At 74.1% G+C, this 56231-nt stretch carries 53 protein-coding genes and 4 pseudogenes (2 of these 57 cut by a window edge); 35 read left to right on the top strand and 22 right to left on the bottom strand.

The window, feature by feature from the left end:
• A protein-coding gene (locus MF408_RS18190; protein ID WP_275693220.1) for an FAD-binding protein crosses the window boundary here: on the bottom strand, positions 1–986 show its 5' portion. 58 nt of this gene lie to the left of the window's left edge; the window shows 986 of its 1044 coding nt (coding positions 1–986); its start codon is at positions 984–986; its stop codon lies off the left edge, out of view.
• Here MF408_RS18190 and MF408_RS25835 point away from each other — a divergent pair.
• From MF408_RS25835 to MF408_RS18170, 5 genes are all read left to right on the top strand, one after another.
• Complete coding sequence (locus tag MF408_RS25835) at positions 973–1347, top strand: hypothetical protein (RefSeq protein ID WP_275693219.1); 375 nt, start codon at positions 973–975, stop codon at positions 1345–1347. The genes MF408_RS18190 and MF408_RS25835 overlap by 14 nt on opposite strands.
• A 198-nt stretch (positions 1348–1545) precedes the next feature.
• On the top strand, positions 1546–1995 hold the full coding sequence (locus tag MF408_RS18185) for a hypothetical protein (protein WP_240248867.1): 450 nt from the start codon (positions 1546–1548) through the stop codon (positions 1993–1995).
• Positions 1996–2044: 49 nt separating this feature from the next.
• On the top strand, positions 2045–2674 hold the full coding sequence (locus tag MF408_RS18180; protein ID WP_240248866.1) for a LuxR C-terminal-related transcriptional regulator: 630 nt from the start codon (positions 2045–2047) through the stop codon (positions 2672–2674).
• Between the two features lie 44 nt (positions 2675–2718).
• Positions 2719–3012 carry a ChaB family protein gene (locus tag MF408_RS18175; RefSeq protein ID WP_240248865.1) on the top strand — a complete coding sequence of 98 codons (294 nt, stop codon included), beginning with the start codon at positions 2719–2721 and terminating at the stop codon, positions 3010–3012.
• Positions 3012–3128, top strand: coding sequence for a Rho termination factor N-terminal domain-containing protein (locus MF408_RS18170; RefSeq protein ID WP_240248864.1), 117 nt, complete (start codon positions 3012–3014; stop codon positions 3126–3128). Before MF408_RS18175 ends, MF408_RS18170 begins: the two co-directional genes overlap by 1 nt.
• Positions 3129–3278: 150 nt before the next feature.
• On the opposite strand, the gene MF408_RS18165 is transcribed toward MF408_RS18170, so the two are convergent.
• Positions 3279–4388: a Vms1/Ankzf1 family peptidyl-tRNA hydrolase gene (locus tag MF408_RS18165; RefSeq protein ID WP_240248863.1), complete on the bottom strand. Its 1110-nt coding sequence runs from the start codon at positions 4386–4388 to the stop codon at positions 3279–3281.
• Between the two features lie 202 nt (positions 4389–4590).
• On the opposite strand from MF408_RS18165, the gene MF408_RS18160 reads away from it, so the two are divergent.
• Genes MF408_RS18160 through MF408_RS18140 form a run of 5 tightly spaced genes read left to right on the top strand, consistent with a single transcriptional unit; the run spans position 4591 to position 8117 of the window.
• Positions 4591–5061 (top strand): hypothetical protein, encoded by a 471-nt coding sequence (locus MF408_RS18160; RefSeq protein WP_240248862.1) that lies wholly within the window; start codon positions 4591–4593, stop codon positions 5059–5061.
• On the top strand, positions 4977–5900 hold the full coding sequence (locus MF408_RS18155; protein WP_345893763.1) for an MXAN_6640 family putative metalloprotease: 924 nt from the start codon (positions 4977–4979) through the stop codon (positions 5898–5900). Before MF408_RS18160 ends, MF408_RS18155 begins: the two co-directional genes overlap by 85 nt.
• A complete protein-coding gene (locus tag MF408_RS18150; RefSeq protein ID WP_240248860.1) occupies positions 5885–6208 on the top strand; it encodes a hypothetical protein in 324 nt (107 codons plus the stop codon). Before MF408_RS18155 ends, MF408_RS18150 begins: the two co-directional genes overlap by 16 nt.
• Positions 6209–6240: 32 nt before the next feature.
• Positions 6241–7086: an aldo/keto reductase gene (locus MF408_RS18145; protein ID WP_345893762.1), complete on the top strand. Its 846-nt coding sequence runs from the start codon at positions 6241–6243 to the stop codon at positions 7084–7086.
• A gap of 44 nt (positions 7087–7130) precedes the next feature.
• The gene (locus tag MF408_RS18140; RefSeq protein WP_240248859.1) at positions 7131–8117 is read left to right on the top strand and encodes an LLM class F420-dependent oxidoreductase; all 987 of its coding nucleotides are present in this window, start codon (positions 7131–7133) and stop codon (positions 8115–8117) included.
• A gap of 24 nt (positions 8118–8141) precedes the next feature.
• On the opposite strand, the gene MF408_RS18135 is transcribed toward MF408_RS18140, so the two are convergent.
• Positions 8142–8636 carry a hypothetical protein gene (locus MF408_RS18135; RefSeq protein ID WP_240248858.1) on the bottom strand — a complete coding sequence of 165 codons (495 nt, stop codon included), beginning with the start codon at positions 8634–8636 and terminating at the stop codon, positions 8142–8144.
• A gap of 146 nt (positions 8637–8782) precedes the next feature.
• Here MF408_RS18135 and MF408_RS18130 point away from each other — a divergent pair, with 146 nt between their 5' ends.
• A complete protein-coding gene (locus tag MF408_RS18130) occupies positions 8783–11842 on the top strand; it encodes a BTAD domain-containing putative transcriptional regulator (RefSeq protein ID WP_240248857.1) in 3060 nt (1019 codons plus the stop codon).
• A 65-nt stretch (positions 11843–11907) separates the two neighbouring features.
• Positions 11908–12378: a hypothetical protein gene (locus MF408_RS18125; RefSeq protein ID WP_240248856.1), complete on the top strand. Its 471-nt coding sequence runs from the start codon at positions 11908–11910 to the stop codon at positions 12376–12378.
• A gap of 32 nt (positions 12379–12410) precedes the next feature.
• Here the strand turns inward: MF408_RS18125 and MF408_RS18120 are convergent, their stop codons facing one another.
• Together MF408_RS18120 and MF408_RS18115 are read right to left on the bottom strand one after the other, a co-directional pair.
• The gene (locus tag MF408_RS18120) at positions 12411–12596 is read right to left on the bottom strand and encodes a hypothetical protein (protein ID WP_240248855.1); all 186 of its coding nucleotides are present in this window, start codon (positions 12594–12596) and stop codon (positions 12411–12413) included.
• A gap of 270 nt (positions 12597–12866) precedes the next feature.
• A complete protein-coding gene (locus MF408_RS18115; protein WP_240248854.1) occupies positions 12867–13109 on the bottom strand; it encodes a hypothetical protein in 243 nt (80 codons plus the stop codon).
• A 468-nt stretch (positions 13110–13577) separates the two neighbouring features.
• Between MF408_RS18115 and MF408_RS18110 the strand changes: the two genes are divergently transcribed.
• Positions 13578–14096: a MarR family winged helix-turn-helix transcriptional regulator gene (locus tag MF408_RS18110; RefSeq protein ID WP_240248853.1), complete on the top strand. Its 519-nt coding sequence runs from the start codon at positions 13578–13580 to the stop codon at positions 14094–14096.
• Positions 14097–14286: 190 nt separating this feature from the next.
• Here MF408_RS18110 and MF408_RS18105 read toward each other — a convergent pair whose 3' ends face one another.
• The gene (locus tag MF408_RS18105) at positions 14287–14457 is read right to left on the bottom strand and encodes a hypothetical protein (protein ID WP_240248852.1); all 171 of its coding nucleotides are present in this window, start codon (positions 14455–14457) and stop codon (positions 14287–14289) included.
• A 62-nt stretch (positions 14458–14519) separates the two neighbouring features.
• Between MF408_RS18105 and MF408_RS18100 the strand changes: the two genes are divergently transcribed.
• A complete protein-coding gene (locus MF408_RS18100; RefSeq protein WP_240248851.1) occupies positions 14520–15308 on the top strand; it encodes a hypothetical protein in 789 nt (262 codons plus the stop codon).
• Here MF408_RS18100 and MF408_RS18095 read toward each other — a convergent pair.
• Together MF408_RS18095 and MF408_RS18090 are read right to left on the bottom strand one after the other, a co-directional pair.
• Entirely contained in the window at positions 15305–16159 is an 855-nt protein-coding gene (locus MF408_RS18095; protein ID WP_240248850.1) for an alpha/beta hydrolase fold domain-containing protein, read from the bottom strand. The two genes, MF408_RS18100 and MF408_RS18095, sit on opposite strands and share 4 nt — an antisense overlap.
• Before the next feature lie 25 nt (positions 16160–16184).
• A complete protein-coding gene (locus MF408_RS18090; protein ID WP_240248849.1) occupies positions 16185–17633 on the bottom strand; it encodes an MFS transporter in 1449 nt (482 codons plus the stop codon).
• Between the two features lie 96 nt (positions 17634–17729).
• Here MF408_RS18090 and MF408_RS18085 point away from each other — a divergent pair, with 96 nt between their 5' ends.
• Entirely contained in the window at positions 17730–18482 is a 753-nt protein-coding gene (locus tag MF408_RS18085) for a helical backbone metal receptor (protein WP_240248848.1), read from the top strand.
• Here the strand turns inward: MF408_RS18085 and MF408_RS18080 are convergent.
• From MF408_RS18080 to MF408_RS18065, 5 genes and pseudogenes are all read right to left on the bottom strand, one after another.
• The gene (locus tag MF408_RS18080; RefSeq protein ID WP_240248847.1) at positions 18479–19204 is read right to left on the bottom strand and encodes a hypothetical protein; all 726 of its coding nucleotides are present in this window, start codon (positions 19202–19204) and stop codon (positions 18479–18481) included. The two genes, MF408_RS18085 and MF408_RS18080, sit on opposite strands and share 4 nt — an antisense overlap.
• 3 nt (positions 19205–19207) lie before the next feature.
• Positions 19208–21256, bottom strand: a complete 2049-nt coding sequence (locus tag MF408_RS18075) for a DEAD/DEAH box helicase (protein WP_345893761.1) — start codon at positions 21254–21256, stop codon at positions 19208–19210.
• A 333-nt stretch (positions 21257–21589) separates the two neighbouring features.
• Positions 21590–21862: a LysE family transporter gene (locus MF408_RS25830; protein WP_275693218.1), complete on the bottom strand. Its 273-nt coding sequence runs from the start codon at positions 21860–21862 to the stop codon at positions 21590–21592.
• Between the two features lie 100 nt (positions 21863–21962).
• A pseudogene (locus tag MF408_RS25825) lies at positions 21963–22496 on the bottom strand (LysE family translocator); the annotation flags it as partial.
• Positions 22497–22523: 27 nt separating this feature from the next.
• Positions 22524–22718 carry a hypothetical protein gene (locus tag MF408_RS18065; protein ID WP_240248846.1) on the bottom strand — a complete coding sequence of 65 codons (195 nt, stop codon included), beginning with the start codon at positions 22716–22718 and terminating at the stop codon, positions 22524–22526.
• A gap of 172 nt (positions 22719–22890) precedes the next feature.
• Between MF408_RS18065 and MF408_RS18060 the strand changes: the two genes are divergently transcribed.
• The 3 genes from MF408_RS18060 (at position 22891) to MF408_RS18050 (ending at position 25465) form a co-directional block, all read left to right on the top strand.
• On the top strand, positions 22891–23946 hold the full coding sequence (locus tag MF408_RS18060; protein ID WP_240248845.1) for an HNH endonuclease signature motif containing protein: 1056 nt from the start codon (positions 22891–22893) through the stop codon (positions 23944–23946).
• A gap of 236 nt (positions 23947–24182) precedes the next feature.
• Positions 24183–24428 (top strand): hypothetical protein, encoded by a 246-nt coding sequence (locus MF408_RS18055; protein WP_240248843.1) that lies wholly within the window; start codon positions 24183–24185, stop codon positions 24426–24428.
• Positions 24429–24511: 83 nt separating this feature from the next.
• Positions 24512–25465: an SDR family oxidoreductase gene (locus MF408_RS18050; RefSeq protein ID WP_240248842.1), complete on the top strand. Its 954-nt coding sequence runs from the start codon at positions 24512–24514 to the stop codon at positions 25463–25465.
• Here the strand turns inward: MF408_RS18050 and MF408_RS18045 are convergent.
• Complete coding sequence (locus MF408_RS18045; protein WP_240248841.1) at positions 25399–27474, bottom strand: EAL domain-containing protein; 2076 nt, start codon at positions 27472–27474, stop codon at positions 25399–25401. The genes MF408_RS18050 and MF408_RS18045 overlap by 67 nt on opposite strands.
• Positions 27475–27663: 189 nt before the next feature.
• Between MF408_RS18045 and MF408_RS18040 the strand changes: the two genes are divergently transcribed.
• The 4 genes from MF408_RS18040 to MF408_RS18025 all read left to right on the top strand — a co-directional run bounded on the left by MF408_RS18040 (position 27664) and on the right by MF408_RS18025 (position 31051).
• Positions 27664–28371, top strand: coding sequence for a glycosyltransferase (locus MF408_RS18040; RefSeq protein ID WP_240248840.1), 708 nt, complete (start codon positions 27664–27666; stop codon positions 28369–28371).
• A 789-nt stretch (positions 28372–29160) separates the two neighbouring features.
• A complete protein-coding gene (locus MF408_RS18035; RefSeq protein WP_240248839.1) occupies positions 29161–29325 on the top strand; it encodes a hypothetical protein in 165 nt (54 codons plus the stop codon).
• Positions 29326–29337: 12 nt separating this feature from the next.
• Positions 29338–30498 (top strand): GGDEF domain-containing protein, encoded by a 1161-nt coding sequence (locus tag MF408_RS18030; RefSeq protein WP_240248838.1) that lies wholly within the window; start codon positions 29338–29340, stop codon positions 30496–30498.
• Positions 30499–30637: 139 nt separating this feature from the next.
• Entirely contained in the window at positions 30638–31051 is a 414-nt protein-coding gene (locus tag MF408_RS18025; protein WP_240248837.1) for a pyridoxamine 5'-phosphate oxidase family protein, read from the top strand.
• A 9-nt stretch (positions 31052–31060) separates the two neighbouring features.
• Here MF408_RS18025 and MF408_RS18020 read toward each other — a convergent pair whose 3' ends face one another.
• Together MF408_RS18020 and MF408_RS18015 are read right to left on the bottom strand one after the other, a co-directional pair.
• Positions 31061–32341, bottom strand: coding sequence for a GAF domain-containing protein (locus tag MF408_RS18020; RefSeq protein WP_240248835.1), 1281 nt, complete (start codon positions 32339–32341; stop codon positions 31061–31063).
• 437 nt (positions 32342–32778) lie between these two features.
• The gene (locus MF408_RS18015) at positions 32779–33429 is read right to left on the bottom strand and encodes a response regulator transcription factor (RefSeq protein WP_275693217.1); all 651 of its coding nucleotides are present in this window, start codon (positions 33427–33429) and stop codon (positions 32779–32781) included.
• A gap of 393 nt (positions 33430–33822) precedes the next feature.
• On the opposite strand from MF408_RS18015, the gene MF408_RS18010 reads away from it, so the two are divergent.
• From MF408_RS18010 to MF408_RS17970, 9 genes and pseudogenes are all read left to right on the top strand, one after another.
• Entirely contained in the window at positions 33823–34173 is a 351-nt protein-coding gene (locus MF408_RS18010; RefSeq protein WP_240248834.1) for a CBS domain-containing protein, read from the top strand.
• Positions 34174–34207: 34 nt separating this feature from the next.
• Positions 34208–35173 (top strand): hypothetical protein, encoded by a 966-nt coding sequence (locus MF408_RS18005; RefSeq protein ID WP_240248833.1) that lies wholly within the window; start codon positions 34208–34210, stop codon positions 35171–35173.
• Between the two features lie 247 nt (positions 35174–35420).
• Positions 35421–36867, top strand: a pseudogene (locus tag MF408_RS18000) (cytochrome ubiquinol oxidase subunit I).
• 16 nt (positions 36868–36883) lie between these two features.
• Positions 36884–37912, top strand: coding sequence for a cytochrome d ubiquinol oxidase subunit II (gene cydB, locus MF408_RS17995; protein ID WP_240248832.1), 1029 nt, complete (start codon positions 36884–36886; stop codon positions 37910–37912).
• Complete coding sequence (locus MF408_RS17990; protein ID WP_240248831.1) at positions 37909–38265, top strand: hypothetical protein; 357 nt, start codon at positions 37909–37911, stop codon at positions 38263–38265. The genes cydB and MF408_RS17990 overlap by 4 nt, the downstream gene beginning before the upstream one ends.
• On the top strand, positions 38178–41324 hold the full coding sequence (gene cydD, locus MF408_RS17985) for a thiol reductant ABC exporter subunit CydD (RefSeq protein ID WP_240248830.1): 3147 nt from the start codon (positions 38178–38180) through the stop codon (positions 41322–41324). Before MF408_RS17990 ends, cydD begins: the two co-directional genes overlap by 88 nt.
• Positions 41321–42220 (top strand): universal stress protein, encoded by a 900-nt coding sequence (locus MF408_RS17980; protein ID WP_240248829.1) that lies wholly within the window; start codon positions 41321–41323, stop codon positions 42218–42220. The genes cydD and MF408_RS17980 overlap by 4 nt, the downstream gene beginning before the upstream one ends.
• 378 nt (positions 42221–42598) lie before the next feature.
• Positions 42599–43195 carry a universal stress protein gene (locus tag MF408_RS17975; protein ID WP_240248828.1) on the top strand — a complete coding sequence of 199 codons (597 nt, stop codon included), beginning with the start codon at positions 42599–42601 and terminating at the stop codon, positions 43193–43195.
• On the top strand, positions 43195–43767 hold the full coding sequence (locus MF408_RS17970; RefSeq protein WP_240248827.1) for a hypothetical protein: 573 nt from the start codon (positions 43195–43197) through the stop codon (positions 43765–43767). The genes MF408_RS17975 and MF408_RS17970 overlap by 1 nt, the downstream gene beginning before the upstream one ends.
• Here MF408_RS17970 and MF408_RS17965 read toward each other — a convergent pair.
• A complete protein-coding gene (locus MF408_RS17965; protein WP_240248826.1) occupies positions 43764–47252 on the bottom strand; it encodes a GNAT family N-acetyltransferase in 3489 nt (1162 codons plus the stop codon). The two genes, MF408_RS17970 and MF408_RS17965, sit on opposite strands and share 4 nt — an antisense overlap.
• A gap of 156 nt (positions 47253–47408) precedes the next feature.
• On the opposite strand from MF408_RS17965, the gene adhP reads away from it, so the two are divergent.
• From adhP to MF408_RS17950, 3 genes are read left to right on the top strand one after another with little or no spacing between them, the layout of a single operon-like run.
• On the top strand, positions 47409–48680 hold the full coding sequence (gene adhP, locus MF408_RS17960; RefSeq protein WP_240248825.1) for an alcohol dehydrogenase AdhP: 1272 nt from the start codon (positions 47409–47411) through the stop codon (positions 48678–48680).
• Positions 48635–48787, top strand: a complete 153-nt coding sequence (locus MF408_RS17955; RefSeq protein ID WP_240248824.1) for a hypothetical protein — start codon at positions 48635–48637, stop codon at positions 48785–48787. Before adhP ends, MF408_RS17955 begins: the two co-directional genes overlap by 46 nt.
• Positions 48753–49613 carry an RNA polymerase subunit sigma-70 gene (locus MF408_RS17950; RefSeq protein ID WP_240252015.1) on the top strand — a complete coding sequence of 287 codons (861 nt, stop codon included), beginning with the start codon at positions 48753–48755 and terminating at the stop codon, positions 49611–49613. The genes MF408_RS17955 and MF408_RS17950 overlap by 35 nt, the downstream gene beginning before the upstream one ends.
• Positions 49614–49694: 81 nt before the next feature.
• Here MF408_RS17950 and MF408_RS17945 read toward each other — a convergent pair whose 3' ends face one another.
• The 5 genes and pseudogenes from MF408_RS17945 to MF408_RS17925 all read right to left on the bottom strand — a co-directional run bounded on the left by MF408_RS17945 (position 49695) and on the right by MF408_RS17925 (position 54596).
• Positions 49695–50339: a response regulator transcription factor gene (locus MF408_RS17945; RefSeq protein ID WP_240248823.1), complete on the bottom strand. Its 645-nt coding sequence runs from the start codon at positions 50337–50339 to the stop codon at positions 49695–49697.
• Positions 50336–51511, bottom strand: coding sequence for a histidine kinase (locus MF408_RS17940; protein ID WP_240248822.1), 1176 nt, complete (start codon positions 51509–51511; stop codon positions 50336–50338). The genes MF408_RS17945 and MF408_RS17940 overlap by 4 nt, the downstream gene beginning before the upstream one ends.
• Before the next feature lie 28 nt (positions 51512–51539).
• Complete coding sequence (locus MF408_RS17935) at positions 51540–52148, bottom strand: MMPL family transporter (protein ID WP_240248821.1); 609 nt, start codon at positions 52146–52148, stop codon at positions 51540–51542.
• 411 nt (positions 52149–52559) lie between these two features.
• Positions 52560–53539, bottom strand: a pseudogene (locus MF408_RS17930) (MMPL family transporter).
• 210 nt (positions 53540–53749) lie between these two features.
• Positions 53750–54596: pseudogene (locus MF408_RS17925) on the bottom strand (formylglycine-generating enzyme family protein).
• A gap of 359 nt (positions 54597–54955) precedes the next feature.
• On the opposite strand from MF408_RS17925, the gene MF408_RS17920 reads away from it, so the two are divergent.
• Positions 54956–56231: the 5' portion of a sulfatase-like hydrolase/transferase gene (locus tag MF408_RS17920; RefSeq protein WP_240248820.1), read on the top strand. The gene runs 449 nt beyond the window's last position; 1276 of the gene's 1725 nt are visible here — the first part of the coding sequence; it begins with the start codon at positions 54956–54958; its stop codon lies off the right edge, out of view.

Genomic DNA, 56231 nt, shown 5'->3' with positions numbered 1-56231 from the left:
CACAGCCGCGCCCAGTCCTCGCCGTCGAAGAACCGGCTCGTGTCGGCGCGGGTGTCGGTGAACGTCGGGAGCAGGTTGACCTGGGCCCAGGGTGCCATCGCCCGCAGCAGCGCGAACGCCGCCGCCCGGCCGGCGACCGCCGCCTGCGGCGTCGGCGCGATCGCGACCGGGTGGAGGGCATAGCTGCCCGGCACGTGCGACAGCGCACCTCCGCCCACCGCCGGCCGGGCGATCGCCCCGCCGAGGTGCCGCAGCTCGGCGATCATCAGGCCCGACCGGGTGCCCGGGCCGACCTGCTCGAGGAAGGCGGCCACAGCGGCCTCGTCGAGCTCACCCAGCACCGAGTGCGCGGTGACCGCGGGCACCGGGCCCGGCGGGTCCATGTGCACCTCGAGCACGGCTGGAGCGGGGACCCTGCCGAAGGTGTCGATCTCGGGCGCCAGCGCACGCAGCGGCGCCAGCAGCTCGGCCGCCCGGTCGTCGTCCTCGAGCACCGCGCCGTCGACGACCACGACGTCGCGGCCGGCGAGGAACGGCGGCAGCTCGGGCAGCGGTGGGAAGCTCATCACCCGCAGCGACGTCGTCGCCGACTCCGGTGCCGACCGGGTCCACGCCAGCCAGGCGGGCAGCACCTCCGGCGCGCGCTCGCGGTCCCACAGCAGCATCCCGGCGACGACGTCGGCGTAGGGCAGCAGCGCGATCTCGACCGCCACGACGACGCCCAGGCTGCCGCCGCTGCCGCGGACCGCCCAGAACAGCTCGGGCTCCTCCTCGGCGGAGGCGCGCACCAGCCGGCCGTCCGGCGTCACCAGCTCGACGGCGGTGACGGCGTTGACGGCGAGCCCGTGCTGCCGGCCGTAGAAGGACAGACCTCCGCCGAGCACGTAGCCGGCGACCGCGACGTCGCCGGCGCTGCCGTGGAGGGCGGTGAGACCGTGAGTGGCGGCAGCGGCGACGACGTCCTGCCAGAGGGTGCCGCCGAGCACACGGGCGGTGCGGGGCGGCGGGGTCGACGGTCACGCCGGTGAGCGCCGAGAGCCGCACCAGGACGGTCTCGTCCAGGCCCTGCTCGACCAGCGGCGCCGCGCCGTGGCCGGTGCTCTGCGGAGCGACCCGGAGGCCGGCGGCCACGGCGGCCCGTACGACGGCCGCGACCTCGGCCGCGGAGCGCGGCAGGGCCACGGCGGCCGGGCGCTGGTCGGCGGCGAGGTTCCACGCCAGCCGCGCGGCGTCGTACGACTCGTCGCCGGGGAGGTGGACCTCGCACGCGGCGCGGAGGTAGGCCAGTGCTCGACTGGTCTCGGGGGTGGTGGTCATCTGCTTCCTCGTCTCGTCGGTCGGTCGTGACCTGCACGGCCACCGGCGCCACGACGGGCGGGACGCCGGACGTTGCCGATGCAGCTCATGCCGAGAACGATCCGGCCGGACGGGCCGCCGGGACCATCCCGCGCCGGCGGGGAGTTCGCGGCCACCGAGGGTGGGAGGTCCAGACCACCCACAAATGTGGGATGGCGGATCCGCCGCCGGGCGCGCACACTTCCAGGCATGCCCCGAGGTCTGACCGCTGCGCGTGTCCGCCAGGACGTCGACGTGGTGGCGCGCGCCGGCCTCGACCTCGACACGTTCCTCGAGGAGGCGACCGAGTCCCTCGCCCGCGCGGTGCCGTGGGTCGGCGCGTGCATCGCCACCCACGACCCGAGCACCCACCTGCTGACGAGCGCCCGCAAGTACGGCGACCTCCGCGACAAGAACAGCCACGACCACGAGTTCGGCTTGATCGAGTACGGCACCTGGGAGCCCACGGCGTTCACCGAGCTGGCCCGCGCCGAGTCCCCGGCCGCCGGTGTCCATCTCGTCACCGGCGGGGACGTCGAGCGGTCGGGCCGGATGTCGCGGTTCATGAAGCCGAACTTCGCGTTCGCCGACGAGGCCCGGCTCGCGTTCCGCGACGGTCGCCAGGTGTGGGGCGCCATGGCGCTCTTCCGGGGGCGATGACGACCAGCCGTTCGACGCGGCCGAGATCGACTTCCTCGCCTCGCTGTCGGTGCCCCTCGCCCACGGCGTCCGCACCGGGATGCTCACCCGGCTCACCGACGCCCCGGCTCCTGCCTCGGTCTCCGGGCCCGCCGTCGTGGTCGTCGGCCCCGACGACCAGATCGTGTCGCTGAGCCTCGGCGCGGAGGAACGGCTCGCCGAGCTGATCGACGGCGAGGCCGCCGCCGACCCGCTCTCCCCCGTCGCCGCCCTGATCGGCGCGGCCCGCCGCTACGCCCGCGGCGACACGCAGGTCCCGCCGCGGTGCCGGGTGCGCGCCCGCAGCGGCATGTGGCTGGTACTGCACGCCGGGCCCCTGGTCTCCCGCGACGGACGGCAGGGCGAGGTCGTGATCACGATCGAGGAGGCCCGTCCGCCCGAGATCGTGGCGCTGGTGGTGGCCGCCTTCGGGCTCACCCCCGTGAGCGCGACGTCACCCAGCTGGTCCTGCAGGGCGTGGACACCAAGGGAGATCGCAGCGACGCTGCACCTGTCGACGTACACGGTGCAGGACCACCTGAAGTCGGTCTTCGAGAAGGCCGCGGTCCGGTCGCGCCGCGAGCTGATCTCGCGCATCTACTTCGACCAGTACGTCCCGCGGATGGGTGCGGAGCTCGCCCCGTCCGGCTGGTTCGCCTGAACTCGGGTACCGCCCCTCCACACGACTCACGGGAGGTGGCACACGTGCCTGCCAGCAAGGAGCTCCCCTCGACCCTGCGCCGGTCGTCGAAGAAGGCGCAGCGGACCTGGAGCAAGGCCCACGACTCGGCGGTGGAGGAGTACGGCGAGGGCGAGCGCGCCCACCGGACGGCCTACTCGGCGCTCAAGCACTCCTTCGAGAAGGTCGGCGACCACTGGGAGCCGAAGGACGAGAAGGGCCCGTCGGACAAGCAGGCCGCCAAGAAGGGGCGGCGCCGCCCGCAAGGGCGGGGAAGACCGCCGGCGGCGTCGACGCGAACGCCACCAAGGAGCACCTGATGGACCTGGCCCGCAAGGCCGACATCCGTGGTCGCTCGCGGATGAACAAGGACGAGCTCGTCGAGGCGCTGCGCAAGGCGAACAACCGCCAGACCGCGAAGGCCCGCTCGAAGTAGGGCCGGCTCGAAAGACAGCGTCAGGCGGTCGGCGCAGATTCATCACGGTATGTCGGCGAGCCGGCGCTTCCCACCGCGTACCCGCCGTGGGGAGCGCAGATTCGTCTGCATACCGTGATGAATCTGCGCCCCTCGTGAGGAGAGCGCCCCTCACACCTGGTCGTCGCGCCGCGGGGCCCGGTCGTCCCAGCGGAGCGTCGCCGCGACCCCGTTGGCGAGCGCGAACTCCTGCGGGAGCGCCACCTCGTGCGGCAGCAGCGAGACCGATGCGCTGGTGAGCGCGGCGGCGGCGACCAGCACCTGGTCGGCCGGCAGCGCGCCGGCCGCGAGCGCGGGCTCGGGCAGGGCCAGGCCCGGGTGGTCGGCGGCGGTCACCGTGGTCTCGCGCGCGTCCTCGAGGTCGAGCACCAGCCGCTCCACCTCGCCCTTGACGAACGCGTCGGCGACCCGGTCGACGCCGGTGATGACGCCCTCGCCGGTCGCCGCGCCCCGCGCCAGCTCCTGCAGGAGGTCGGCGGTCTGGTGGGCGCGGTGCTCGTCGAGCACCCGGCGTACGTCGGCCCAGAGCGCCTCGTCCGACGTCCCGGCGGCCCTCCCACCCGACTCGACGGTCACGACCGTCGAGCCGGGCTGTCCGTCGAGCAGCTGCGCCAGCTCCGACCGGGCGCGGACGTCGCCGCACACCACCACCAGCCGGGGGCGGTGGCGGGCGCTCATCTCGCGCAGCTGGTCGGCGACCAGCTTGGCGTTCGCCTCCCAGGTGTTCTCGGCGCGCTGCTGGTACTTGTCGTGCTGCCAGTCACCCTGCGGCAGCTTGGTGACGTCGAAGGTGTCGCCCTCGACGGTCGTGGTCTCGGCGGCGTGGGTGCCGGAGGCGACGTAGACCTCGATGTCGGCACCGACCCGGTCGGTGCGGACCAGGGCGAACGGGAACTCGCCGTCGACCATGCTGATCCAGCCCGCGACGTCGGGCAGCGGCCCCACCGTCACGGTCTCCGGCCAGGTGGTGTCGCCGCCGCGCACGTCGTCGAGCACCACTCGCTCCGGCGTCGCGACGATCGTGCGCCGCACCTGGCCGGGCAGGTGGGTGACCTCCTGCACCCGCTCCTCCAGCTCGTCGAGCAGCGACCCGGTGATCCCCTGGTGCTCCAGCTCGTGCCGCGCACGCGTCCACCGCGAGGTCAGCTGCTGACGGGCGTCCTCGGTGTCGCGGCTGACGTCGAGGTGCAGCGACACGTAGGGGCCGGGCTGGTCGAGCACGTTCCTGACCTGTTGGAGATCCATAACGGCTCCGTACCCCTGGCCTGCACCCGCATACGGCGGCCGGACGGGCCGGGCGGGGCGGGCCGGGCACGGTGTGCGGCATTTCATCGATCCGGTCGTAGCGCAGGGAGGCCGGTCGGGGGAGGATCGTCCTCCCACCGACGGACGCCCGGACGTCCCCGCTCCCCTTGGAGGCCACGTGCGCGCCCGCGCCCTGCTCGTCCTCGCCACCGCCCTGGTGCTCGGTCTCACGCTCGTCCCGGTCGCCGAGGCGGACCCGCTGACCGACCCCGGCGGGAAGGGGTCGCCGACCGGCCGGCACGACGGTGCCGACCGGGCCGACCGGGCGGAGGAGGCGCTCGCGGCCGTGCAGGCGCTGGTCACCGGCCGCGCCGCCCGGACCAGCGGCGTCGCGAGGCAGCAGCGCTCGCTGACCCTGGCGCTGCGCGACCTCGCGCTGCTCCGCGACGACCTCCCGCCCGGGAAGCGGGCCGAGGCCGACAGGTACTTCCGACGCCCCGGGCAGATCACCGACCCCTACATCCCGGTCCCGCTCCCCTCCGTCACTGCTCGGCCGACATCTGCGTGCACTACCGGGAGTCCGGTCCGCACGCGCCGACCGGCTCCGACGGCGACCACGACACGGTCCCCCGCTACATCAGGTCGGTGAGCAACACCTTGCAGACGATCCACGACCGGTACGTCCGCGCCGGCTACCGCGCGCCGAAGCCCGACGGCGTCCGCGGCGGCAGCGCTCACACCGACGTCTACGTCGGTGACATCGGCGACGACGGCCTCTACGGCTTCTGCACGAGCGACGACCCCAAGACGGCGATCTCGGACCCGGGGTCCTACGACGTGTGGGCCTACTGCGTGCTCGACGACGACTACACCCGCAGCCAGTTCCCCACCAACACGCCGCTGGAGAACATGCGGGTGACCGCCGCGCACGAGTACTTCCACGCCGTGCAGTTCGGGTACGACTTCGCCGAGGACCCGTGGCTCCTCGAGTCGACCGCGGCGTGGGTCGAGGACGAGCTCTACGACTCCGTCGACGACAACCGGCAGTACCTCCGCAACAGCCCCCTGCGGCGCCCCCGCATGCCGCTCGACACCTTCGGCGAGGAGGGCTTCCACTACGGCACCTGGATCTTCTGGCGCTACCTGACCGAGAAGTACCGCACCCGCGCCGGTGGTCTCCCCACCCTCGTCCGCGACGTGTGGCGCCGCGCGGACGGCGCCGCCGGGCGCCCCGACGACCACTCGACGCAGGCCCTGCAACGGTGCTGCGCACCCGGGGCACGACGCTCACCAAGCAGCTCGCGCTGTTCGCCGCCGCCAACCGGCGGCCGCGGGCCGTCTACGACGAGGGCCGCGCGTCGGCGTACCGGCCCGCGCCCCTGGCGGCGACGGTCGCGATCCGGCCGGGGCGCACCGACCCGCCCGCCCTCCGCGGCCGGCTCGACCACCTCACCTCCGCGACGCTCCGCTACGTGCCGCGCAGGCTGACCGCCCGCGCGTGGCGGCTCCGGCTGGCGATCGACCTGCAGGACACCCACCGCGGCTCGGCGGCCGTGATCACGGTCCGCAAGAAGCGTGGCACCTCGACGTCCTTCGTGCGGCTCGACCGCAGGGGCGACGCCACGCGCACCGTGCCGTTCAGCAGCAGGAACGTCCGCGCCGTCGAGGTGACGCTGGTCAACACCAGCGTGCGCTACCGCGCCTGCTGGGGCTACAACACGCCGTACGCCTGCGGCGGCGGCATCCCCCGCGACGACGACCTGCTGCAGTCGGTCGACCCGAAGGCGGTGCGCTGACCGCTCGCCGGCCGCGGCCTAGCATCGAGAAGGTGATCACGCCGACGATCCCCACCCACCAGCTCAGCGACGGCCGCACCATCCCGGCGATCGGCCTCGGCACCTACCCCCTGCGCGGGGACGAGGCGGTCGCGGCGGTGACCAGCGCGCTCGAGGCCGGCTACCGGCTGGTCGACACCGCGGTCAACTACGGCAACGAGGTCGAGGTGGGCAGGGCGGTCCGCGGATCGGCGCTGCCGCGCGAGGACGTCTTCGTCACCAGCAAGCTCCCCGGCCGGCACCACGCGTACGACGACGCGTTGCGGTCGGTCGAGGAGTCGCTGGAGCGCCTGGGGCTGGACTACCTCGACCTGCACCTCATCCACTGGCCGAACCCGTCGGTCGGCCGCTACCCCGAGGCGTGGCGGGCGCTCGTCGAGGCGCGCGAGCGGGGGCTCGTGCGGTCGATCGGCGTCTCGAACTTCACCCGGGCCCACCTGGAGCGGATCATCGCCGAGACCGGGGTGACCCCGGCGGTCAACCAGGTGGAGCTGCACCCGTACTTCCCGCAGGAGGAGATGCGGCGGACGAACGCGGATCTCGGGATCCGGACCTCGGGGTGGAGCCCGCTGGGCAAGCGGGACGCGCCCTACCGCGAGCCGGTCGTGCGCGAGGCGGCGGAGCGGCTCGGCGTCACACCCACCCAGGTGGTGCTCCGCTGGCACCTGCAGCTCGGCTCCCTGCCGATCCCGAAGTCGGCCGACCCCGGCCGGCAGCGGCAGAACCTCGACGTGTTCGGCTTCGAGCTCACCGACGAGGAGGTCGCGGCGATCACCGCGCTCGGGCGGCCCGACGGCCGGCTGTTCGACGGCGACCCGGACCGGCACGAGGAGATGTAGGCCGACCGGGGTACCTCCCGGCCACGCGTGGGTACCGGGTGCGCATGACGAACTTCGGCTACACCCTGATGACCGAGCAGAGCGGTCCGCGCGAGCTGGTGCGCTACGCCGTGGCGGCAGAGCAGGTGGGCTTCGACTTCGCGGTCTCCAGCGACCACTTCTCGCCCTGGCTCACCGAGCAGGGCCACGCGCCATACGCCTGGTCGGTGCTCGGCGCGGTCGCGCAGGCCACCTCCCGGATGGGGCTGATGACCTTCGTGACCTGCCCGACGATGCGCTACCACCCGGCCGTGGTGGCCCAGAAGGCGGCGACGATGGGGCTGCTCTCCGACGGGCGGTTCCGGCTCGGCCTCGGCACCGGCGAGAACCTGAACGAGCACGTGGTCGGCGAGGGCTGGCCCGTGGTCGGCACCCGCCTGTCCATGCTGCGCGAGGCGGTCGAGGTGATCCGCAAGCTGCACACGGGCGAGCTGGTCGACCACCACGGCGAGTTCTACGACGTCGAGTCCGCGCGCATCTGGGACCTGCCCGAGGAGCCGGTCGAGCTGGGCCTCGCCGTCGGCGGCGAGCGGGCGATCGAGGCGCTCGCCCCGCTCGCGGACCACATGATCGCCGTCGAGCCGAACCCCGACCTGCTCGAGACCTGGAACAGCACCGACGGTGCGCCCCGGGTGGGTGAGAAGGCGCGGGCGATCGGCCAGATCCCGGTCTGCTGGGCGCCGACGGACGAGGAGGGGCGCGAGCTCGCGCACGAGCAGTTCCGCTGGTTCGCCGGCGGCTGGGACGTCAACGCCGACCTGCCCACCCCCGCGGGGTTCTCGTCGGCCACCCAGTTCGTCCGCCCCGAGGACGTCGCCGACAACATCCCCTGCGGCCCCGACCTCGACGCGATGGTCGAGGCGGTGTCGGCGTACTGGAAGGCCGGCTTCACCGACATCGCGATCGTGCAGGTCGGCGACCGGCTGCAGGACCGGTTCCTCAGCGAGGCCGCGGGGCCGCTGCTGGAGAAGCTGCGGGCGGCGGCCGCCTGACGGCCACCGCCCGCGACCGGCGCGTCAGTCGAAGTCCGCGGTGTCGCCGCCGATCAGCTTCCCCTGGGCGTTGACCACGTCGACGTGCGCGTGCTCGACGGTCCTGCTCGAGAAGTGCTCGGTGACGAACCACTGCGTCTTGCCGTTGCCCGGCGCGCAGTGCAGGGCCGAGTAGTCGGTGCCCAGCAGGTCGTGGCTGGAGTCGTAGTACTTCACCCGCACCCGGCCGCACTTCTGGCGGGCCAGGTAGTGGTAGCCGCTCAGGGTGACGTAGGTGCGGCCGCCCGACAGCTCCCACTCGAGGTGGCCGCCGTTCACCGGCGCGCCGGCCGCCCAGTTGCGGCCGAAGTCGTGGTTGCGCTCGGTGACCTTCGGGCGGTCGACGTCCCGCGGGCCGGCCTCGGCCGGGCCCGCCAGCGTGGCGACCCCGACGGCCGCGGTCCCCACGGCGGCGAGGAGGACGGCGGCGCGGCTGGTCCTCGTCCTGGTCTTCGTGGTGCTCTTCGTGGTGCTGGACATGGCGTTCTCCTTCGTCGTGCGGCGGTGCGCCGCTGATCGGGTCGGCCCGCTCCTGCGAGCCGCGGCCACCCTGCGCGGCCGGCATCAGCACGGCGTCAGCACGACCGGGGCTGTATCAGGGAGAGGCCTTGTCCGCTCCTCCCCGTATGCCCCACCCGGAAGACGTGCTGGTGGTCGTCGCGGCCGCCGGCTACGGCAAGTCCGCCGCCCTGGAGGCCGCACGGCCGCGCGGGGGCGTGGTCCGGCCGGCCGCCGCGCTGCTCGAGGATGGGCTGCCCGACTGCGACTGGCTCGGGGTCGACGACCTCGACGCGCTGACCGTCTCTGAGCAGGTCCGGCTGCTGGAGGACGTCGCGAGGCGCCCCGGACCGCCCCGGCTCGGGCTGGCGTCGAGGCAGCCGCTCCCTGCCGCGGCCGGGGCGCGGCTGCGCGGGCGGGTCCGGGAGCTCGGGGCGTGCGACCTGGCGCTGTCGACGTACGGCGTCCGGCGGGTGGTGGTCGAGGAGTACGGGCTCGACGACCCCGAGCTCCCCGTCACGGTCCACGCACTCACCGCCGGGTGGCCCGCGCTCGTGCACCACGCGGCCGCGGCCGCGCGGCGTCCCTCCGCCGAGCTCGCCGACGTGCTCGCCGAGGACCGGTCCCTGCAGCGGTGGCTGCACGCGGAGGTGGTGACGCGGCTGCCGCGCGGCGTCGCCGCGGCGCTCGGCGCGGTGTCCGGCCTGGGCGGCGTCACGCCCGGCGTGGTCGAGCACGTGGCCGCCGAGCTGGGGGTGGGCCGGGCGCCGGTCGCGCGAGACCTGGAGCGGCTGGGCCTCCTGGTGCGGCTGCCCGGCACCGGGCGCGAGGACCTGGTCGACGCGGTGCCGCTGCTCGCGCCCGTCCTGCCGGCGCGGGACGGACCGACCGCGGCCTGCGTCGTGGGCCCGGCGCTCGCCGCGGACCTGCCGTACGCGGCGGCGCGCGCTGCTGCCGGCGCGGGTGACGTGACAAGCGCCCTCCGACTGGTGGCCGAGCGCGGCGAGGAGATGCTGCGCAGTGCCCACCACGCGGGGGTCGTCGAGCTCGTCGAGGCTGCGCCGGACCCGCTCGTCACGCCGGCCGTCCGCCGGGTTCACGGTGACGCGCTCCGAGCGGCCGGCGAGCTCGCCGCCGCCGCCCGGGCCTTCCGACCGCTTGCCGGCGACGAGGGTCCCTGGGAGCCGCGGCTCGCCCGCAAGGTCGCCGCGATGCACTACGCCGGCGGCCGCTTCGACGCCGTGCTCGAGGCGCTGGGGCGCGGTCGTGCGCAGCGGGACCTCGACGCCACCGGCCTGGTGGAGTCGCTGGCGCTGCAGGTCCACGCCCTCTGCTCCCTCGGTCGTCCGGAGGAGGCGGCAGGTCCTGCCGAGCGGGCGCTCGCCCTCGCCGAGGCGGGCGGCGACCCGGTGGCGGGAGCCGCCGCCCACCTCGCGATGGCGCGGTGCCGCACCGGAGCGGTCAAGGAGGCCCACCACGAGCGCGCCCTGGTCGCCGCCGCGCAGGGTCGCGACGTCATCACCGCCGCCCGGGTGCTGGTCAACCAGGCGTTCCACCTGCTCGCCAGCGCCCGGTACGACGAGGCGTGCGAGGTCGCGCGGGCCGCCCTGCACGCGGCCGACGCGGGCAACCCGACCGGCCGGCGCGCCGCGGCCCTCCACAACCTGGCAGAGGCTCTCACCTACACCGGCGCCTACGACGAGGCGCGTTGGCACCTGGCCCGGGCGGTCGGTCTCTGCCGTCGCCTGGGCGCCGGCCGCACGGCCCTGGGTGTGCTCGGCCTCGCCGAGATCGACCGTGCCGTCGGCCAGGACGACCAGGCCCGACCGCGCTACCTCGAGGCCGTCGCCCTCGCCCGCACCACCGGCGAGGCACAGGTGCTGGTGCCCGCGCTGGCCGGCCTGGCCCGTGTCGACGCCCGGGCCGGGTCGGCCGAGCTCCGCGAGCGGGCGCGCACGTCGGCCGCGGAGGCGGTGGCCCTGGCCCGGGGCGTCCTGCGCCCGGTCGCGCTCGTCGCCGCCGGTCGGGTGGCCCTCGCCGACGGCGAACGCGGGCGGGCGGGCGACCTCGCACGGGACGCCGCCGCCACGGCCCGCGACGCCGAGGCGCTCGACCTGCTGGCCGAGGCCCTCGAGCTGGCGGCCGCGTGCGCGACCGAGCCCGACGAGGCACGCGACCTGCTGACGAGGGCGTACGCCGTGTGGTCGGCCGGAGGCGCCCGGCCCCGGGCGGCGCGGGTCGAGCTCGCGCTCGGTGTGCTGCCCGGAGCCGACCCCGTCGCCCGCTCCCGCGCCCGCGACGCCCGACGGGAGCTGCGGCGGCTCGGCGTGGTCCACGTCGACGGCGTCCCGGCGCCGGCCACGACACCTGCCGGCTGCCTGGAGATCGACGTGCTGGGCGGCTTCCGGGTGCGTGTCGACGGCGCCGACGTGCCGGTCACCGCTTGGCGCTCGCGGCAGGCGCGAACGCTCGTGAAGGTCCTGGCCTCCCGCCGCGGACGGCCGGCCACCCGTGCCTGGCTGTGCGAGACGCTCTGGCCCGACGACGACCCCGCCCGCACCGGCCACCGGCTCTCGGTGCTGCTGACCGCGGTGCGGGGCGTGCTCGACCCCGGACGCCGGTGGCCCTCGGACCACTTCGTCGCCGGCGACCTCGACGGCCTGCGGCTCGTCGCCGACCGCGTGCGCGTCGACGCCGAGGTCCTCATCGAGGACGCCACGGCCGCCGCGGCGCTCATGGACGACGGCGACGAGCAGCGGGCGCGGGAGATCCTCGGGGACGTCGACCGGCGCTACGCCGGCGACGCGTTCGAGGACGAGCCGGCCGAGGAGTGGGCCGACGCGCTCCGGGAGGAGGCCCGCGCCGCCTGGCAGCGGTCGGTCCGACGGCTCTCGGTGCTGGCGCAGCGCGCCGGGCGGCCCAGCGACGCCCAGGCCCTCCTGGTGCGGCTGCTCACCGCCGACCCCTACGACGAGGCGGCGCACCGCCAACTCGTCCGCACCCTCCTGCGCGCCGGCCGTCGCGGTGAGGCCCGGCGGGCGTTCGGACGGTGGGAGCGGGCGATGGCCGACCTCGGTGCCCCGCCGCCCGACCCGCGCGTCCTCGTCACGGCACGGCCCGACCGGCCCCGGCGCGCCCGCCCTCCGGCCACGGTGACGCGCGGTCGACCGGTTGTGACGTCGTACTGATGCCGACGCAGCACCCTCTCCCCCTGCCGCACCCCGCGGCGCCCCCGACCCCCGAGGAGCAGACCATGAACCGACCGAACCCCACGACCGCAGCAGCCGCGGCACTCGCCGCAGCCTCCGCCCTCGTCGTCCTCACCGCACCCGGAGCCGTCGGCACCGGCGCGGACGACTGCGCGCGGGCCGGCAACGTCATCCACGGCACCTCCGGCGACGACCGGATCGAGGGCACCGCGGGCGACGACGTGATCCTCGCCGGCGCCGGCGACGACGTGGTCGACGGCAACGGCGGCGACGACGTCGTCGTCGGCGGCCGCGGCCACGACGACCTGAGCGGCGGCGGCGGCGAGGACTGCCTCGCCGGCGGCCCGGGCGCCGACGAGCTCAGCGGCGGCGGCAGGGACGACACGCTCGAGGGCGGCAGCGGTCGCGACGTCCTCGGCGGCGGCCGCGGCGACGACGACGTCGACGGTGGCAAGGGCTTCGACGTGCTCTCCCACCGCGACCCCGGAGACAGCACGCAACGGGTCGAGTACTAGCTGGGCGGCGGGTCCGCGCCGACGGGCGGTGATCAGGCGGAGCGGGGCACCAGGAAGCCGGCGGCCTCCAGGACGCGTTCGAGCCGTTCCCGCTCGAAGTCCCGCCTGGTGCCGGCGGGCAGCGTGCTGAGGTGCTCCTCGAGACCGAGCGCGTGGCAGGCGGCGACGAGCACGTCGTCGTACGCCGCCTGCCAGCCGCGGCGCCGGGCGGCCGGCACGCCCGGCGGTGGGTGCCGCAGCTGGGCCCCCGATCCGCCGGGCGTCCGCGGCCAGCCGCTCGATCGGCCGCGCCGTCGTCACCGGCGGTGGGGGCGCCGGTTCGACCAGTCGCAGCACGCGGCCGACGCGGAGCGCCCGGCGGCGGTACCGGTTCCAGTCGGCGAGGACCCACAACGCGGCGAGCACGGCGACGATCACCGCTGCCCTGGCGAGGAGGTCCGCGTCCATGGTGTCGATGATCCGTCGCCGTCGTCGCGGCGGCAAGACCGTCAGCGCGGGACCGGGGCCGGACGTACGGCGGCCGGTCGCGGCGTGACCTCGGCCTGCGCCTCGGCCTGTGCCTCGGCCTGCGCCTCGAGCCGCGCGGCGCGGAGGGCGCCACGGAGCTCGCGGCGCTCGGCGCGACGCCGGCGGAGCAGACCGCGGGCGAGCCGCCGCGCGGCCATCTCCGAGCGGAGCTCGGCCTGACGCTGGGCGGCGATCGCGGCGTACAGGTGCGGTGAGGTGAGCATGGCTGCCTCCCGGGACTGGACTGCTGGCAACCTCCACACTGCGGCTAAGGCACTGCCTCCCGGATCGGTCGGATGCCCTAGATCTCGGGGTTGCTGGTGCCTTAGGGCGATGCTTCCGAGGTCGCCGACGGTCCACAGCGATGACCGACGACCTCGTCCGTTCGTCCCTACCACGACCCCCGGCCACCGACGGCGGCCTAGCGTGCGCTCCACCGGCACCAGCTGCCGGCCCAGCGCACCCCAACGCCCCCTTCCTCCTGCGCCCGGGTGGTGTGGGAGCCGGCGGCGGGTGCCTCGGGGCCGACGTGACGGGCAAAACCTCCACTTGTCCGGCATTGCTTTGCCCGACATGTTGAGGTTTCCCCGGTCGGCCGGGGAAACCTCACGCGGCGCCCCGGCCCCTGCGCCCGCGGGATTCCACGTCCACAAAATACTTGACTGCCGCAGGCAACTACGTAACCTGGAGCGATGGACCGTCTCGGGAATCTCCTCGGCGCCCTGTCCCTCACCGTCAGCGACCGCCTCGCGGCGGTCGGGCGCGGGCACGGGTTGTCGGTCACCGACCAGGCGGCGCTGGTGACGCTGCTGGCCGAGCCGGGGCGCACCGTGTCCTGGCTCGGGGAGGTGCTGTCGCTGACCAGCTCGGGCGCGACCCGCCTCGTCGACCGGCTGGTGGCGGCGGGGTGGGTGGCCCGCTCCCCCGGTGCGGACAGTCGCCAGCGGCGCCTGCTGCTCACGGCGGCGGGCACGGCGGTCGCGCAGGAGGTCGTCGACGACCGCGCGGCGGTGCTCGCCGACTGCCTCGGTCCGCTCGACGGCGACGACCGGGCCCGGCTCGAGCGGCTCCTCGAGCGACTGGTCGGCGGCTCGGCCAGCGACCTGGTCCCGGCGCTGCGCACCTGTCGCCTGTGCGACCGGCCGGCGTGCCGGTCGAACGACCGCGACTGCCCCCTCGCGCACACCCGCGCCGAGGAGCCGGTCGGATGAGCGCCACCACCGAGCCCGTCCCCACCCGTCGGGTGCCGGCCCTCGCGGTGCTGCTGCCCGGCACCGCCATGGTGGCGGTCACCTTCGGTCTCGCCCGCTACGGCTACGGGCTGCTGCTGCCCGACATGCGCGCCGAGCTGGGCATCAGCCCGAGCGCGGCGGGCCTGATCTCCGCTCTCGGCTACGTCTCCTACCTCGTCGCCAACGCCGCCGTCGTGCCCCTGACCTCCCGCCGCGGGCCGCGGGTCGCGGTCGCCGGCGCGGCGACCGCGGCGGCGGTCGGCATGGCGGTCATCGCCGTCGCGGGCGACGTCACCACGGTGCTGCTCGGGGTGATGATCGCGGGAGCGGCCGCGGGCATGGCGTTCCCCGCCGTACGCCGACGTCGTCGACCAGCACGTCGACGCCCCGCGCCGGGGCATCGTGTGGTCGGCGATCAGCTCCGGCACCGGGTGGGGCGTCGCCCTCGCCGGGCCGGTCGCGATCGTCGCCGGCGACCGGTGGCGGTGGGCCTGGGCGGCGTTCGTGCTCGTCGCGGTCGCGGTCGGCGTGGCGGCGACCCTGCTGGCGCCCGCGCACGAGGAGCGCGCCCTGCGGCGACCGCAGCTGAGCCCGAGCTGGTTCTTCTGCCCGCGGTCGCGGCCGCTGCTCGTCTCGGCGGTGCTGGTCGGCCTGGGCAGCTCGGTGTGGTGGGTGTTCAGCGTCGAGGCGATGCAGGAGGGCGGCCTGCCCGCCGCGCAGTCGATGGTGGTCTACGCCGTCTGCGGCACGGCCTGCCTGCTCGGGTCGCTCAGCGGCTTCGTCTTCGAGCGCCTCGGGCTGCGCGCCGGCTACCTCGGCAGCGCCGTGCTGCTCGCCGCGGCACCGGGCGTCCTCGCGGCCGCACCCGGCCACCTCGTCGCCGCGCTCGCGGCGGCCGCCCTCTTCGGCGCCTCCTACGCCTCCGTCATCGCCGCCCACGGCGTGTGGAGCGCGCAGGTGTTCGACCAGCACCCGGCGGCCGGCCTGGCCGCGGTCAGCACCGCGCTGACGATCGGGATCCTGCTCGGGTCGGCCGCGGCCGGCGTCCTCGTCGGCCACGGCGGCCACCCGCTCGCCCTCGGCGTGGCCGCCGCGGTCACCGCCGCCGCGGTCCCGTTCTGCCCGCCGGACGCCCGGCGACGCGCGGTCCTGGCCGACCACCACTGCACGGCCGCACCGGTGCGCCCCTAGCCCGCGGCGCCGGTCCCCACCGCCGCGGCCAGCGCCGCGAGCTCGCGCCTGCGGAACCGCTGCATCGCCGGCAGCCCCTGGTCGCCGTCGGCGCCGTGCCGCATCCCCGGCTCCACGTCGAGCTCGACCGCCACGCCCGCCGCGGCGAGCCGGGCGGCGTAGTCGGCGCACTCCTGGTGGAAGAGGTCCCGGGAGCCGACCCCGATCCACGCGGGCGGCAGGCCGGCGAGGTCGCGCGCCCGCGCGGCGGCGGCGTACGGCGGCACCGCGCCGCCGCCGTACCTCGGCCGCCCGAGGTAGGCGGCCCACGCGAACCGGTTCCAGGCCGGCGTCCAGGAGTGGCGCCGCAGCCGCGGTCGCGGCCTCAGACCGGTGCGGTCGTCGAGCATCAGGTAGCGCAGCAGCTGCAACGCCGGCAGTGGACCGCCGCGGTCGCGCAGCCGCTGGCACAGGGCCGCCGCCAGTCCCCCGCCGGCGCTGGCCCCGCCGACCGCGACCCGGCCCGGGTCGACGCCGAGCCGGGCCGCGTCGGCGACCAGGTCGCGGAACGCCGCCTCGCAGTCGTCGAGCGCGGCCGGGAACGGGTGCTCCGGAGCCCGCCGGTAGTCCACGCCCACGACGAGGACGCCGAGCTCGGCGGCGACCTGGCTGCAGTAGCCGTTGTCGACCTCGGCGATGCCGGCGACCAGGCCGCCGCCGTGCATCCAGAGCAGCGCTCCGGAGGGAGTCACGCGGTCGCGGCGCTGGTAGCGGACCACGACCGCGCCCGGGCCCTCCGCGCGCACCGCCTCCACGTCGGGCCGTACGGCGGTCGGCACGTCGAGCCGGCGGAGCCGGGTCAGCCGGGACACGGCCGCCAGACTAGTCGGGCGTCGCTCAGGCCGACACGGCCGCCGACGGCGCACCCGCCGCCTGCGGCTCCTCCGCCCGCCGCGGGATGCCGAGGGCGATCGCCGCACCCACGAACGCGGCCACGGCACCGACGAGGAAGCACAGCTGGAAGGCGTGCTCGGTCGGCACCTCGAACGACCCGAGCGGCTGGGTGTCGCTGGTGAGCACCGTGGCCATGATCGCCGCGGAGAGCGTGGTGCCGAACGACCGCATCAGCGAGTTCAGCCCGACAGCCGCTCCCGCCTCCCGGGGCGGCACCGCGTCGAGGATCAGCGTCGGCATCGCGGCGTAGCCGATGCCGACCGCCGCCGCGGCGATGCAGGAGGCGATCATCAGCTGCCAGGCAGCGCCCATCAGGGCGAAGGCGACCAGGTAGCCGCCCCCGAGCAGCACCGCGCCGAGCACCAGGGTCGCCTTGGCGCCGGCCCGGCCGATCAGGGCGCCGGAGACCGGCGACAGGAGCATCATCACCAGGCCGCCGGGCGCCATCCAGAGGCCGGCCTCGAGGATCGACTGACCGAGCCCGTAGCCGGTCGCGGTCGGCGCCTGCAGCAGCTGGGGCACCACGATCGACTGCGCCATCATGCCGAAGCCGATCGCGACCGCCGCGAGGTTGGTCAGCAGGACGGGGCGCTGCGCGCTCGTGCGCAGGTCGACGATCGGCTCGTCCTGGCGCAGCTCGTAGGCCCCCCACACCACCAGCACGACGACACCCGCCACGATGGCGCCCACGGTGCGCGCGTCACCCCAGCCCCAGGTGCTGGCCTTCGAGATGCCGACGAGCAGCGTGACCAGCCCGACCGCGAGCCCGACGACGCCGGGGACGTCGAGCCGGCCGCGGTGGGCGTCGTGGACGTGCGGGACGAGGAACACGGCCGCCGCGGTCACCAGCGCGGCCAGGCCGGCTGCGATCCAGAACAGGGCGTGCCAGTCGCCCGCCTCGGCGATCCAGGCGGAGAGCGGCAGGCCGATGGCGCCGCCGACGCCGAGCGTCGCGCTCATCGCCGCGACCGACGTCGTCGCCAGCCGCGGCGGGACGATCTCGCGGACCAGGGAGATGGCGACCGGGATGAACCCCATCGCCGCGCCCTGCAGACCGCGTCCGACGAGCATCGGCAGCAGCGTGTCCGACAGCGCGCACACCGCCGACCCGGCCAGCAGCGTGACAGCGTTGACGACCAGGACCCGCTGCTTGCCGAACATGTCGGCCAGCCGGCCGGCGAGCGGCATCGACACCGCGGCGGTCAGCAACGTGATCGTCACGACCCAGGCGGTGTCGGCCGGCGTGGCGTCGAGCAGCAGCGGCAGCTCGCTCTGCAGCGGGATCACCATCGTCTGGGTCGTCGCCGCGGCGAGTCCGCCGAAGCACAGCGCCACGACGGCGAGGACGGGGTTGCGGGCCACCTGGATCGGTCCGGGCTGCGGGTTCGTCAAGCTCTGCTCCTTCGGTTCGCGCGTCGGGACCTTACAGATACTTGACGTTGACAACTAATTGCCGCGCCTTCCTGCCCCCTCGGTAACGTCCGTCACATGACGCGGACTGACGACCTCGGGCATCCCTACGACGGCCCGGAGGTGGCGGCCCGCGTCGTGTCGCTCGTGCCGTCGATCACCGAGGCGCTCGCCAGCGACCGGCGGTCGGCCCTGGTCGGCGCCACCGACTGGTGCACGCACCCGCCGGACCTCGACGTACGCCGCGTCCGCGGCACCAAGAACCCCGACCTCGCCGCCATCCGGGAGCTCCGGCCCGACGTCGTCGTCGCCAACAAGGAGGAGAACCGCGAGCTCGACGTACGCCGGCTCCGCGACGCCGGCGTCCGGGTCTGGGTCACCGACATCGAGACCGTGCCCCAGGCCCTCGCGTCGCTGTCCCGCCTCTACGCCGCTCTCGGCTGGCCGGCCCCGGGCTGGCTCACGGCGGCCCACGACCGCTGGGACCGGCCGTTGCCCGCCGAGCGCGCCCGGGTCGCCGTACCCGTCTGGCGCGACCCGTGGATGGTCGTCGGGGCGCGCACCTACACCGGCGACCTGCTCCGCCGGCTCGGCTGGGCCAACGTGTTCGACGGCTCCTCCGAGCGCTACCCGAGGGTCTCGCTGGCGGAGGTCGACCGTCCCGACGTCGACCTCGTGCTCCTCCCCGACGAGCCCTACGTGTTCACCGAGGAGGACGGGCCGGAGGCGTTCACGGCGGCACCGACCCGGCTGGTGTCGGGGCGTCTGCTCACCTGGTACGGGCCGGCGATGGTCGAGGCCTTCGACGTCCTCGCCGACACGGCACCCTAGGGCGTGTCCTCCTCGCGCCAGGTGATGCCCTCGCGCACCACCCGCGCCGGCGTCCCGGCGACCGCGGTGTGGGGAGCGACCTTCTGCCCGCGCACCATGCTGCGCATACCGACCACCGCTCCGGCGCCGACCTCGGCATGACCGGTGACGACGGCGTCCCGGCCGAGCCAGACGTGGCGGCCGAGCCGGATGTGGGCGCCGTAGGGGTTGAGCCGCGCCCCGGTCGCCAGGTCCTCGAGCCGGTGCATGTCGTCGGTCGCGATGTAGACGTCCGCCGCCCACAGCTGACCCGGCTCGGCGACGATCGACCCGCCGTTGCGGGCGTCGACGACCGCGCACCGGGTGGCGGTGACGTCGGCGTTGAGCACCACCGACGATTGCGCCCCGCAGTAGACGTCCGTGGCGGTGAAGGCGCTGCCCGGGCCGAGGAAGACCGTGGCGCCGTCACCCCCGAGCAGCAGCGACGCCATGTTGTCGCAGGGACTGGCGATCGCGACCAGCACGTCGCGGAACGGGAACAGCGCCATCGTCTCCACCAGCCGCGTGGGAACCCGGGCGTCGGAGCCGAGGTAGAGCGCGTTGCCCTGGTCGTGCCACCAGCCCGGCAGCGGCCCGGTGACCGCACGCAGCGGCGTACGACCCAGGACGTCGGGCTCGACGCCCGCGGCGACCAGGCGCTCGCGGTGCCCGCCGGCGAGCGGCGCCCCCCACGTCCACGGCATGGCTCAGGTGAAGACCTTCGTCGCCTCGCGCCGCTCCAGCGCCTGGGTGAGCAGCCCGACCAGCGCCTCGAGCTGCAGGTCGAAGCCGCCGTCGCCCTCCTCGACCTGGGCGTCGAGCGCGCGGGCCGCGAGACCGGCCTTGCTGTCGATCAGCTCGGCCACCCGGGTGTCGATCGTCTGGGTGGCGATCACCCGCCAGGCCGTCACCGGCTCGGTCTGGCCGATCCGGTGCACCCGGTCGATCGCCTGCGTCTGCTCGGCGTCGGTCCACGACAGCTCCGCGAGGACCAGGTTGGACGCGACCTGCAGGTTGATGCCGACGCCGGCCGCGGTGAGCGAGCAGACGATGACCTGCACCTCGGGGTCCTCGGTGAACGAGTCGATCGCCTGCTGGCGCGCGGTCTTGGTCTGGTCGCCGCGGATCGAGACCGCCTTGATGCCGCGGGCCGCGAAGGTCTCCTCGGCGGTGTCCATGACGTCGATGTGCTTGGCGAAGAACACGACCTTGCCGGCGCTGCGCGCCAGCTGGGCGGCGTAGTCGGCCGCCAGCCCCGCCTTGGCCTGGCCGATGCGCCGCAGCATCGCGAACACGTTCTCGCCCGACTCCGAGGAGATGTCCTCCCGCTCCCAGGTCGCCACCTGGCGCACCAGGTCGTGGTCGATGCCGTCGACGAACGTCTGCGTACGCCGCGTCTCGAGCGCCCGGTCGTAGCGCTGCACGAGCCGGCGGGCGAGGTCCTCCTCGGCCTTGCGGATCGAGCGCCCGGCCTCGCCCTCGAGCTCGACGGGCACGTCGGCGATCCGGCGGGCGGGGATGTCCGCGGCGACGTCGACCTTGCGGCGCCGGACGATGCCCATGTCGACCACGCACTGCCGCGCCGCCGGGTAGAACGCCCGGTCGGCCGGCGTGAGGCCGGTGTCCTCCAGCTCGGCCATCAGCTCGCCGAGCGGCTTCTTGTCGTCGATCCAGCCGAGGAACTGCCAGATCGCGCGGAAGTCCTCGATGTCGTTGATCAGCGGCGTCCCGGTCAGGGCCATGAGCAGAGGACGCGGCACCCGCTTACGGATCCGGTCGGCGAGCTCCAGCACGTTCTGGGAGCGCTGCGAGGTCTTGTTCTTGATGTAGTGCGCCTCGTCGACGATCATCCCGCGGAACCCGTGCTGGCCGAGCCAGCCGACGTGCCGGTCGAGGATCTCGTAGTTGACGACGAAGACGTCGGCGAAGCCGTCGACGTCGTAGGCGTCGCCGTGGAGCACCGTCGCGCGCCGGCTCGGCGTCCACAGCTCGACCTCGCGCGCCCAGTTGGTCTTGACCACGTTGGGCACCGCGACGAGCAGCGGGTAGGCGTCGGCTGCCTGCGCGGCCAGCAGGGCCTGCGCGGTCTTGCCGAGCCCGGGCTCGTCGGCGAGGAGGAACGTCCGGTGGCCCTCGGCCGCGGCCGCGACCATCCGGGCCTGGTGCGCCATCAGCTCGCGACCCGGCGGCAGCATCACCGGCAGCGGGTCGGGCAGGTCCATGCACACCGGCGCTCCCGGCGTGGTGTCCTCGAAGGAGCGGAACAGCGGGCCGAGCAGCTCCCAGGTGGCCAGCCGCCCGTTCGTGCGCCGCACCTGGGCCGCCGCCTCGAAGTCCGGCACCAGGAACGGGTTGGCGAGCTGGCGGGCGACGACCGACGGCGGCACCCGGCGCTCGTTGGCGCTCGGCGCGGTGAGGACCACCGGCTCGGGCTCCGGCTCCGGCTCGTCGATGCCGGCGCGCTTGAGCAGCTCGCGCCGCAGCTCCTCGGCGGAGTGCGAGATCTCCGCTTCCTCCGACAACAGCTCGAACAGCGTGCTGTCGCGCGCCGCCGTCTGGGCGAGGATCGTCGCGATCCCGTCGAGCCGCTTGAGCTCCTCCGAGCGCTTGGCGTCGGAGAGCGACTCGTCGGCCTTGACCCGGTTGCGCTCCTCGCGCGCCAGCAGCGCGACCACCTGGAACTTCGTGCGCACGTCGGGCATCGCCGACCGCCGAGCCACGGCCGACTCGACCTCCCGCACCACCCGGGCGAGCACCGGGATGATGCCGGTCTCGTCCCGGCGCCCGGTCGTCGTCCGACCCCGTCGGTTCTGCGCGGATCTGCGCTGGCTTCCTCGAGCCACTGCCGTCCCTACTGCGTCGATGGCCGACCGCTGCGGCCGGCGCGTTGCGGTGCGGACCTGGTCGTCCGCACCCCGCCCCCACGAGAGCCGCCCGCCCGACGCTCAGAAGGTCGGGGATGCGCGGCCGGAAACAGCGTAGCAACAAGTGACGCGTTCGACTCGTTCCGGGCACTGCCGGGTGTCGCCGGGTGTCGCCGGGTGTCGCCGGGTGTCGTTGGTGTCACCGGTGCCGTCGCCGGCCCCGGGCTACTCGGCCACCGCCATCGTGGTGCCGAGCCCGACCATCATCGCCCCACCCGCGGCGCCGAGCGCGTCCAGCCGGCGCGGCTTCCGGGAGAACCACGCCCGGGCCTTGCTCGCCGCCAGCGTCCAGACCGCGTCGGACCCGATCGCCATCACGCCGAAGGCCATGCCGAGCGCCGCGATCTGCACGCCGGCCGGCCCGGCCCCCTCGTTGACGAACTGCGGCAGGAACGCGAGGAAGAAGACGATCGACTTCGGGTTCGTCGCGCCGACCACGAAGCCCGTCCACACCGACCGCAACGGGGCGCCTCGCGCGCCGTCGACGCTCCCCCTGCTCCTCCAGCGCCCGCCGCGCCTCGCCGCGGTGACGGATCGCCTGCACGCCCAGCCACACGACGTACGCCGCCCCGACCAGCTTGAGCGTCGTGTAGGCGCTCGCCGACGCCGCCACGACCGCACCCAGCCCGACCGCGACGAGCACCACCTGGAAGGTCAGGCCGATGCCGTTGCCGACCACCGAGAGCAGCGCGTCGCGCCGGCCGACCGTCAGCGCCCGGCCGATCGCGAAGAGCAGGCTCGGTCCGGGCACCTGGATGAACAGGATCGAGGCGACGAGGAACGCGAGCCACTGGCTGGAGGTGGGCACGCGCCGATTGTTCTCCCGGCGCGCGCGGGCGGCAACGGGGTTTTCGTGCCGCTCAGGGTGCGGAGGAGCGACCCGGGTGATCGTGACCGGGTGCCAGGTCGTCTTGGGTCGTCGTTCTGTGGTCGGGGTCGAGACGGGTACGACGAAGGGTTGCGCATCGCTGTCGGGGACGGGTTCTCGGTGGTGGCCGAGGGGGCTCCGACCCACCTTTCGTCCACAGGCTCGGATGCACCGGATTGCTGTCCACAGCGGGGTCCTGAGCATCGGGCGGTGTCGGTGGCGGCGTGTTGACTAGATCTCATGGAACTCGGGACCGCACCGCTCTTCGACCTCCCCGCCGCGACTGCGGCGCGGGTCGTCGAGACCGAGCCTGCCGAGTCCGAGGTGCCGGTGAAGACGTTCACCCACGAGCTGCTCGACCTCGCCGCGGAAGACCGGGCTGTGATCGCGGCCCGCGAGCTCGCCCTGGTCCAGCGGATCGCCCACTGGGCCAACCTCAACACCATCCCCACCACCGACGGCGCGGCGACCCTGACCGAACGCGGTCTCGACACCGGCTCCCCTGTCGCGGGTGAGGGGGCGCCGTTGATCAGCGACTTCGCGATCATCGAGCTCGCCCCCCATCCTCGGCCGCTCCCTCGACTCCGCCCGCTCCTACGTGGGCTGCGTCGTCGAGCTGAGCCACCGGCTGCCCGAGATCTGGGCCAAGATGCTGGAGGGTGCGTTGCCGGTGTGGAAGGCGCTGCGGATCGCCGACCAGACCCGCCTTCTCAACGAGGCGGCCGTCGGTTTCGTCGACCATCACCTCGCCCCCTTCGTCGCGGGGTGTTCGTGGGCGCAGATCGACCGGCTCATCGAGGAGGCGATCACCCGGTTCCAGCCCGATCTCGCCGAAGCCCGCCGCCGGCGTGCGGAGGAGTCTCGACGGTTCGACATCGACCTCGACCACGCCGGCACCGAGGGTGTGGTGCCGGTCGACGGGGTCCTCGACACCGCCGACGCGATGGATCTCGAGCGCGCGGTTGCCGCGAAGGCGAAGGAGCTCGCGTCACTCGGCGATGAGGACTCCCTCGACGTCCGCCGGGCGAAGGCGGTCGGTGAGATCGCCCGCGACCAGCTCACCCTCGACCTCACCGGCGACGACGCTGACGGCGACCAGCCGGAGCACCCGCGCCCGGTCGCCGGACGCGGCATCGAGCTGTTCGTCCACCTCACCGACACCGCCCTCAGCGACGACGCCGCCGCCTCCGAAGGGGCGTGCGTCGGTCGGTTGCAGAACCTGCAGGTTCCGGTCACCGCTGAGCAGATCCGTCAGTGGTGTGGTGCGGCGGGGCGGATCATCGTCCGCCCGGTCCTCGACCTCGCCGGCTGCGAGCCGGTCGACGCCTACGAAGCGCCCGACCGCCACCGCCGGGTCGTGGTCCAGCGTGACCACCGGTGTGTGTTCCCCGGGTGCACCAAGCGCGCAGAACGCTGCGACGTCGACCACATCCAGCCGCACGCCCAAGGTGGCGTGACGTGTCCGTGCAACGAAGCCGCCCTGTGCCGCGGCCACCACCGCGCGAAGACCCATGCCGGCTGGAGCTACGAACGCCTCGCCCCGACCGTGTACCTGTGGACCAGTCCGTCTCGGCACCGCTACCTCGTCACCGCCGCCGGCACCCGGGCCCTCGACCCCGGCGACGACGCCGGCACCGACCCGCCCGAGCAATAGGCACCGCGCCCCACACCCCGCCCGATTCGGCGGGGCCAGCGGCATGCCCGGCCACCGCCTCGCGGGCCTGCGCGGTGGATCCCCGTCACCAGGTGACCGCGATCAACCGCACAACCCTGCTCGATCCTGCCCCCCCCGACCACAGAACGACGACCCCAAGCCGTCGGCGACGGGTCGGCCACAACTGCCGGAAACCACTCCCACGACGCCCGCCGCCGGGCTACCGTCGGCGGACCATGAGCACCGCTTCTCCTCTCGGCCCCTACCGCTCCCCCGAGGAGCTGGCACGCGGTCGACGGCGCGCTCTGGTGCACCTGCTGGTCGCGGTCGCCGCCCTCGGCCTCGCCCTGGTGGCGCACCGAGCGGTGGGTGACGACCAGCTGGTGCGCACCTACGTCCTCGCCGGCGGGCTCTTCCTGCTCGGGGCGCTCGGGCCGATGATCCGGATGTCGCGGACCGAGGGGTCGGGCGGCGCGGACTGACCTCCGGCGGACCGGCTCCGACTGCGTCCGCCGCCGGGACCGGTGCCCACTAGGGTCGGGGCACCTGATCAGGAGGAGGATGCGTGGGCACCTACGCAGTGACCGGCGCGGCGTCCGGGATGGGCCGCGCGGTCGCCGACCGCCTGGCCGGGGCGGGGCACACGGTGATCGACGTCGACATCGCCGACGCGACGGTGACGGCCGACCTGGCGACGCCGGCCGGGCGACGTACGGCGGCCCAGGCGGTGCTCGACGAGGCGGGCGGCCGTCTCGACGGAGCGGTGCTGGCGGCGGGGCTCGGACCCGCCCCCGGGCGCGGGCGGGCGCGGCTGATCAGCGAGGTCAACTACTTCGGCGTGGTCGAGCTGCTCCAGGCGTGGCGACCGGCCCTGGCCGCCGGTGACCGCGCCAAGGTGGTCGTCTTCTCGAGCAACTCGACGACGACGGTGCCGCTGGTGCCGCGCCGGGCGGTGCGGGCGTTCCTCGACGACGACATCGAGCGGGTCCTCAAGACGGTGCGGCTCTACGGCCGCCAGGCTCCGACGTTCGCGTACGCGGCGAGCAAGCTGGCGGTCTCGCACTGGGTGCGCAGGACCGCGGTGACGCAGGAGTGGGCCGGCGCGGGCATCCGGCTCAACGCGATCGCTCCGGGAGCGATCGCCACGCCGCTGCTGGAGAAGCAGCTCGCGACGCCTGCGGAGGCCAAGCAGATCCGGTCGTTCCCGGTCCCGATCGGCGGGTACGGCGACCCGGGGCACCTCGCCGAGTGGGTGCTCCTCATGCTGTCCGACGCCGCCGACTTCCTGTGCGGCAGCGTGGTCTTCGTCGACGGCGGCTCCGACGCGTGGTTCCGCGCCGACGACTGGCCTCGACCGGTGCCGGCCACGGCCCTGCGCCGCTACTTCCGCCGGATGAAGGAGTTCAGGCGGCTGCGGCGCGCGGCCCGGCCCCTCGCGGCGGTGACCGGTCCTCAGGACATCGCCCCGACGACGCCCATCGCCTCGCCGAGGCGGTCGGACGGCACCCCGGGGCTGTAGCGGAACCCCTGCACCTCGTCGCAGCCGCGGGCCCGCAGGTACCTCTCCTGGTCCGCGGTCTCCACGCCCTCCGCGACGACCTCCATGCCGAGCGCGTGCGCCATCACGATGACCGCGTCGACGATCGCCGCGTCCCGCCCGGGGCCGGTGATGCCGTGGACGAACGAGCGGTCGATCTTGATCCGGTCGATCGGGAACCGCGTCAGGTAGGCGAGGCTGGAGTAGCCACGGCCGAAGTCGTCGATGGCGATCCGCACGCCGAGCTCGTGGAGCGCCGTGAGGATGGCGATCGCGTCGCCGTGGTCGTCGATCAGGAGCCCCTCGGTGATCTCGATCTCGAGCTGCTTCGGCTCCAGCCCCGCTTCCGCCAGGGCGTCGACGACGGTGCTGATCCAGGTGCGGCTGCGCAACTGGCGCGGCGACACGTTGACCGCGAGCCGGAGCGGCCGCCCGAGGCGCCGCTGCGCGGCGGCGACGTCGACGCACGCCCGGCGCAGCACCCACTCGCCGAGCTGCATGATCGTGCCGCGGTCCTCGGCGACCGGGATGAAGCGGTCCGGCGGCACCGGCCCGAGGTCGGGGCTGTTCCACCGCGCGAGCGCCTCGACGCCGACGAACTCGCCGGTGTCGAGGTCGAGCTGCGGCTGGTAGACGACCGACAGCTCCTCGGCGTCGAGCGCCCGGCGCAGGGCGGTCGACATCGCGAAGTCGTCACGGGTGGCGTCGAGCATCTTCTCCTCGAACCACTGCAGGTTGTCGCGACCGGCGGCCTTGGCGTGGTCGAGCGCGGTGTCGGCGTGCCGCAGCAGCGTGGCGGGGTCGCAGCCGTCCTCGGGGAAGAGGGCGCCGCCGATGCTCGCGGTCATCGCGAGCTGGTACTCGAGCACCTCGACCGGCGCCAGCGCCTCCTCGAGGACGAGCTCGAGCCGCTCGGTGAGCTCGGGTCCCTCGCCGTCGTCGGTGAGCACCAGCGCGAACTCGTCGCCGCCGAGCCGGGCGACCAGGTCGCCCTCCCCGACGTAGGCGTGCAGCCGGTCGGCGACCTGGAGGAGCAGCTCGTCGCCGACGTGGTGCCCGAGGGAGTCGTTGACCCGCTGGAAGCGGTCGAGGTCGAGCAGGAGCAGCGCCACCCGTCGCCCGGGCTCGGCGGCCGCGAACGCCGCTTCGAGGTGGGTCATCAGGGACGCCCGGTTGGGGAGGTTGGTCAGGGCGTCGTGGCTGACCATGTGCTCGAACCGCTGCCGCGCCTCGACCCGCTTGCTGATGTCGTGGGCGACGACGAGGAAGCCGCGCTGGCCGTCCTCGCCGCGCAGCGCCACCACCGCCTCGCTGACCGGCACCGTGCTGCCGTCGCCGCGGACGTAGGCCCACTCCTGGTCCTCGCCGGGCGGCGTCTCCCGCGGCCCGTCGGACCGCCAGTCGCGCGGCTCGGCGTCGATCTCGGTCAGCCACGAGCCGACCAGCTCGTCCTTCCGCCGGCCGAGCAGCACCTGGGCGGCGGGGTTGGCGGTCGTGATCCGGCCGTCGCAGTCGGTGGCGATGATGCACAGCGGGATGGTGTCGAGGATCGAGCGGCGCAGGCCGTCCTCGCGCGCCGCGGCGAGGGCCGCCTGGCCGCGCAGCCGCTCGCTGATGTCGATGATGGAGGCGAGGACGAACTGCTCCTCCCCGATCCGGATCGGGTTGAGGCCGATCTCGATCGGCAGCTCGGTGCCGTCCTTGCGCAGGCCGTGGAGCTCGCGCCCCACGCCCATCACCCGCCGGCTCGGCGCGCCCAGGTACGACGACCGGTAGCCCTGGTGCGCGGCCCGGGCGTCCGCGGGCACGAGGTCCTCGACCCGCAGCCGCAGCAGCTCGTCGCGGCCGTAGCCGAACGAGCGCTCCGCCTCGGAGTTGACGAGGACGATCCTGCCGTCGCTGTCGACCATCACCATGGCGTTCGGTGCCGCCTCGATGATCAGTCGGAGACGCTCCTCGTCCGCCGAGGCGCCTGCCGGCTGCGGTTCCATGATTCCTCGCTCCCTAGCAGGCACCCGCGTTCACGGGGAGTCTACGGAGGATCCGGCCGATCCTCCGCCGGATCCGCCGGAACCGCACGATCGACCGGACCTCATGGCCCGGAAGGACCATTTGGGCGCGGTTCGCGCACCGGGCCCCGCCCCGCGAACCTAGCCTCGTCGCGACGTGAGGAGCTGGACATGTGGGGTCTGCAGCGCGCAGTCGGCGCGCTCGTCCTCGGCGCCGCGATGGCGGGGGCGGGGTTGGTGTGGTGGTCGGTCTCCGACCAGGCGACGGCGTACGCCGACCGGCCGCCCGAGGGCGTCGTCCTCGGCGCCTGGGAGGTGCTCTACGACACCGCGGTGCCGACCACCGGCACCCTCGCGGCGGCCTGCGGGATCGCACTGCTCCTCGCCGCGGGTGTCGCCGCGCTCGAGCGCCGGTTCTCGGACGCGGCGCGTCGGAGCGCGGACCGCTTCCACCGGCCGCTCGCGCCCCAGCTCGTCATGGCCGACACCCGGGGTGTCTTCCACGGCGACGTCACCCTGACGGTGCTGATCCCGGCCCACGACGAGGAGGGGTGCCTCGCCGCGACCCTCGAGTCCCTGCTGGGGCAGTCGCGCCGGCCGGAGCGCGTCATCGTCGTCGCGGACAACTGCACCGACGACACGGTCGCCATCGCCGAGGAGGCCGGCGTGGAGGTGTTCGAGACGTCCGGCAACACTGACAAGAAGGCGGGGGGCGCTCAACCAGGTGCTCGTCGGGCTGCTGCCCGAGCAGGGCGAGAACGACCTGGTGATGGTCATGGACGCCGACACCGTCCTCGACGACGGGTTCCTGGCGGCGGCGGTGCGGCGGATGACCGACGACCGCGCGCTGATGGCGATCGGCGGCCTGTTCCACGGTGAGGAGGGGCACGGCCTGATCGGCCAGCTCCAGCGCAACGAGTACACCCGCTACGCCCGTGACCTGCGGCGCCGCCGCGGCCGGGTGTTCGTGTTGACCGGCACGGCCACGGTGTTCCGCCCTCGGGGCCTGCGCTGGGTCGCCGAGGAGCGCGGCACCAACCTCCCCGGCGTCCCCGGTGACGTCTACGACACGACGGTGCTCACCGAGGACAACGAGATCACGCTGGCGTTGAAGAGCCTGGGCGCGATCGTCCTCTCCCCCGCCGACTGCACCGTGGTGACGGAGGTGATGCCGACCTGGCGCAACCTGTGGGCCCAGCGGCTGCGCTGGCAGCGCGGCGCCCTGGAGAACCTCGGCGCCTACGGCCTGCGGACCCAGACCTTCCGCTACTGGGCTCAGCAGCTCGGCATCGGTTACGGCGTGATCGCGCTGAGCGGCTACCTGGCGCTGATGCTGCTGATGGCGGTGTCGTTCGACTCGTGGGTGTGGTTCCCGTTCTGGCTGGGCATGGGCGCCGTGTTCGCCGCCGAGCGGGTCGTCGGCGTGTGGCAGGGCGGCTGGCGGGCCCGCCTGCTGGCGGCCCTGGTCCTCCCGGAGCTGCTGTACGCGATGTTCCTCGACGTCGTCTACGTCAAGGGCGTCGTCGACATCTCCCGCGGCCGCCAGGGCTCGTGGGGGCCACGTCGTGCGCAGCGCCCCCCGAGGCGAGCACCCGGTACGAGGCGGTGGCGTGATGACCGGTCTCCTCAGCCCCCCTCGGCATCCTGCTCCCGGAGTCGGTCCTGCAGATGCACTGGGTCGGCGTGCTCAGCGCGTTCGTGGCGGTCAACACCGTCATGTACGTCGCGCTCGCCGTCGCCAAGATGCTGCCGAAGGTCTACGTCGCCGACTGGCTGCCCCGGCGCCACCAGCGCGCCGAGACCCGCAGCATCCACCCCGACGGCCCCCGGTAGGCCGGCGCGGGCATGGACACGGCAACACTCCGGGTGGCCTTCGGCCTGGTGGCCCTCTGCGTCCTCGTGCTCTTCTACGGGGCGACCTACCGCACCACCAAGGCGCCGTACTGCGGCTGGTGGTGCTCGTCGATGGCGTTGTTCATCGTGTCGTCGCTGCTGTACCTGCTCAACGGGACGCCGGCGCAGGCGGTCGCCAACCCGCTCGGCAACACGCTCGCGGTTGCCGGCGGCAGCGCGGTGTGGGCCGCCGCCCGCTCGCTGCGAGGCCGACGGACGCCGTACCTGCCGCTGCTCCTCCCCGCGGCGGTCGTGCTGGTGGCCTCCGCGCTGGCCCACCCGGAGCGCGACGTGTGGGCGGGCGGCGCGGCGTTCCTCGCCGGGATGGCGCTCGCGTTCGGCCTGACGTCGCACGAGCTCGCCGGGGTGTTGCGGGAGCACCGGCCCGGCCGGGACGAGTGGGCCCAGCACCGGTTCACGATCGGGTCCCTCCTGGCGGCGTCGACAGTGGTGGCGGTGTTCTACCTGCTGCGGTGCGTGGTGTTCGTCGCCGTCGGACCCGACCACGAGCTGTTCCGCACCGCGTTCGGCTCCGAGCTGACCACCCTGCTCACCATGGCGCTCCTGGTCGTCGTCACGTTCAGCATGTCGGCGCTCAGCCACCTGCAGCAGACCAGCGAGCTGCGCGAGCAGGCCACGCACGACGGGCTCACCGGGGCGCTCAACCGCTCGGCGTTCATGCGTGCCGCCGAGCGCTCCTTCGCCGACGACGCCGTCGCGGCCTCCGGCGTCGTCATGGTCGCCGACCTCGACGGCTTCAAGGCGCTCAACGACGGCCACGGCCACGCCGCGGGCGACCGGGCGCTGGTCGCGTTCGCGCGGGTGTGCCTCGACGTGGTGGGCGACGGCGGCACGGTCGGGCGCCTGGGCGGCGACGAGTTCGCCGTGCTGCTCCGCGACGGCTCCCAGGGCGAGCGCGTCGCACGCGAGATCAGCAACCGGTTCGGGGCGGAGCACCTCGACGAGACCCACCCGACGGTGAGCTTCGGCATCGCTGCCGTCGACGCCAGCCTCGGCGTGAAGGACACGATCGTCCGCGCCGACGTCGCGCTCTACCAGGCGAAGGCCGCCGGGCGCGACCGCGTCGAGCGGTACGTCGTCCCGGCCCGCTGAGCGCCTGGTCCGCGCCGCCTGCTCCGTGTGGTCGGGACCAACGTCCCACCGCCGCCGGTCCACCGGCCCTGTGCCCGGCGCCGGGGGTGGGGTTGCGTGGGTGCCGACACCACGAGTCCGTGTGCGAAGGAGGACCACGATGAGCGAGTCCTGGTTCAAGAGCCGGGTCCGCGACCTCGATCGCGACGAGTGCCTGGCCCTGCTGCGCGCCGGCGACGTCGGCCGGATCGCCTTCGTCGACGACTCGGGGCCCGACATCCTCCCGGTCAACTACGCGGTCCAGGGCGAGGACGTCCTGGTGACGACCAGCAGCTACGGCGTGATCGCCCGCGCCGCCACCGGCGCCCGGGTCGCGTTCGAGGTGGACGAGCTCGACGCCTTCACGCGGTCCGGCTGGTCGGTGGTCGTCCGCGGACCCGCCGAGCGGGCCGCGCAGTTCGAGCTCTCCGCCGACCTCGACGAACGACCCTCGCCGTGGGCGGACGGCGTCCGCACGTACACGATCCGGATCCGGCCCGAGGTCGTCACCGGCCGGCGGCTGATCCCCGCCTGACGCCGCGCGTCACCGCCGGGGCACCGACCACCGCACCGTCGTCCCCTTGTCCGGCGCCGAGTCGATCTCGCAGCTGCCGCCGCGCTGCTCGGCCCGGTGCCGGATGTTGGCGAGCCCGCTCTCGGCCACCCCGGGCGGGATCCCCGTGCCGTCGTCGACCACGGTGAGCGTGATCCGGTCGCCCGCCTCGAGGACGACGGTGACCGCCCCCGCCTGCGCGTGCCGGCCGGCGTTCGACAGCACCTCGCCCAGCACGGCCAGCAGGTCGGGTGCGGTGGCGTCGTCGATCAGCGTCCGCACCGGCCCCTCGAAGCGCAGGTCGGGCCGGAACTTCAGCGTGGCGGCCGCGCGGTCGACCAGGCGGGTCACCTCGGCCTGGATGTCCGCGGACGCCTCGACGGTGCCCAGGGCGAAGATCGAGCGGCGGATGTCCTTGATGGTCGCGTCGATGTCGTCGACGGCCTGCTCGAGACGCTCGGTGACCTCCGGCCGGTCGACCCGCCGGGCGGTGCCCTGGAGACCGAGGCCGATCGCGAACAGCCGTTGGATGACCAGGTCGTGGAGGTCGCGGCCGATGCGGTCGCGGTCCTCCAGGACGGCGAGCCGCTGCTGGTCGGAGCGGGCCTGGGCCACCTGTAGGGCGAGGGCGGCCTGCTCGGCGAAGCTCGCCGGCATCTCGGCGGTCACCGAGTGGAACCGGTCGGCGTGGTCCGGCGTCCAGCCCAGCGCCAGGGCGCCACGGGTGCCGCTCGACCCCAGCGGCACCACGATGACCGGACCGAGCTCCGGCCAGCCGGGGAGACGCCGCACGCCGAGCGCCCGCGGGCCGTGCGCGACGTCGGCGATCCGCACCGGCTCGCCCGACTCCACGACGAGCTGCGCGAACGAGTCGTCGAGCGAGAGATGGTCCAGGTCGGCGGCGGTCACCTTCGCGCCCGCGACGGCCCGCACGCTCAGGTGGTCGGCGTCGTCACCGGCCACGATCCACGCGACGTCGGCCCTGGCGACCTCCCGCGCCCGACCGGCGACCGCCTCCAACGCCTGGTCGCCCGAGGCCGACCCCGCCAGCAGGCCGGTGATCTCCGCCGTGGCCCGCAGCCACTCCCCCCGACGGGTCGCCTCCTCGTAGAGGCCGGCGTTCTCGATCATCACGCCGGCCGCGGCGGCGAGGGCGACCACGACCTCCTCGTCCTCGGCGGTGAAGTCGCTGCCGTCGCTCTTCTCCGACAGGTAGAGGTTGCCGAAGACCTTGCCACGGATCCGCACCGGCACCCCGAGGAAGGAGTGCATCGGGGGGATGGTTCGGCGGGAAGCCGTAGGACTCGGGATGCTCGGCGATGTCGTGGAGCCGCAGCGGCTCGGGGCGGTCGATGATCAGGCCGAGGAGGCCGTGGCCGCGGGGCAGGTCGCCGATCCGCAACGCGTCCTCGTCGGAGATCCCGTGGTGGATGAACGTGCGCAGCCGCTTGGCCTCGCTGTCGCCGAGCACGCCGAGGGCGGCGTACTTGGCGTCGACGAGCCGGCTGGCGATCAGCACGATCCGTGAGAGCACGCCGTCGAGGCTGAGGTCCGACGCCATCGTCACGACCGCGTCGAGGAGCAGCCGCAGCCGGGCCTGCTGGTCGAGGGCGCCCTGCATCCGCGCCTGGACCTCCTCCACGAGGTCCTCGAAGGCCGCGTCGAGGAGCGGACGGCCTCCGGTCGGCTCCGGTCCCACCGCTGTCATCTCAGCGGTCGGAGCGGCCGTGCTTGACCGCGAAGATCGCGGCCTGCGTGCGGCTCGACAGGCCGAGCTTGGCCAGCAGCGAGGAGACGTAGTTCTTGACCGTCTTCTCGGCCAGGAACATCTCCTGCGCGATCTCGCGGTTGGTCCTGCCCTCGCCGATCAGCTCGAGGATGCGCAGCTCCTGGTCGGTCAGCCCCTCGAGGTCCTTGTCCTTCTCGGGTCCCTTGCGGATCCGCTCGAGCACCTGCGCGGTCACCGACGGGTCGAGCGTCGACTGGCCGGCGGCCACGCGTCGGATCATGTCGACGAGGTCGGAGCCGCGCACCTGCTTGAGCACGTAGCCGGCGGCACCGGCCATGATCGCGGCGAACAGCGCGTCGTCGTCGTCGTACGACGTCAGGATCAGCGCCGCGATGGCCGGGTCCTGCGAGCGGACCTCCCGGCACACGTCGATGCCGGAGCCGTCGGGCAGCCGCCCGTCGAGGATCGCCACGTCGGGCCGCAGGGCGGGGATGCGGCGGGCCGCCTCCACGGCCGAGCCGGACTCGCCGACGACCTCGAAGTCGGGCTCGGCCTCGAGCAGCTCACGCATCCCGCGACGGACCACCTCGTGGTCGTCGAGGAGGAAGATCCGGATCGGTGTCTGGCTCACGCCCCTCACCGTAACGGCTCCCCGTTGCCGGGCGGGCAGGATCTCCCGCCGGCTGAGGACCTTGGTCCCTGTTGCGCGCCGGGCCGGGCACGGACAGTGGTGTCACCGACCACACACAGGAAGCGGTGAGCACCATGATCGTGCGAGAGCTGATGACGACCGACCCGGTGACCGCGCGCACGCGGACGACCGTGAAGGCCGCGCTCGCCCTCCTCGACGAACACGACATCACCGCCCTGCCCGTCGTCGACGCCGCCGGACGGGTGGTCGGTGTGGTCAGCGAGGCCGACCTGATCCGTGACCTGATCGGCCCCGACCCGCGGCTGCACGCCCCTGCGCGCCGGGGCCGCCCAGACCGGGCCGGTCGACCGCCCCCGCGTCGTCGCCGACGTGATGACACCGCACGCCGTCACCGTCCGCCCGGACACCGACCTGGTCACCGCCATCGACCTGGCCACCTCGACCGGGATCAAGAGCATCCCCGTCGTCGACGAGCACGACCGCGTCGTCGGCGTGATCAGCCGGCGCGACGTCGTGCGGATGCTCGCCCGCAGCGACGCCGAGCTCGAGCACGACATCGACGACCTGCTCGTCTCCGCCGGGTTCCGCGACTGGCTGGTCGACGTCCACGACGGCGTCGCCGAGGTCAGCGGTCCGACCGACCCGCGCGACCGGGCCCTCGCCCGGGTCGTCGCGCGCGGCGTACCCGGCGTCGTCGAGGTCCACGTCGACCCCAACCCCTGAGCAGCCCCGAACCCTCCTCCTGATCGGAAGTCCGATGTCCCTGCCCGATTCCGTCGCCCGCCGGCTGGTGGACCTTGCCTGCCTCGCACCGAGCGTCCACAACACCCAGCCGTGGACCTGGATGGTCGACGGCGACCGGGTCCGGCTCTTCGCCGACCGCACCCGCCAGCTCCCGGTCGAGGACCCCTCCGGGCGCAACCTCGTCCTGAGCTGCGGCGCCGCCCTCCACCACTTCCGGTTCGCCGCCGAGGCGCTCGGCTGGCACACGACCGTCCGCCGGCTGCCCGAGGCGGCCGCGCCCGACCTCCTCGCCGAGGTCCGGCTCGAGCGGACCGGCCCCTCGCCGACCGCCGCCGACGACCTGGCCGTCCTGCGCCGGCGCTGCACCGACCGCCGTCGGTTCACGTCGTGGCCGGTGCCCGACCCGCTCCTGGCCGCGCTCGCGGACGAGGCGGCAGAGGAGGGGGCGCTGGCGGAGCCGGTCGTCGACGTCGTCGCGCGGTTCCGGCTCGAGCTGCTCTCCCGCCGGGCGCAGAGTGTCCGCGACGCCGACCCGCTGGCTGTCCGGGAGCAGCTCTCCTGGGTGCGGCGCGGGGGCGACGACGGCATCCCGCGGGCCGTGCTGCCCGCCGAGACCTCGAGCGCCGACGCTGCCCGCCGGTCGCGGTTCGGCACCGGGGTCCTCGACGACGTCCGGGCCCCGGTGGAGAGCGGTGACGGCGTCATCGCGCTGGGCGGCTTCGAGGACGTGCCCGAGGAGTGGCTGCGGGCCGGCGAGGGCCTGAGCGCCCTGTGGCTCCGCGCGACCCGCGACGGCCTGTCGGTCGTGCCGCTGACGCTTCCGGTCGAGGTCGACGACGTCCGCCAGGAGCTCCGCGACGCCGTGCTCGGGGGTGCCTTCATCCCCCACCTCCTGGTGCGCATCGGCTGGCAGGCGATCGGCCGCAGCGAGCTGCCGCGCACCCCGCGCCGCCCGGTCGACGACGTGCTCATCGCCTGACGACGCTCGCGCGAGCGTCTTCCTGGCGCAGCGCCGACCTCGATGAGGCACCCCGCCACGGCACCGCCCGCTGTGCGGGTCATGAGCGCGTTCCGGTCCGACCCTGACTGGCGGACGCGCGCCGCGGAGGGCGCGACCGGGGCGACTGAGGGACCAAGGTCCCGCCGAGCAGGGAATTCCGGCCGTGGGGCGCAGCGGCGCCCACCCCTACGTTGATCACATCTGACAAGCGCGCGTAGGAGACCCCGTGGACCCGACTGACATCGCCCGGTGGCAGTTCGCCATCACGACCGTCTACCACTTCATGTTCGTGCCGATCACGATCGGCCTCTCCGCCCTCATCGCCGGCTACGAGATCACCTGGCTCCGCACGCGCAACGAGCAGTGGCTCCGGCTGACGAAGTTCTTCGGCAAGCTGTTCCTGATCAACTTCGCGATCGGCGTGGTGACCGGCATCGTGCAGGAGTTCCAGTTCGGCATGAACTGGAGCGACTACTCGCGGTTCGTCGGCGACGTCTTCGGCGCCCCGCTGGCCGTCGAGGGCCTGCTCGCGTTCTTCCTCGAGTCGACGTTCCTCGGCCTCTGGATCTTCGGGTGGGACCGGCTGCCGGAGAAGCTGCACGCCGCCTGCATGGTGCTCGTCCACGTCGGGACCCTCTTCTCGGCCTACTTCATCCTCGCCGCCAACTCGTGGATGCAGAACCCGGTCGGGTTCGCCTACAACCCGGAGACCGGACGGGCCGAGATGAACGACTTCGTCGCCGTGCTGCTCAACAAGGTGCAGCTGGTGACCTTCCCGCACGTGATCCTCGCCGCCTACATGACCGGCGCCGCGTTCGTGGTGGGCGTCGGCATGTGGCAGATGATGCGCCGCAAGCACACCGACGACGACCGCACGATGTACCGCAAGGCGGTGCGCACCGCGGCCGCGGTGGTCCTGGTCAGCGGCATCGGCGTCGCGATCACCGGTGACGTCCAGGGCAAGATCATGACCGAGGTGCAGCCGATGAAGATGGCGGCCGCCGAGGGACTCTACGAGACCGAGCAGCCCGCGGACTTCTCGCTGTTCCAGCTCGGCACGCTCGACGGCGAGCGCGAGACGTTCTCGGTGAAGGTGCCCGGCCTGCTGTCGTGGCTGGCGACCGGCTCGAGCGACGGCACGGTGCTCGGCATCGACGAGCTGCGGGAGCGCTACCGGGAGACCTACGGCCAGGACCCGGGCGAGAAGTACTACTCCCCCCGGCGACTACACGCCGGTGATCCCGCTGACCTACTGGACGTTCCGGCTGATGATGGGCCTCGGGATGGCGGCCGCGGCCGTCGCGGCCTGGGTCCTGCTCGCCACCCGCAAGGGTCGTACGCCGTCCGGCCGGCCGTTGCTGTGGGCCGCCGTCGCGCTGCCGTTCCTGCCGCTCTTCGCCAACTCCTTCGGCTGGATCTTCACCGAGGTCGGGCGGCAGCCGTGGGCGGTGTTCGGGTTGATGACGACCGAGCAGGCGGTCTCGCCCGGGGTGAGCACGGGCGAGGTGCTGACGTCGCTCATCGTGCTCACCGCGGTCTACGGCCTGCTCGCCGTGGTGGAGGTGCGGCTGCTGCTCACCTACATCCGCAGGGGCGCCGACCCCCTCCCTCCCCCCGACGACGAGCCCGACACCGGCCAGGGCGACGACCGCCCGCTGGCCTTCGCCTACTGAGAGCAGGAAGAGACCGATGGAGCTCACGACCGTCTGGTTCGCGCTGATCGCCGTCCTCTGGATCGGCTACTTCGTCCTCGAGGGGTTCGACTTCGGCGTCGGCATGCTGTTGCCGGTCCTCGCCGAGGACGACACGGAACGACGGGTCATGATCAACACGATCGGCCCGGTGTGGGACGGCAACGAGGTGTGGTTGCTGGTGGCCGGAGGCGCGACGTTCGCAGCCTTTCCCGAGTGGTACGCCACCCTCTTCAGCGGGTTCTACCTGCCGCTGCTGCTGATCCTCGTCGCACTGATCGTCCGTGGCCTCGCGTTCGAGTACCGGGCGAAGCGCGAGGAGGCGTCGTGGAAGCGGCGCTGGGACACGGCGATCATCGTCGGCTCCTTCGTGCCGGCGCTGCTGTGGGGCGTCGCGTTCGCCAACATCCTCCGCGGCGTCCCGATCGACGCCGACCACGAGTACGTCGGCGGCTTCTTCAACCTGCTCAACCCCTACGCCCTGCTCGGTGGCACGACCACCCTGCTGCTGTTCCTCGCCCACGGCGCGATCTTCGTCGCCCTCAAGACCGACGGGCCGATCCGCCACCGGGCGCGGGCGTTCGCGATCCCGGCGACCGTCGCCGCCGCTGCGGCCGCGGTGGCGTTCCTCGTGTGGACCCAGCTCCTCACCGGGACGGTGGCGTCGGCGGTCGCCTTCGCCGCCGCCGCGTGCGCGCTGCTCGCCGGCCTGGGCGCGGTCCGGGCCGGCCGCGAGGGCTGGGCGTTCGCGGCGACCTTCACGACGATCGCCCTGGCCGTGGCGGGCCTGTTCCTCGCGCTCTTCCCCGACGTCATGCCGACCACCCTGGCCGACGGGGTCGGGCTGACGACGTCGGACGCCGCGGCGACGCCGTACACGCTGGGGATCATGACGGTCGTCGCGATCGTGTTCACTCCGCTGGTCCTGGCCTACCAGGGCTGGACCTACTGGGTGTTCCGGAAGCGGATCGCCGTGCACCACATCCCGCTGCCGACCGCCGCCGGCGCGGCGCCGCCGGTCCCGTGAGGCCCTCGGACCCGCGGCTGCGGGCGCACCTCGCGCCCGCGCGCCGCGAGCTCGCCGGCGTCGCCGGAGCGGGGCTGCTGACCGGGCTGCTCGTCATCGCCCAGGCCTGGGCGGTGACCGGGCTGGTGCTGGCCGCGCTCCCCGGCGTGGAGGCGCCGTGGTGGGACGGCAGCGTCCTGGCCTGGGGTGGCGTGGTGGCTGCCGTGCTCCTCGCCCGTGGGGTCGTCGGCGGGTGCGGCGACCGGCTGCTGCGCGGGCCGCGTCGGTGGTCGGCACCTCCCTGCGCCGCCGGCTCGTCACCGCGGCCGCCGGCAGCCGCGGCAGCGGCATCGGGGAGCAGGCGGTGCTGCTGACCCGCGGCGTCGACGCGGTCGAGCCCTACGTGACGCGCTATCTCCCCGCGGTCGTCGTGGCGGGCGTGCTGCCGCCGCTGACCGTCGTGGCGATCGCGACCCAGGACCTGCTGAGCGCGGCGATCGTGCTCGCGACGCTGCCGCTGGTGCCCGTCTTCGGCGCCCTGGTCGGCCTCGCCACGCGCGACCGCGCGGAGGAGCAGTGGCGGGCGATGACGGTGCTGTCCGGCCACTTTCTCGACGTCGTCCGCGGGCTCCCGACCCTGGTCGCGCACCGCAGGGCCCGGGTCCAGTCGGAGCGGATCGCCGCGATCACCGACCGCTACCGCGTCGCGACGCTGCGCACGTTGCGGATCGCGTTCGCCTCCTCCGCGGTGCTGGAGCTGGTCGCGACCCTGTCGGTGGCGCTCGTCGCGGTCACGATCGGGGTCCGCCTCGCGTCCGGAGGCGTCGACCTGCCGACCGCCCTGGTGGTGCTCCTGCTGGCGCCGGAGGCCTACTGGCCGCTGCGCCGGGTCGGGGCCGAGTTCCACGCCGCCGCCGAGGGCGCGGCCACGTTCGAAGCGGCCCACCTGGCGCTCACGGCCGCCGACGACGCAGGTCCGGCGACCGGTGGGCCGGCGGCTCCGGGAGCGGGCCTCGAGCTCGCCAGCCTGTCCGTCACCTATCCGGGCCGGGCCGTCCCAGCGCTCGTCGTGACCCGGGAGCGGATCCCGGCGCGCGGCGTCACCGCCGTCGTCGGCCCTTCGGGGTGCGGGAAGTCCACCCTGCTCGCCGCGATCGCCGGCCTGGTGCCCGCGACGGGCGCGGTCACCGCCGCGGGCCGCCCCGTGGGCGGCCCTGCCTGGCAGGAGCAGGTCGCCTGGCTGGCGCAACAGCCGCAGTTCGTCGCCGGGTCGGTCGCCGACAACCTCCGGCTGGCGCGACCCGACGCCACCGACGGCGACCTCTGGGAGGCGCTGCGCCAGGTCGCCCTGGAGCTGCGGGTCCAGGCGCTGCCCCAGCAGCTCGACACCCCGCTCGGCGAGGACGGGTCGACGCTGTCCGCGGGCGAGCGAGCGCGGCTGGCGTTGGCGCGGGTGGTCCTCGCCGACCGGCCGTGGGTGCTGCTCGACGAGCCGACCGCCCACCTCGACCCGCTCACCGAGCAGGTCATCACCGACACCATCGTCGAGCTGGGCCGGCGTTCCGCGGTCGTCGTGGTCGCCCACCGGCCCGCAGTGCTCACGGTCGCCGACCACGTGGTCGCCCTGGACCGTCCGCCGGTCCCGGCCGCGACGAGCGCGCCACGTCCGGCGGAGCGGCGCCGGACGCCACGGGCGGCCTCCGCTGCGCCGCACCCGACCGACCAGCCGGCGCCGGCGCGGTTCGCCGGCAGCACGGTGGTCGGCGCCCTCGCCTCGGCGTCGGGAGTCGCGCTCACGGCGACCGCCGGCTGGCTGATCGTGCAGGCGTCCACCCGCCCCGCGGTGCTCACCCTCCTGGTCGCGGTCGTCGGCGTCCGCGCGTTCGGTCTCGCCCGGCCGGTCCTCCGCTACGTCGAGCGGCTGCAGGGGCACGACGCGGCCCTGCGGCTGCTCGCGCGGCGCCGGGTGGAGGTCTACGACGCGCTGGTGCCGCTCGTGCCCGCGCGGCTGGGCCGGCGACGCGGCGACCTGTTGAGCACGGTCGTCGACGACGTCGACAGCGTGGTCGACCGCGAGCTCCGGGTGCGGATGCCGGTGCGCCAGTTCGTGCTCGTCGCTGCTGCCGCGGTGGCGTTCGCCGCGCTGCTCGTGCCGGCGGCGGGCGGCATCCTGCTGGTCTTCTGCGCCCTCGCCGGGGTCGGGGCCTACCACCTCGCCCGGGCGGGCTCGGCCCGCGCGGAACGAGGCGTGGTCCACCTCCGGTCGGAGCTGTCGGAGCAGGTGGTCGACGCCCTGCAGGGCGCCGACGAGCTCACCATGTGGCAGGCCACCGGGCGCTCCGCCGACCGGGTCGCCGCGACGAGCGCGGCGATCGGGCGGGCCAGGTCGCGGGCGGCGGCGGGGCTGTCGGCCGCCCGTGCCTGGGTGCTGGCCGCGGCCGGCGCGGCGATGGCGACGACGGCGTACGTCGCCGGGAGCGCTGCTGCCGACGGAGCACTGTCGGGCCCGATGCTGGCCCTCCTGGTGCTGCTCCCGCTGGCCCTGACCGACGTCGCCCTGCCGCTCGCCGACGCCGGCGCCCTCTCCGTGCGGACCGCGGCGGCCCAGGCCAGGCTTCGCCGGCTGGAGGTCACCGCGCCCGCCGTGCGCGACACCGTCGCCACCGGCACCGCCCGGGGCACCGCGGTCGACGTCCGCCGGGCGCGCGCCCGGTGGGAGCCCCACTCTCCCCTGACCGCCGAGGTCTCGCTGCACCTCGGTCCCGGCGAGCGGGTGGGCGTCGTCGGCTCGTCCGGGTCCGGCAAGAGCACGCTGGCCGCCCTGCTGCTGCGGTTCCTCGACCCCGCCGCGGGGCGGGTGGAGCTCGGTGGCTGCTCGACACGCGACCTCTGGCTCGACGACGTGCGCCGCACCGTCGGCCTGGTCGACGACCACCCGCACGTCTTCGCGACGACGGTCGTGGAGAACGTGCGCCTGGCCCGGCCCGATGCCAGCGACGACGACGTCGAGGGAGCGCTGCGGCGCGCCCGGCTCGGGGACTGGCTCGACGGCCTGCCGGACGGGCTCGACACCTGGGTCGGCGACGGCCACGCGGCGGTCTCGGGGGCGAGCGCGCCCGGATCGGCATCGCCCGGTCGCTGCTGGCGGACAACCGGGTGCTCGTGCTCGACGAGCCGGCGGCGCACCTCGACCACGCCACGGCCACCGAGCTGGCCAGCGAGGTGCTCGGGGGCGACCGCGACCGGGCGGTGCTGTGGATCACCCACACCTCCGCCGGTCTCGACGCCGTCGACCGCGTGGTCGACCTCGACGGCTACCGCTTCCCCGAGACCGACACCGACACCGCACGGTCGGCCTAGGTCGAAGGTCCCTCCGGCGCGGGTCCTGTGCCGCTACCAGCGGGGGCGGACGCGGCCGATGCTCGGAGCATGACCAGCACCATCGCCCCCGGCAGCATCGTCGTCGGCATCGACGGCTCCGAGCACGGCGACCTCGCCGTGGAACGGGCCGCCGTCCAGGCCGCGTGCGAACGGCGTCCGCTCGCGGTCGTCGCGGCGGCCCGGTTCGCGTCGCTGCAGCGGACGGGTGGCGACGCCGGCACCTCGCGCTGCACGACCACCGAGGCGCTGCGCGAGGTCGCCGCGCTCACCGACGACGCAGCCCGACGCGCCCTCGCCGTCGCGCCCGGGATCACCGTCGACGCGCGGCCCCAGCTCGGCGACCCGCGACAGGTCCTGGCCGACCTGTCCGCCCGGGCGCACCTGCTGGTGGTCGGCAGCCACGGCCGCAGCATGTTCCGAGGCACCCCCCTCGGGTCGGTGACCGCGGCCGTGAGCCGGCTGGCCACCTGCCCGGTCCTCATCTGCCGCCCGTCGCCGGGCGGGGCCGGGGACGGGGTCGTCGCCGGGGCCGACGGGACACCGGGCTCGCTGCCCGTCCTCGAGCTCGCGTTCGCCCAGGCCTCGCTGCGGGGCCTGCCGGTCACGGTCGTGCACACGTCGCGGGACGTCCTCGCCGGCGTCTCCCGGCTCCCCGAGCTGTGCGGAACGGTCGTCAACGAGTCCTACCTCGACGAGCTGACCACCATGCTGGCCGCGACCGTGACCGACCTCGGCGAGAAGTACCCCGACGTCACGGCGACGCTCGAGACCCGGACCGGGCTGCTCGGCGCCGTGCTCGGTCCCGAGCGCCGCGGGTGGGACCTGGTGGTGACCGGGCGGCCGCCGTCGCGTCGCAAGGACCTGCTCGCGCTTCCGCTTCCCGGCACCGTCGCCGAGCGCAGCCGGTGCGACGTCGTCGTCGTCCCGCAGGGCTGCACCTGGTCGTAGCAGCGGGCTCCCGGACGCCCCGACGGGCCCAAGGTCCCACGGACGGAGGATCTCCGGCCGTACCGCAACCAGCACCACCGAGAGAGGTTCGGACCATGAACGAGATCACGCGTGGAACCATCGTGGTGGCGACCGACGGCTCGCCCCACTCGGACCGGGCCGTCCAGTGGGCGGCCGAGCAGGCCTACCTGGAGCGGCGGCCGCTGGCCGTCGTCTCGGCGGCGTTCGACCCGACGCCCGTGATGGCGGGCGCCGGCATCGGAGCCGTCCCCGTCATCCCGCCCGAGGACCTCCTCGCGGCGGCGACCGCACTGGCCGACGAGGGTGCGGCCCTGGCCCCGTCGGCACCGGCCCGGGCTGGACGTCGAGCCCCTCCCGATGCGGGGCGAGCCACGCGGGGTCCTCACCGATCTCGCCGCCCACGCGCACCTGCTGGTGCTCGGGTCCCGCGGCCGGGGCGCGGTGCTGAGCCGGTTGCTCGGCTCGGTGAGCGCATCGGTCGGCAAGCACGCGTCCTGCCCGGTCGTCGTGGTCCGCCCGGGACACCGCCGGGCGACCGACCACGGCGTGCTCGTGGGTGCCGACGGGACCTTGCAGTCGCTGCCGGTCATCGAGTTCGCGTTCCGGCAGGCGTCGCTGCACGACCAGCCGCTGACCGTCCTGCACTGCGTGTGGGACCTCGCGGCGGCCGTCGACGGCCCGTCGCTCCTGCGCGACGGTCAGCCCGAGGCGCGGGCCCTGCTCTCGGAGTCGGTCGCGGGGTTCCGCGAGCGCTACCCCGAGGTCCGGGTCGACCTCCAGGTCGCCCGCGGCTTCGCCGAGACCTGCCTGGCCGCCGACTCCGACCGGTGGAGCCTGATCGTGGTCGGGCGCCACCCCGCCGAGTCGCTGGGCCGGCTGGCCACCCCGACGGTCGCCACCTCCGTCCTCGAGCGCGCACGGACCTGCGTCGCGGTCGTCCCCCAGGAGCCGTGATGACCAGGCAGCCACGGGCCCTGGTGGTCCACGAGTCGATGTTCGGCAGCACCGCCGCCGTCGCCGCCGCGGTGGCCGACGGCCTCCGCGACGAGGGGTACGACGTCGTCGTGGCGGACGTCGCGACGACGTCCGCCACGGCGCTCCCGGTGCCGCTGGCCGAGCTCGACCTGCTCGTGCTCGGCGGACCGACGCACGCCTTCTCGATGACCCGCGCCAGCACCCGGCAGGACGCCGTGCGCCAGGGCGCCGACCCCGGCCGCGCCGAGGTGGGCCTGCGCGAGTGGATCGCCGCGCTCCCCCGGTCTGCCGACCCGCTGCCACCCGTGGCGGTGTTCGACACCCGGGCCGCGAAGGCACGACGGCTGCCCGCCGCCGCGCGCAAGACCGCCCGGCTCCTCCGCGCCCACGGCGCCCGTGCCGTCGTACCCCCCGAGGGCTTCCTGGTCGAGGACGTGCAGGGCCCGGTCGTCGACGGCGAGCTGCCGCGCGCGTCCCGGTGGGGCCGGGCCGTCGGCGCGGCCGCCCGCGCGGCGGCGCCGGCAGAAGGCCCGGCGGATCTCGGGACCTAGGACCCGCGCAGCCGGTCCCAGCGACCCTGCCGACGCGGCCCGCCGCCAGCGAGGCTTGAGGCATCAACAGAGAACAGGGGCCGAGGGCCCCACGATCGGAGATGAGAACGATGACCACGGTCCAGACCCCCCGCCACCTCGACGTCATGGTCGAGAACGACATCGTCACCCACAGCGCCGCCCGGCGTGCGCTGGCCGTCCTGCGGATCGGCTTCGGCGTGACCTTCCTGTGGGCCTTCCTCGACAAGCTGCTCGCCCTCGGCTACGCCACCGGCAAGAGCGCCGAGACCGGCGCGGTCGACTACTTCGGCCCCGACGCCTGGGTCAACGGCGGCAGCCCCACCTTCGGCTTCCTGACCTTCGGCGTCCCCGAGGACAACCCGATGCGTGAGTTCTTCAACGGCATCGCGGGCGACACCTGGGCCGACTGGCTCTTCATGATCGGCCTCGCCGGCATCGGCCTCGCCCTCATCCTCGGGATCGGCATGCGGCCCGCCGCGATCGCCGGCGCCGCGCTCTACATGATGATGTGGCTCGCCGCTCTCCCGCTGGAGAACAACCCGGTCGTCGACGACCACCTGATGGGCGCCGTGATCGTGGTCGTGCTGGCGCTGACCCTGGCCGGCGACACCTGGGGCCTCGGCAAGGCCTGGGCCAAGACCAAGCTGGTCCGGAAGTACCCCGTCCTCCGCTGACGACCCCCCGAACCGAACGGCCCCGCCTGCACCCGGCGGGGCCGTTCGCATGCCCGGGTGCCGTGCCCGCCGCGCCGTGCGCCTCACCGAGGTCGGCGCAGCTGGCGCGGCGAGTCCATCGGCACGTCGCCCGCCGGCGCGAGCCGCAGCTTGGTGTCGACCACCGCGCAGGACCCGGGGCTCACCAGCACGGGGTTGAGGTCGACCTCGGCCACCTCGGGAACGTCGACCGCGAGCCGGCCCAGGCGGCTCGCCAGCCCGGCGACCTCCGCGACGGCCACCGGTGCCGAGCCGCGGAAGCCGTCGAGGAGCGGCGCCAGCCGCAGCGTGCTCAACACCCGCAGCGCCTGCCCCTCGTCGAAGGGAGGCAGCAGGAAGGCGCGGTCGTCCCACACGTCGGTCGCGACGCCGCCGGCCGCGATCATGACGAGCGGACCGAGCGACGGGTCGCGGACCACCCCCAGGGCCAGCTCCACACCGGCGGCCATCGGCTGGACGAGGACCCGGCTCGGCCCACCCCCGCACCTGCTCGAACGCCGCGACCGCGGCCCGCACCTCCTCCGCGCCTTGCAGGCCGGTACGCACGGCGCCGAGCTCGGTCTTGTGCACGACGTCGGGCTCGGCCAGCTTGACCGCGACGGGGAACCCGACCGCCGCGGCCACCTCGGCGGCGCCCTCGACTCCGACCGTGAACCGCCCGAGCAGGTCGATGCCGTAACGGCCGAAGAGCTCGGCGGCCGTCTCCGGCCGCACCCATCCCTCCGGGGTCGCCTCGGCGAGGAGCCGGCGCGCGGTCGCCCGTGCGTGCCGCACCTCGACCGGGTCCGTGGGCGGCGGCCCGCCGACGGTCTTGGTGGCCCGCCACTCGGCGTACCGCACGGCGCGCCCGAGCGCCCCGAGCGCGGCAGCCGCGCTGCCGAACACGGTGACCTCGGAGCCGGCGGTCGGCTCCGCGCCGAGCACGACGACCGCGACCGGCCGGCGCGGCCGTTCGGCGCGCAGCCGCGCGAGCGCCTCGAGCGTGGCGGGGACGTCGTTGGTGCCCGTCGCGACGAGCACGACGACGAGCGCGTCGACCTCGCCCGAACCGAGCACCTCGCTCGAGATGGCGGCCAGCTGCGCCGCCTCCGCACCGGCCCCGGCATCCACGGGGTTGGCGGTGCCGGTCGTCTGGTTGACGAGTCCCGCGAGCCGCTCCTGCAGGTCGGGCGAGAGCTCCACGACGTCGAGCCGCTCGTCCTCGGCGGCGTCGGCGGCCAGCACGCCGAGTCCCCCGGCGTTGCTGACGATGCCGACCCGCCGGCCCGCGGGCAGCGGCTCGCGGGTCAGGAGCAGGCAGGTCTCCGCCAGCTGCTCGGCGTCGTCGCACCCGATCACACCTGCCTGGGCGAACAGGGCACGTACGCCGGCCGCGGGCGAGGCCGCAGCCGCGGTGTGGGACGCACCGGCGCGCTGACCGCCCGTCGACCGACCGCCGACCAGCGCCACCAGCGGCTTGCGCTCGCTGAACAGGCGGGCGAAGCGAGCGAACTTGCGGGCGTTGCCGAACGACTCGAGGTAGAGCGCGCCACAGGTGACGGCGGCGTCGTCGTACCAGGCTGCGAGCAGGTCGTTGCCCGAGACGTCGGCCTTGTTGCCGAGGGAGACGAAGTAGCGCACCCCGACCCCCGCGCGGGCGACCAGGTCCATCAGGGCGATGCCGACGCCGCCGGACTGGCTGGCGACGGCGAGCCCTCCGGGCGGCGGGACCGTGCCGCCGAAGGTGGCGTGGAGCCGCACGTCCGGGTCGTTGCTGATCAGGCCCAGGCCGTTGGGCCCGACGAGGCGGATGCCGTGCCGCCGTGCGGCGACGACGAGGTCGTGCTCGAGCGCCGCGCCGTGCCGGCCCATCTCACGGAAGCCGGACGAGATCACGACCGCGGCCCGGACACCGGCGGCCGCGGCGTCCTCGAGGGCGTCGGCGGCCCGCTCGGCAGGCACCGCGATGATCGCCAGGTCCACCGGGTGCGGCACCTGCGTGGCGGCGGGGTACGCCGGCACCTCGAGCACGCGCTCGGCGTTCGGGTGGACGATCGCGAGCCCGCCACGGAACCCACCCGAGCGCACCGCGGAGACGACGGCCGCACCGATGCCGGACCCGTCGCGGCGGACTCCGTAGACCGCCGCGGTCCTCGGCGCGAGCAGCGGCCCGAGCGAGAGCCGCTCGGCGGCGAACTCGCGCCGGTCCGCGGCGGCCTGGACGTCGGCGGTCACCGCCGTGCCCATCCGCAGGACCTGCTCGCCGCCCTCGTGGCGGACCTCGACGTCGAAGCCGGCGTCGCCGAACACCCGCATCATCCGGTGGTTGGACGAGAGGACCCGGGCGTCCATCCATCGCAGTCCCTGGTCGCGGGCCGCGGCGGCGAGGTGCTCGAGGAGCAGGGTGCCCATGCCCTGCCCCCGCATCTCGTCGGCGACGAGGAACGCGACCTCGCACACGTCGGGACCGACCGGCTCGGCGGTGCCGAGCGCGACCACGCGTCCGTCGACCTCGGCGACCAGCGCGATGGTGTCGGGCGACGTCAGCACGTGGTCGACGTAGCGGTGGGCCGCAGCGCGGGCGACCGAGAAGAACCGCAGCCACAGCGCCTCGTCGGAGACCCGGTCGTGGAGGTCGTGGAGGGCCTCGCCGTCCTCCGGCCCGAGGCCGCGGACGACAGCGATGCGGCCGTCGCTGAGGAGGACGTCGGCGCCCGACGTGGCTCCGACGTCGGTCGGCTGGGAGTCGGGAGGCTCGCTCGGCGTCGACATCCACCCAGGATCGTGGGGCTGCCGGCGGTCTTCAAGGAGCGGGAGGAACAAGGTCCCACGGACGGGGGTCGCACGCCCGTGGCGGCGCGGAGCCTCCGGCTGGAAGGTGGAGGTGCCGGAGTGACCGGCGCCCGAGCGGATCCAGGAGGAAGCATCATGAAGGCAGCAGTCGTCGACAGTTTCGGGGCACAGCTTCGGATCGAGGAGCGCGACGTCCCCGAGCCCGGCCCGGGCCAGGTGCTCGTGCGGCTGGAGGCCAGCGGGCTGTGCCACACCGACATCCACGCCGCCCGCGGCGACTGGCCGGTGAAGCCGACGCCTCCGTTCGTGCCCGGCCACGAGGGGGTCGGCGTGGTGGAAGCCGTCGGCGACGGCGTGACCGCTCGCGCGGTCGGCGACCGGGTGGCGCTGCCCTGGCTCGGCCACGCGTGCGGGCACTGCGACCACTGCGTCGCCGGGTGGGAGACCTTGTGCGAGGAGCAGCAGAACACCGGCTACTCCATCGACGGCTGCTTCGCCGACCACACCGTCGCCGACGCGACGTACGCAGTGCCCGTACCCGACGGGGTCAGCAGCTTCGACGCCGCCCCGCTGACCTGCGCCGGTGTCACCACCTACAAGGCCGTCAAGGTCGCCCACGTCAGGCCGACCGAGCGGGTCGCCGTGTTCGGCATCGGCGGTCTCGGCCACCTGGCCGTGCAGTACGCCCGCATCGTCGGCGGGACGGTGATCGCCGTGGACGTCGACGACGACAAGCTCGCGATGGCCGCCGAGCTCGGCGCCGACCACCTCGTCAACGCCGCCACCCAGGACCCGGTCGCCGCCATCGAGTCTCTCGGCGGCGCCGACGTCGCCATCGTCCTCGCTGTCATTCCCGAGGTCTTCGAGCAGGCCTTCGCCGCCCTGCGCCGCGGTGGCCGCCTCGTCTGCGTCGGCCTCCCGCCCGAGTCCGACGGCCCGATGGCGCTTCCGATCTTCCCGACGGTGCTCAAGGGCATCTCGGTCATCGGCTCCATCGTCGGCACCCGGCAGGACCTCCTCGAGGTCTTCGACCTGCACGCCCGCGGAAGGACTCGCGTCATCGCCGAGCCCCGCAAGCTCGACGACGTCAACGCCGCGATCGACGAGGTCCTCGCGGGCCGGACCACGGCCCGGATCGTCTTCGAGATGTGGGGGCCGACTCCACAGCACCTGCGTGCTGCTCGCCTGCAGGTCCGGGCTGACCGCCGGCACGGCCAGGTGCAGCACGATCAGGTCCACGCCGATCAGTTCCGGTGCGCTCGGGCGTCGACACCGAGAGACAGACCTGCGACCTTGGAGGCACCGTGGAGACGACCGAACCCCGACCGACGAGCCTCGTGGGCGCCGACGAGGCGGCGTTCATGCGGGTGGCGAGCACCGGTGACGCCGGCGGCTTCGCGTTGCTGACCGAGCGCTACCGCCGGGAGCTGCTGGTGCACTGCTACCGGATGCTCGCGTCGTACGAGGACGCCCAGGGACCTGACCCAGGACACGTTCCTCCGTGCCTGGGCTAAGCGGGAGACGTTCCACGGGCGGGCGTCGCTGCGCACCTGGCTCTACCGGATCGCGACCAACGCCTGCCTCGACTTCCTCGAGAAGCGCAGGGACCGGACGCCGGTCCCCACCGATCTCCACGGCGACGGCGGCACCGGGACCGAGGTGCGCTACCTCCAGCCGTGGCCCGACAGCCAGCCGGACGACCCGCACGAGCGGGCGGCAGCCAAGGAGACCGTCGAGCTCGCCTTCATCGTGGCCGTGCAGCACCTGCCGGCGCGGCAGCGCGCCGTCCTGATCCTCCGGGACGTGCTCGGGTGGCCGGCCCGGCAGACCGCCGACACCCTCGGCCTCACGCTCGCATCGGTCACCAGCGCTCTCCAGCGCGCCCGGGTGACGATGCGCGAGCACCTGCCCGACGGCAGGCTCGACTGGAGCGCACAGGCGCGGCACGAGCTGACCGCCGACGAGCAGAAGCTGGTCGCGGCGTACGTGCGGGCGCACGAGGCGCTGGACATCGAGACGCTCACGGCGCTGCTGCGCGCCGACCTGCGGTTCGCGATGCCGCCCGAGCCGGGCGTCTGGGTCGGCCGTGACGCGACCGTCCGGGCCTGGGTCGACGGAGGCTTCGGCAGCGGTGAGTACGCCGACTGGAGGTGCCTCACCACGACGGCGAACGGCCGACCTGCGGTAGCGATGTACCTGCGCCGTCCGGGGTCGCCGACCTACGAGGCCTTCGCCCTGGACGTCCTCGGCATCGCGGACGGCCTGGTCGCCGAGATCACCACCTTCGGCGGCAGCGTTTTCGGGTGGTTCGGGCTGCCTCCGCAGCTGGCGCCGCGCTGAACGTCACGGCGCCTCGTGCCGGGCGAGCCGACCACCAGCGCGCGGGCCCGCGGTGGTCGATGTCGAGGTCCGGCACGACGCCTACGGCAACCCGGCTTCGTACGCGGCGATCACGAGATGGACCCGGTCACGAGCGCCCACCTTCGCGAGGATGCGGCCCACGTGGGTCTTGGCGGTCAGCGGGCTGACGACCAGCTCGTCCGCGATCTCCTGGTTGCTCCGGCCTACGGCGACCAGCCGGAGCACCTCGCGTTCCCGCGCGGTCAGGCTGGCCAGCCGGTCGGGCGCCGGCGCGTCCGGGCGACTCAGCGCACGGGTGATGACCGCCCTGGTCGCGCCGGGCGACAGCAGCGCCTCGCCCGCCGCGACGGTGCGGATGCCGTCCAGCAGCGCGTCCGCACGGGTGTCCTTCGGCAGGAAGCCGCACGCCCCCGCGCGAAGCCCGCGCAGCACGTTGGTGTCTGTCTCGAACGTGGTCAGGATCAGCACCTTGCTGCCGCTCGATCGATCGTCGGCGTAGATCTGACGGGTCGCCTCGATGCCGTCGGTGCTCGGCATCCTGATGTCCATCAACACGACATCGGGGCGCAGGTCCAGGGTCATCGTCACCGCCTCGTCGCCGGTGCCGGCCTCCCCGACGACCTCCATGTCGTCAGCGGAGTCGACCAGCAGCGCGAGCGCGCCGCGCACCAGGGTCTGGTCGTCGGCGAGCAGGACCCGGATCACGACGGCACCCGCCAGATCTCCGGCAGCGGCAGGCTGGCGCGTACCTCGAACCCTCCGGACGCGCCGGGCCCGGCGGACAGCTCGCCGCCGACGGCCTGCGCGCGGCCCGACATCCCGGCGATCCCGAAGCCGGCCGCCGTCACGGTCGCGTCCGGTCGTGCCGGCCCGCGGTCGACGATCGCGATCCGCAGCCGGCGGCCGTCCTGGTCGAGTCGGACGGTCGCGTGCTTCGCCGTCGAGTGCCGGATGACATTGGTCAGCGACTCCTGGATGATCCGATAGGCCACGACGGACACCGTCGACGGTAGCTCGTCCGGCAGCCCGGCAGCCTCCACGTCGACCCGGACGTCAGCCGCCTCGGCCATGTCCACCAGGCGTTGCAGCTCGCCGAGCCGGGGCGCTGGCTCGGTCGGCTCGGTCTCGCCACCGTGCAGGACGTCCAGCACGGCACGCAGCTCGTGGAGCGTGGCTCGGCTCGTGTCCGCCAGGTCGTGCAGTGTGCTGGAGAGCTCCTGCAGCGGCGCATCGGCCGGCCTCGGCAGCTGGTCGATGAGGTGCGCGGCGACCGACGCCTGGACGTTCGCGACCGCGAGACCATGGGCCAGCACGTCGTGCAGCTCGGCGGCGATCAGTACTCGCTCCTCGGCCACCCGCCGCTCGACCTCGTCGGCACGCTCCTGTTCGAGCCGCGCAGAGACGGAGGCCTTCCAGGCTTGGTGGAAGCGGACCGCCAGCCCGGCGAAGAAGGCCATGAACAGCCAGCCGACGCCGAGGAGCGCATCGCCGGGTGCCCCTGACGCCTCGTCGGCCACGACCGGCACGGTCACCGCACCCACGGCCACCAGGGCGGCGACGGCCCGCCGCTGCGGCTCGCTGTAGCGCGCCGCCGTGAACGCCGCCACGAGCGAGGCCGGCATCGTGGCCTCGTGGGGGTAGTCGAGGAGGTGGTACGGCGTCGACACGGCGAGGACCGCGAGGACGACGGGGATCGGCCAACGCCGACGGGCGAGCAACGGCGCCGACATCGCGCCCAGGAGCGCGACCGCCCCCAGATCCACGCTTCGCCCGCCGTCGAGATCGACCGCCTCGAGCGTGATCGCGACGACGAGGCCGAGCACGAACGACCCCGCCGCCAGCAGCCGATCGGCCACTGGCGGACGGAGCGCCGTCATCGTTCACCCACGATCATCGACACCGTCCTCACCCACCCGCGAGAGCCCGCTGGGCCACCAGATCCTCGAGCCCAGCGACATCGTCAGTGCGGGGGACCACGACGGACCGCACCAGCAAGGTGTCGATGAGCACACCGACGGCGACCAGTATCCCGATCTCGACGAGCATGACGAGCGGCAGCGAGGCGAGCACCGCGAACGTCGCCGCCAGCACGACGCCGGCCGACGTGATCACCCCACCTGTCACTGCGAGGCCACGCTTCGTGCCCTCGACAGTGCCGTGCCGCACGGCTTCCTCACGTATCCGGGTCATCAGGAAGATGTTGTAGTCGACACCGAGCGCGACCAGGAACAGGAAGCCGATCAGGGGCACCGACGACTCCAGCCCGGCGAAGCCGAGCACCTGGCCGAACAGCAGGTTGCACAGCCCGAGGGCTCCGAAGTACGACACCACGACGGTGGCGACCAGCACCAGTGGAGCCACGATCGCCCGCAGCAGCAGCCCGAGGATCGCGAGCACCACCAGCAGGATCAGCGGCATCACCAGGTTGCGGTCGGACTCGTTGGTCTCGACCTCGTCGAGCTTCTCGGCGCTCGACCCGCCGACCAGCGCGGCCTCGCCGGCGACCTCGCGCACGTTCTCCCGCAGCTGCTTGATCGTCGCCGTCTCCCCCCGCGCTCTCCGGGGGATCGACCGGGGAGCGCCGAGATCTCCACCCAGTCGTCGCTGGACCGGCCCGTCTCGGCTCGGGCGACCCCGGGCGTGCCTTCGACGGCAGCCAGGACCTCGCGGCTCTGGTCCGGCCGGCTCATCACGGTGATCGGCTGACCGCTCTCCTCGGGGAACCGCTCCTCGATCAGCTTTGCCCCGGTCACCGAGTCCGGTGTCGAACGGGCGAACTGGTCCAGCTGCGGGAGCGAGCCGCTCGCACCCACGGTGCCCAGCGCAAGACCGCCCAGGACCACCAGCGGGACCGCCCAGCTGACCACGCGGCGGCGGGCCACCAGCTCGCCGAGTCGAGCCCAGCCGGACCGGGACTTGTGTGCCTCACCCCCGAGCCGGGGGGACGAACGGCCAGAAGACCCGGCGTCCGAGCACCACCAGGAGGGCCGGGAAGAGCGTCAGCATGACCAGCAACGCCGCCCCGATGCCCGCCGCACCCACCGGGCCGAGTCTGCTGATGCTGTTGAGATCGGCGGCCAACAGGCACAACAAGCCGGCCGCCACCGTTGCCGCCGAGGCGAGGATGGCCGGGCCGGCCCCCGCAGCGCCGGCAGCATCGCGTCGATCGGCCGTTCGTGGCGGTGCAGCTCCTCGCGGTAGCGAGCCACGAGCAGCAGGGCGTAGTCGGTGCCCGCGCCGAAGACCAGCACGATCAGCAGCGCCGAGCTCATGCTCGTGATGGTGAAGTCGAAGATCTGGGTGAGCGCGTAGACGGTGCCCATCGCCGTGATCGCCGCGACCCCGACCGAGGCGAGCGGAACCAGCCACAGCAGCGGACTGCGGTACGTGAGGATCAGCAGGAGCGCCACCACCACGGCAGTGGCGAGCATCAACGTCGCGTCGACGGCGTCGAAGACCTCGTCCATGTCGGCCCCCAGCGCGGTCGGACCAGTGACATGTGCGTTCAGGCCACTCGGCAGGTCGTCGAGGAGGGCACGTGCGTCCGCGGTGGCACCGGCCTCCTCGGCGACCGCGTCACGGTCGAGCGGAAGCGCGTACATCAGCGCCGTGCCGTCGTCGGAGTCGACGATCTCGGGCAAGGTGCCGGTGCCGAATCGCTCCGCCAGCGCGGTCCGGCCGCGTTCGACCGCCTCCCGATCTCCCGGCTGGAGCCCGCCCGGTCGTTCGTGCACGACCACGATCAGGCCGCTCTCGCCGCCAGGCAGGCCGGCCTCGGCCTCCAGCACCTTGGTCGACTGGGCGCTGGCGGGCAGGTAGTCCGCCTGCCCGTCGCGGGTCACCGAGTCGAGCTTGCCGGCGAGCAGGTAGCCGCCCACCAGCAGCCCGATCCACGCGACCACCATGACCCAGGGCAGCACGGCCTTGGTCCGGGATCTGTTGGGTCTCTTCTCGGCGCCGGTGTGGTCGGGCGCCGCTAGCTCAGTGGTCATGGCGACCACGCTGTCAAGGAGGCGGCGCTGGCGCGTCCGGCCACGGCAGACACTTCGGCGTACTCCGCGCGGCGTACGGCTGCCCCTCCTTCCGCCCGGATCGACCGACCGGCCGAGGCTCTCTCACACCGCGTCGTTGGCGCAGCGGAAGCCGATGTTGGCCGAGGAGGACTCGGCGGTGTTGGAGGAGCGGGCGGCGACGCGGTAGCGGTTGCAGTAGCTGTCGTGGCACAGGTAGGACCCGCCCCGCATCACTCTCCGCACAGTGGTGTCGTCGGCCACCGGTGGCTCCGCCGCGACCGGGTCGACGACCGGTTCGTCGCCTGCCCGGTCGGCGTACTCGGTGGGGCGGAACGCGTCGAGGCACCACTCCCACACGTTGCCGACCGTGTTGTGCAGGCCGTAGCCGTTGGGCTGGAACGCCGTCACCGGCGCGGTGGTGAGGTAGCCGTCGTCGAGAGTGTTGCGCCGGGGGAACTCGCCCTGCCAGATGTTGCAGCGCCAGCGCCCGCGAGGGGTCAGCTCGTCGCCCCAGGGGTAGCGCGCCCGGTCGAGGGCCGCCGCGGGCGGCGTGCTCCCACTCCGCCTCGGTCGGCAACCGCTTGCCCGCCCAGTGGCAGTAGGCCCGGGCGTCGCGCCACGACACGTGGACGACCGGGTGGTTCTGGAGGTCGCTGATGCTCGATCGCGGGCCGGCCGGGTGGCGCCAGTCGGCGCCGCGGACCGCCAGCCACCACGGCACGCCGGCGGCCCGCTGGACGATGTCGCCCGGGCCGGCCTCGACCGCGAGGTGGAACACCGCGGACACTCCGTCGCGCTCGGCATCGGTGACGTACCCCGTCGCCTTCACGAAGGAGGCGAACTGGGCGTTCGTCACCGCCTTGGTGTCGATGAAGTACGGCGAGAGCCGGACCTGGTGGACGGGCCGCTCACCGTCGGCGGCATACCCGTCGCCGTGGCTGTCGCCCATCCAGAACGTGCCCGCGCCGATGAGGACCTGCCCCCGGGTGCTGCGCTCCCCCGGCGGCACGGGCGACACCGCGCTGTGGACAGGACGGTGTCCGGCCGCTGTCACCGCGGCGGAGGGAGCGCAGCACGACCCTGCGGTCCCGGCGTGCTCGTGCGAGGGGTGTCCGCTCGGCTCGAGGAGGGGCAGCAGAGCGCGGCGGGAGCGGGGGTCGGTCGTCATGACCTCAAACTACAGTAGTTCAGTTGTGTTATACGTCTTCAAGCGTGCCGCAGCAGGAAATGCCGACACGGCCTCATTGTTGACTATCCAAGTTGACTAACAATAGTTTTCAGCGACCGTTCCCGACCGAAGGAATCTCGATGCCATCCCGCAAGCTGCTCACGGCGATCGCTGCGCCCGCCGTCCTCACCCTGGCCAGCCTCGCTCCCGTCCTCGGCACGTCACAGGCGAGCACCGCGAGCGCCGGCCCCCGACCGGCCGACGCGCCGCGCCCCAACCTGGTCTTCGTCATGGCCGACGACCTCGGCTGGGCCGACCTGGGCACCGGCCGGGTCAACGGCGGCCACGACAACGACTTCAACGAGACACCCGCCCTCGACCGGCTCGCCGCGGAGGGCCAGGTGTTCACCGAGGCCTACGCGTCCGTCCAGTGCAGCCCGACGCGGACCGCCCTGCACACCGGCCAGTACGGCACCCGCCCGACCAACAACGTCTACTCCGTCGGCGCCGGCACGGGCTCCGAGACCAGCCCGCTGCGCGGCGTGACGCAGGGGCGGCCCGAGGACGGGAGGCACGCCGTGCCGGTGAGCTACCCGACCATCGGCGAGACCCTCCAGGACGCCGGGTACACCACCGGCTACACCGGCAAGTTCCACGTCACCGGGTCGGTCGAGGAGATCGTGACCAGCCACGGGTACGACGAGAGCTGGGGCGGCGGGCCGAATTCGCACGCCACCTACTACTTCGCCACCGACGGCCAGTTCAACGAGACGGTGGCGCCCGAGCTCGACCAGTTCGCCGAGGACTACACCCAGGAGTACGTCGACGAGAACATCGCGCCCTACAGCGACGGCGTCGGTGATGCCCAGCTCGACGCCCTCGTCGGCACCGACAAGCACGTGACCGACGCCCAGACCGACGCGACCCTCGACTTCATCGAGCGCCGCAAGGACGACCCGTTCTTCCTCTGGGTGAGCCACTTCGCGCCGCACTTCCCGGTCAACGACGCGCAGGCGCGCCCGGACCTGCTGGCGAAGTACCGTGCCAAGGCTCCCGGCGACGCGCCCGCCAAGCCGTCGTACGCCGCCCCTGACCGAAGGCGTCGACCAGTCGGTGGCCCGCATCATCGACTACCTCGAGGAGACACCGGACCCGCGCAACGGCGGCAGGCCGCTCGCCGACAACACCCTGGTCATCTTCACCTCGGACAACGGCGGCGAGGAGGACCCGGTCAACTCCGGCGCGTTCAACGGCCCGCTCCGCGGCGACAAGGGGCAGGTCTACGAGGGCGGCGTGCGTGTGCCGTGGATCGTGTGGAGCAAGAACCGCGACCTGGTCCGGGGCGGCGGTCGCGCCAACGAGACGATCGTCAACAGCACGGACCTCTACCCGACGCTCGCCTCGTACGCGAAGGCG

It is taken from the genome of Nocardioides sp. TF02-7, from assembly GCF_022437945.1.
Classification (GTDB): domain Bacteria; phylum Actinomycetota; class Actinomycetes; order Propionibacteriales; family Nocardioidaceae; genus Nocardioides.
Note: the sequence above shows the minus strand (reverse complement) of the source record. Positions and strands in the feature narration are given on the sequence as shown.

What these genes read in the sequence shown, in the direction of transcription:
- MF408_RS18105 (WP_240248852.1), bottom strand. Translation starts at nt 14,457, where the DNA reads ATGCCCGCGGCCGCTCCCGCGATCATCACCCCGAGCAGCACCGTGGTG.
- MF408_RS18035 (WP_240248839.1), top strand. Translation starts at nt 29,161, where the DNA reads ATGCACTGGGTCGGCGTGCTCAGCGCGTTCGTGGCGGTCAACACCGTC.
- MF408_RS18140 (WP_240248859.1), top strand. Translation starts at nt 7,131, where the DNA reads ATGACGAACTTCGGCTACACCCTGATGACCGAGCAGAGCGGTCCGCGC.
- MF408_RS18135 (WP_240248858.1), bottom strand. Translation starts at nt 8,636, where the DNA reads ATGTCCAGCACCACGAAGAGCACCACGAAGACCAGGACGAGGACCAGC.
- MF408_RS18085 (WP_240248848.1), top strand. Translation starts at nt 17,730, where the DNA reads ATGACGCGGACTGACGACCTCGGGCATCCCTACGACGGCCCGGAGGTG.
- MF408_RS18045 (WP_240248841.1), bottom strand. Translation starts at nt 27,474, where the DNA reads ATGGAACCGCAGCCGGCAGGCGCCTCGGCGGACGAGGAGCGTCTCCGA.
- MF408_RS18185 (WP_240248867.1), top strand. Translation starts at nt 1,546, where the DNA reads ATGCCCCGAGGTCTGACCGCTGCGCGTGTCCGCCAGGACGTCGACGTG.
- MF408_RS18110 (WP_240248853.1), top strand. Translation starts at nt 13,578, where the DNA reads ATGGACCGTCTCGGGAATCTCCTCGGCGCCCTGTCCCTCACCGTCAGC.
- MF408_RS17940 (WP_240248822.1), bottom strand. Translation starts at nt 51,511, where the DNA reads ATGACGGCGCTCCGTCCGCCAGTGGCCGATCGGCTGCTGGCGGCGGGG.
- MF408_RS18010 (WP_240248834.1), top strand. Translation starts at nt 33,823, where the DNA reads ATGACACCGCACGCCGTCACCGTCCGCCCGGACACCGACCTGGTCACC.
- MF408_RS18030 (WP_240248838.1), top strand. Translation starts at nt 29,338, where the DNA reads ATGGACACGGCAACACTCCGGGTGGCCTTCGGCCTGGTGGCCCTCTGC.
- MF408_RS18020 (WP_240248835.1), bottom strand. Translation starts at nt 32,341, where the DNA reads ATGCACTCCTTCCTCGGGGTGCCGGTGCGGATCCGTGGCAAGGTCTTC.
- MF408_RS18115 (WP_240248854.1), bottom strand. Translation starts at nt 13,109, where the DNA reads ATGCTCACCTCACCGCACCTGTACGCCGCGATCGCCGCCCAGCGTCAG.
- MF408_RS18080 (WP_240248847.1), bottom strand. Translation starts at nt 19,204, where the DNA reads ATGCCGTGGACGTGGGGGGCGCCGCTCGCCGGCGGGCACCGCGAGCGC.
- MF408_RS17980 (WP_240248829.1), top strand. Translation starts at nt 41,321, where the DNA reads ATGACCAGCACCATCGCCCCCGGCAGCATCGTCGTCGGCATCGACGGC.
- MF408_RS18040 (WP_240248840.1), top strand. Translation starts at nt 27,664, where the DNA reads ATGTGGGGTCTGCAGCGCGCAGTCGGCGCGCTCGTCCTCGGCGCCGCG.
- cydB (WP_240248832.1), top strand. Translation starts at nt 36,884, where the DNA reads ATGGAGCTCACGACCGTCTGGTTCGCGCTGATCGCCGTCCTCTGGATC.
- adhP (WP_240248825.1), top strand. Translation starts at nt 47,409, where the DNA reads ATGAAGGCAGCAGTCGTCGACAGTTTCGGGGCACAGCTTCGGATCGAG.
- MF408_RS17970 (WP_240248827.1), top strand. Translation starts at nt 43,195, where the DNA reads ATGACCAGGCAGCCACGGGCCCTGGTGGTCCACGAGTCGATGTTCGGC.
- MF408_RS17955 (WP_240248824.1), top strand. Translation starts at nt 48,635, where the DNA reads ATGCGGGTGGCGAGCACCGGTGACGCCGGCGGCTTCGCGTTGCTGACC.
- MF408_RS18125 (WP_240248856.1), top strand. Translation starts at nt 11,908, where the DNA reads ATGAACCGACCGAACCCCACGACCGCAGCAGCCGCGGCACTCGCCGCA.
- MF408_RS18025 (WP_240248837.1), top strand. Translation starts at nt 30,638, where the DNA reads ATGAGCGAGTCCTGGTTCAAGAGCCGGGTCCGCGACCTCGATCGCGAC.
- MF408_RS18055 (WP_240248843.1), top strand. Translation starts at nt 24,183, where the DNA reads ATGAGCACCGCTTCTCCTCTCGGCCCCTACCGCTCCCCCGAGGAGCTG.
- MF408_RS18130 (WP_240248857.1), top strand. Translation starts at nt 8,783, where the DNA reads ATGCCCCACCCGGAAGACGTGCTGGTGGTCGTCGCGGCCGCCGGCTAC.
- MF408_RS18005 (WP_240248833.1), top strand. Translation starts at nt 34,208, where the DNA reads ATGTCCCTGCCCGATTCCGTCGCCCGCCGGCTGGTGGACCTTGCCTGC.
- MF408_RS17965 (WP_240248826.1), bottom strand. Translation starts at nt 47,252, where the DNA reads ATGTCGACGCCGAGCGAGCCTCCCGACTCCCAGCCGACCGACGTCGGA.
- MF408_RS18170 (WP_240248864.1), top strand. Translation starts at nt 3,012, where the DNA reads ATGGACCTGGCCCGCAAGGCCGACATCCGTGGTCGCTCGCGGATGAAC.
- MF408_RS17975 (WP_240248828.1), top strand. Translation starts at nt 42,599, where the DNA reads ATGCGGGGCGAGCCACGCGGGGTCCTCACCGATCTCGCCGCCCACGCG.